At 71.1% G+C, this 57,671-nt stretch carries 44 protein-coding genes, 1 tRNA gene, 1 rRNA gene and 1 pseudogene (1 of these 47 running past the window's edge); 21 read left to right on the top strand and 26 right to left on the bottom strand.

What is annotated here, in order from left to right; translation table 11 throughout:
• The 5 genes in view from ACIBBH_RS27585 to ACIBBH_RS27565 are tightly spaced (each overlapping or abutting the next) and all read left to right on the top strand, a layout consistent with a single transcriptional unit that may run on beyond the window.
• Positions 1 to 1,390, top strand: the 3' portion of a protein-coding gene (locus tag ACIBBH_RS27585; RefSeq protein ID WP_399409070.1) for a dynamin family protein. Its footprint begins 617 nt before the window's first position; 1,390 of the gene's 2,007 nt are visible here — the last part of the coding sequence; its start codon lies off the left edge, out of view; the stop codon is at positions 1,388 to 1,390.
• Positions 1,387 to 3,015, top strand: a complete 1,629-nt coding sequence (locus ACIBBH_RS27580; protein WP_399409068.1) for a dynamin family protein — start codon at positions 1,387 to 1,389, stop codon at positions 3,013 to 3,015. Before ACIBBH_RS27585 ends, ACIBBH_RS27580 begins: the two co-directional genes overlap by 4 nt.
• Positions 3,012 to 5,309 (top strand): Hsp70 family protein, encoded by a 2,298-nt coding sequence (locus tag ACIBBH_RS27575; protein WP_399409066.1) that lies wholly within the window; start codon positions 3,012 to 3,014, stop codon positions 5,307 to 5,309. Before ACIBBH_RS27580 ends, ACIBBH_RS27575 begins: the two co-directional genes overlap by 4 nt.
• Entirely contained in the window at positions 5,306 to 6,241 is a 936-nt protein-coding gene (locus ACIBBH_RS27570) for a hypothetical protein (RefSeq protein WP_399409064.1), read from the top strand. The genes ACIBBH_RS27575 and ACIBBH_RS27570 overlap by 4 nt, the downstream gene beginning before the upstream one ends.
• The gene (locus tag ACIBBH_RS27565; RefSeq protein WP_399409062.1) at positions 6,238 to 8,301 is read left to right on the top strand and encodes an Hsp70 family protein; all 2,064 of its coding nucleotides are present in this window, start codon (positions 6,238 to 6,240) and stop codon (positions 8,299 to 8,301) included. Before ACIBBH_RS27570 ends, ACIBBH_RS27565 begins: the two co-directional genes overlap by 4 nt.
• A 191-nt stretch (positions 8,302 to 8,492) precedes the next feature.
• Here ACIBBH_RS27565 and ACIBBH_RS27560 read toward each other — a convergent pair whose 3' ends face one another.
• The 3 genes from ACIBBH_RS27560 to ACIBBH_RS27550 all read right to left on the bottom strand — a co-directional run bounded on the left by ACIBBH_RS27560 (position 8,493) and on the right by ACIBBH_RS27550 (position 10,862).
• Positions 8,493 to 9,083, bottom strand: a complete 591-nt coding sequence (locus tag ACIBBH_RS27560; RefSeq protein WP_399409060.1) for a hemerythrin domain-containing protein — start codon at positions 9,081 to 9,083, stop codon at positions 8,493 to 8,495.
• Positions 9,084 to 9,094: 11 nt separating this feature from the next.
• Positions 9,095 to 10,294 carry a hypothetical protein gene (locus ACIBBH_RS27555; protein WP_399409058.1) on the bottom strand — a complete coding sequence of 400 codons (1,200 nt, stop codon included), beginning with the start codon at positions 10,292 to 10,294 and terminating at the stop codon, positions 9,095 to 9,097.
• 247 nt (positions 10,295 to 10,541) lie between these two features.
• Complete coding sequence (locus ACIBBH_RS27550) at positions 10,542 to 10,862, bottom strand: hypothetical protein (RefSeq protein WP_399409056.1); 321 nt, start codon at positions 10,860 to 10,862, stop codon at positions 10,542 to 10,544.
• A gap of 87 nt (positions 10,863 to 10,949) precedes the next feature.
• Here ACIBBH_RS27550 and ACIBBH_RS27545 point away from each other — a divergent pair, with 87 nt between their 5' ends.
• Positions 10,950 to 12,356, top strand: coding sequence for a hypothetical protein (locus tag ACIBBH_RS27545; protein ID WP_399409054.1), 1,407 nt, complete (start codon positions 10,950 to 10,952; stop codon positions 12,354 to 12,356).
• Positions 12,357 to 12,360: 4 nt separating this feature from the next.
• Here the strand turns inward: ACIBBH_RS27545 and ACIBBH_RS27540 are convergent, their stop codons facing one another.
• Positions 12,361 to 12,765: a MazG nucleotide pyrophosphohydrolase domain-containing protein gene (locus tag ACIBBH_RS27540; RefSeq protein ID WP_399409052.1), complete on the bottom strand. Its 405-nt coding sequence runs from the start codon at positions 12,763 to 12,765 to the stop codon at positions 12,361 to 12,363.
• Between the two features lie 99 nt (positions 12,766 to 12,864).
• On the opposite strand from ACIBBH_RS27540, the gene ACIBBH_RS27535 reads away from it, so the two are divergent.
• Positions 12,865 to 13,863, top strand: coding sequence for a TAXI family TRAP transporter solute-binding subunit (locus tag ACIBBH_RS27535; protein WP_399409050.1), 999 nt, complete (start codon positions 12,865 to 12,867; stop codon positions 13,861 to 13,863).
• Between the two features lie 16 nt (positions 13,864 to 13,879).
• Here the strand turns inward: ACIBBH_RS27535 and ACIBBH_RS27530 are convergent, their stop codons facing one another.
• Both ACIBBH_RS27530 and ACIBBH_RS27525 read right to left on the bottom strand, forming a co-directional pair.
• Positions 13,880 to 15,280: an ATP-binding protein gene (locus ACIBBH_RS27530; RefSeq protein WP_399409048.1), complete on the bottom strand. Its 1,401-nt coding sequence runs from the start codon at positions 15,278 to 15,280 to the stop codon at positions 13,880 to 13,882.
• Between the two features lie 15 nt (positions 15,281 to 15,295).
• Positions 15,296 to 15,982 (bottom strand): response regulator transcription factor, encoded by a 687-nt coding sequence (locus ACIBBH_RS27525; protein ID WP_399409046.1) that lies wholly within the window; start codon positions 15,980 to 15,982, stop codon positions 15,296 to 15,298.
• Positions 15,983 to 16,269: 287 nt separating this feature from the next.
• Between ACIBBH_RS27525 and ACIBBH_RS27520 the strand changes: the two genes are divergently transcribed.
• From ACIBBH_RS27520 to ACIBBH_RS27485, 8 genes are all read left to right on the top strand, one after another.
• A complete protein-coding gene (locus ACIBBH_RS27520; protein WP_399409044.1) occupies positions 16,270 to 17,046 on the top strand; it encodes an amino acid ABC transporter ATP-binding protein in 777 nt (258 codons plus the stop codon).
• A 78-nt stretch (positions 17,047 to 17,124) separates the two neighbouring features.
• On the top strand, positions 17,125 to 17,961 hold the full coding sequence (locus tag ACIBBH_RS27515) for a glutamate ABC transporter substrate-binding protein (RefSeq protein WP_399409042.1): 837 nt from the start codon (positions 17,125 to 17,127) through the stop codon (positions 17,959 to 17,961).
• 72 nt (positions 17,962 to 18,033) lie between these two features.
• Positions 18,034 to 18,699 carry an amino acid ABC transporter permease gene (locus ACIBBH_RS27510; RefSeq protein WP_399409040.1) on the top strand — a complete coding sequence of 222 codons (666 nt, stop codon included), beginning with the start codon at positions 18,034 to 18,036 and terminating at the stop codon, positions 18,697 to 18,699.
• The gene (locus ACIBBH_RS27505) at positions 18,696 to 19,595 is read left to right on the top strand and encodes an amino acid ABC transporter permease (RefSeq protein ID WP_399409038.1); all 900 of its coding nucleotides are present in this window, start codon (positions 18,696 to 18,698) and stop codon (positions 19,593 to 19,595) included. The genes ACIBBH_RS27510 and ACIBBH_RS27505 overlap by 4 nt, the downstream gene beginning before the upstream one ends.
• 179 nt (positions 19,596 to 19,774) lie before the next feature.
• Positions 19,775 to 21,430 carry an FAD-dependent monooxygenase gene (locus ACIBBH_RS27500; protein ID WP_399409036.1) on the top strand — a complete coding sequence of 552 codons (1,656 nt, stop codon included), beginning with the start codon at positions 19,775 to 19,777 and terminating at the stop codon, positions 21,428 to 21,430.
• Positions 21,431 to 21,481: 51 nt separating this feature from the next.
• Positions 21,482 to 21,595 (top strand): putative leader peptide, encoded by a 114-nt coding sequence (locus ACIBBH_RS27495; protein ID WP_399409034.1) that lies wholly within the window; start codon positions 21,482 to 21,484, stop codon positions 21,593 to 21,595.
• A 65-nt stretch (positions 21,596 to 21,660) separates the two neighbouring features.
• Positions 21,661 to 22,194, top strand: coding sequence for a cysteine dioxygenase (locus ACIBBH_RS27490; protein ID WP_399409032.1), 534 nt, complete (start codon positions 21,661 to 21,663; stop codon positions 22,192 to 22,194).
• Positions 22,191 to 22,592 carry a rhodanese-like domain-containing protein gene (locus ACIBBH_RS27485; protein ID WP_399409030.1) on the top strand — a complete coding sequence of 134 codons (402 nt, stop codon included), beginning with the start codon at positions 22,191 to 22,193 and terminating at the stop codon, positions 22,590 to 22,592. The genes ACIBBH_RS27490 and ACIBBH_RS27485 overlap by 4 nt, the downstream gene beginning before the upstream one ends.
• 202 nt (positions 22,593 to 22,794) lie before the next feature.
• Here the strand turns inward: ACIBBH_RS27485 and ACIBBH_RS27480 are convergent.
• The 3 genes and pseudogenes from ACIBBH_RS27480 to recA form a co-directional block, all read right to left on the bottom strand.
• Positions 22,795 to 24,075: pseudogene (locus tag ACIBBH_RS27480) on the bottom strand (ABC transporter permease); the annotation flags it as partial.
• Between the two features lie 195 nt (positions 24,076 to 24,270).
• Positions 24,271 to 25,032 (bottom strand): recombination regulator RecX, encoded by a 762-nt coding sequence (gene recX / locus ACIBBH_RS27475; RefSeq protein WP_399409028.1) that lies wholly within the window; start codon positions 25,030 to 25,032, stop codon positions 24,271 to 24,273.
• A 3-nt stretch (positions 25,033 to 25,035) separates the two neighbouring features.
• A complete protein-coding gene (recA, locus tag ACIBBH_RS27470; RefSeq protein ID WP_399409026.1) occupies positions 25,036 to 26,160 on the bottom strand; it encodes a recombinase RecA in 1,125 nt (374 codons plus the stop codon).
• Positions 26,161 to 26,450: 290 nt separating this feature from the next.
• On the opposite strand from recA, the gene ACIBBH_RS27465 reads away from it, so the two are divergent.
• Entirely contained in the window at positions 26,451 to 27,194 is a 744-nt protein-coding gene (locus ACIBBH_RS27465) for a hypothetical protein (RefSeq protein ID WP_399409253.1), read from the top strand.
• 38 nt (positions 27,195 to 27,232) lie between these two features.
• Here ACIBBH_RS27465 and ACIBBH_RS27460 read toward each other — a convergent pair whose 3' ends face one another.
• Together ACIBBH_RS27460 and ACIBBH_RS27455 are read right to left on the bottom strand one after the other, a co-directional pair.
• Positions 27,233 to 28,531, bottom strand: coding sequence for an AI-2E family transporter (locus ACIBBH_RS27460; RefSeq protein ID WP_399409024.1), 1,299 nt, complete (start codon positions 28,529 to 28,531; stop codon positions 27,233 to 27,235).
• A 60-nt stretch (positions 28,532 to 28,591) separates the two neighbouring features.
• Positions 28,592 to 28,786 carry a DUF3046 domain-containing protein gene (locus tag ACIBBH_RS27455; protein WP_399409022.1) on the bottom strand — a complete coding sequence of 65 codons (195 nt, stop codon included), beginning with the start codon at positions 28,784 to 28,786 and terminating at the stop codon, positions 28,592 to 28,594.
• Between the two features lie 80 nt (positions 28,787 to 28,866).
• Here ACIBBH_RS27455 and ACIBBH_RS27450 point away from each other — a divergent pair, with 80 nt between their 5' ends.
• Positions 28,867 to 29,811 (top strand): hypothetical protein, encoded by a 945-nt coding sequence (locus ACIBBH_RS27450; protein WP_399409020.1) that lies wholly within the window; start codon positions 28,867 to 28,869, stop codon positions 29,809 to 29,811.
• Positions 29,812 to 29,823: 12 nt separating this feature from the next.
• Here ACIBBH_RS27450 and ACIBBH_RS27445 read toward each other — a convergent pair whose 3' ends face one another.
• Genes ACIBBH_RS27445 through ACIBBH_RS27435 form a run of 3 tightly spaced genes read right to left on the bottom strand, consistent with a single transcriptional unit; the run spans position 29,824 to position 31,780 of the window.
• Positions 29,824 to 30,132, bottom strand: a complete 309-nt coding sequence (locus ACIBBH_RS27445; RefSeq protein WP_399409018.1) for an AzlD domain-containing protein — start codon at positions 30,130 to 30,132, stop codon at positions 29,824 to 29,826.
• Complete coding sequence (locus ACIBBH_RS27440) at positions 30,129 to 30,905, bottom strand: AzlC family ABC transporter permease (protein WP_399409016.1); 777 nt, start codon at positions 30,903 to 30,905, stop codon at positions 30,129 to 30,131. The genes ACIBBH_RS27445 and ACIBBH_RS27440 overlap by 4 nt, the downstream gene beginning before the upstream one ends.
• Positions 30,806 to 31,780: an AraC family transcriptional regulator gene (locus tag ACIBBH_RS27435; protein WP_399409014.1), complete on the bottom strand. Its 975-nt coding sequence runs from the start codon at positions 31,778 to 31,780 to the stop codon at positions 30,806 to 30,808. Before ACIBBH_RS27435 ends, ACIBBH_RS27440 begins: the two co-directional genes overlap by 100 nt.
• Before the next feature lie 107 nt (positions 31,781 to 31,887).
• On the opposite strand from ACIBBH_RS27435, the gene ACIBBH_RS27430 reads away from it, so the two are divergent.
• From ACIBBH_RS27430 to ACIBBH_RS27420, 3 genes are read left to right on the top strand one after another with little or no spacing between them, the layout of a single operon-like run.
• On the top strand, positions 31,888 to 36,843 hold the full coding sequence (locus ACIBBH_RS27430) for an ATP-dependent helicase (RefSeq protein ID WP_399409012.1): 4,956 nt from the start codon (positions 31,888 to 31,890) through the stop codon (positions 36,841 to 36,843).
• A gap of 56 nt (positions 36,844 to 36,899) precedes the next feature.
• Complete coding sequence (locus ACIBBH_RS27425) at positions 36,900 to 37,742, top strand: Fpg/Nei family DNA glycosylase (RefSeq protein WP_399409010.1); 843 nt, start codon at positions 36,900 to 36,902, stop codon at positions 37,740 to 37,742.
• 54 nt (positions 37,743 to 37,796) lie between these two features.
• The gene (locus tag ACIBBH_RS27420; RefSeq protein WP_399409008.1) at positions 37,797 to 38,561 is read left to right on the top strand and encodes an SDR family NAD(P)-dependent oxidoreductase; all 765 of its coding nucleotides are present in this window, start codon (positions 37,797 to 37,799) and stop codon (positions 38,559 to 38,561) included.
• Between the two features lie 381 nt (positions 38,562 to 38,942).
• On the opposite strand, the gene ACIBBH_RS27415 is transcribed toward ACIBBH_RS27420, so the two are convergent.
• The 9 genes from ACIBBH_RS27415 to ACIBBH_RS27375 all read right to left on the bottom strand — a co-directional run bounded on the left by ACIBBH_RS27415 (position 38,943) and on the right by ACIBBH_RS27375 (position 53,453).
• The gene (locus ACIBBH_RS27415; protein WP_399409004.1) at positions 38,943 to 39,413 is read right to left on the bottom strand and encodes a Dps family protein; all 471 of its coding nucleotides are present in this window, start codon (positions 39,411 to 39,413) and stop codon (positions 38,943 to 38,945) included.
• Between the two features lie 152 nt (positions 39,414 to 39,565).
• A complete protein-coding gene (locus tag ACIBBH_RS27410) occupies positions 39,566 to 39,940 on the bottom strand; it encodes a helix-turn-helix domain-containing protein (RefSeq protein ID WP_030178264.1) in 375 nt (124 codons plus the stop codon).
• Positions 39,941 to 40,043: 103 nt separating this feature from the next.
• Positions 40,044 to 40,589 carry a CinA family protein gene (locus ACIBBH_RS27405; protein WP_399409002.1) on the bottom strand — a complete coding sequence of 182 codons (546 nt, stop codon included), beginning with the start codon at positions 40,587 to 40,589 and terminating at the stop codon, positions 40,044 to 40,046.
• A complete protein-coding gene (pgsA, locus tag ACIBBH_RS27400; RefSeq protein ID WP_399408999.1) occupies positions 40,586 to 41,362 on the bottom strand; it encodes a CDP-diacylglycerol--glycerol-3-phosphate 3-phosphatidyltransferase in 777 nt (258 codons plus the stop codon). The genes ACIBBH_RS27405 and pgsA overlap by 4 nt, the downstream gene beginning before the upstream one ends.
• Positions 41,359 to 42,831 carry a 30S ribosomal protein S12 methylthiotransferase RimO gene (gene rimO, locus ACIBBH_RS27395; RefSeq protein WP_399408997.1) on the bottom strand — a complete coding sequence of 491 codons (1,473 nt, stop codon included), beginning with the start codon at positions 42,829 to 42,831 and terminating at the stop codon, positions 41,359 to 41,361. Before rimO ends, pgsA begins: the two co-directional genes overlap by 4 nt.
• A gap of 120 nt (positions 42,832 to 42,951) precedes the next feature.
• A complete protein-coding gene (locus ACIBBH_RS27390; protein ID WP_399408995.1) occupies positions 42,952 to 43,794 on the bottom strand; it encodes a helix-turn-helix domain-containing protein in 843 nt (280 codons plus the stop codon).
• Positions 43,795 to 44,086: 292 nt separating this feature from the next.
• Positions 44,087 to 46,846 carry a DNA translocase FtsK gene (locus ACIBBH_RS27385; protein WP_399408993.1) on the bottom strand — a complete coding sequence of 920 codons (2,760 nt, stop codon included), beginning with the start codon at positions 46,844 to 46,846 and terminating at the stop codon, positions 44,087 to 44,089.
• A 123-nt stretch (positions 46,847 to 46,969) separates the two neighbouring features.
• Positions 46,970 to 47,653, bottom strand: a complete 684-nt coding sequence (locus tag ACIBBH_RS27380; protein ID WP_399408991.1) for a two-component system response regulator — start codon at positions 47,651 to 47,653, stop codon at positions 46,970 to 46,972.
• A 337-nt stretch (positions 47,654 to 47,990) separates the two neighbouring features.
• Positions 47,991 to 53,453, bottom strand: a complete 5,463-nt coding sequence (locus ACIBBH_RS27375) for a HAMP domain-containing protein (protein ID WP_399408989.1) — start codon at positions 53,451 to 53,453, stop codon at positions 47,991 to 47,993.
• Positions 53,454 to 53,830: 377 nt separating this feature from the next.
• Here ACIBBH_RS27375 and ACIBBH_RS27370 point away from each other — a divergent pair, with 377 nt between their 5' ends.
• On the top strand, positions 53,831 to 56,587 hold the full coding sequence (locus ACIBBH_RS27370) for a SpoIIE family protein phosphatase (RefSeq protein WP_399408987.1): 2,757 nt from the start codon (positions 53,831 to 53,833) through the stop codon (positions 56,585 to 56,587).
• 52 nt (positions 56,588 to 56,639) lie between these two features.
• On the opposite strand, the gene ACIBBH_RS27365 is transcribed toward ACIBBH_RS27370, so the two are convergent.
• From ACIBBH_RS27365 to rrf, 3 genes are all read right to left on the bottom strand, one after another.
• Positions 56,640 to 56,715: transfer RNA gene (locus ACIBBH_RS27365), tRNA-Thr, on the bottom strand.
• 95 nt (positions 56,716 to 56,810) lie between these two features.
• A complete protein-coding gene (locus ACIBBH_RS27360) occupies positions 56,811 to 57,473 on the bottom strand; it encodes a DegT/DnrJ/EryC1/StrS family aminotransferase (RefSeq protein WP_399409251.1) in 663 nt (220 codons plus the stop codon).
• A 114-nt stretch (positions 57,474 to 57,587) separates the two neighbouring features.
• Positions 57,588 to 57,671: ribosomal RNA gene (rrf, locus tag ACIBBH_RS27355) — 5S ribosomal RNA — on the bottom strand; the annotation flags it as partial.

Raw genomic sequence — 57,671 nt, 5'->3', positions numbered from 1 at the left:
CGTGGACGCCGCCACCCACCCGGAGCGGCTGCTCTTCGTCGTCACGAAGTGTGATCAGTCGTCCGATGCGGAAACCGCCGTACGGGATGTGCGGACACGACTGGGGGCCGTGCCCGGACTGGACCGCGAGCGACCGACTGTCGTGCCGGTCTCCACCCACCTGCGCCTGCACCATCTGGCGGAGGGTGACCCGGATGATTTCGAGCTCAGCAACTTCGGGCGGCTGGAGGAGGAGCTCTGGCCGGCGCTGGCGCGATCCAGGAGCCGACTGCTCCAGGAGGCGGCTCTCAGTGAACTGGAGCAGGTGACAGCGTCGTTACTGGCCCCGGTGGAAGCGGCCCTGGCCGTCATGGACACCGACGACCGCGCCGCGCACCAGAGGCTCGCCACGGCCGCGGAGGCCAAGGCGAAGGAGGCGGCGGCCCTGGCCGGCGGCGCCGCCGTGTGGCCGGACCAACTCGCCGAGGCGATGGCCGCTGTCACCGTCGAACTGAAGCAGCGGATCGACGCCGACCTGGCCGAGATGTGGCGGAAGATCCGCCTCGCCTACCGCGACCGGCAGGAGCTGCTCGGCGATCCGCAACTTCTCCTCGATCATGTCGCCCAGGAACTGGCCCTGCTGACCGGTGAGCTCAGTGAGCTCGCGCGGAAGCGGGCGGCCGAAGTTCACGAGACGTTCGTCGAGCGCACGGGTGTGCGGCTGCGGGATGCCACGCCGGCGGAGCTGGCCGCGCCCGCGCTTCCCACAGCCGCGTCCGCCCTACGGAGTCGGCGGCCCGAACGCTCCTCGCCCGCCCTCGACGAGCTGGTCCAGGCCCTGGAGACAGCGGCTGAAGGAGCCCGGCGAGGTGCGGAAGCAGGTGGCCGGCTCGGCGAGATGGCCTGGGAGGTGGCCCTGCGCAGATCGCTCCCTGCCCGGTCAGCCGGACGGGGCCCAGTCCGTGTCGTGAAGGCGGATGAAGGGCCCTCCGCATCGCCTGCGGCGCTGGTGGGACGGGTGATCGGCGGAGTGGTGGGCGCCACGCTCTCCTTCACCCGGCAGTTGCAATGGCTCCGCGAGGGAGCCCGTGGCGAGCGGGTCAACGCCCTCGACCAGGCTTTCGAGTCCTGGGAACCTCAACAAAGGCAGTTCCTTCACACGGCCCTGTCCGAGGTCGTCGAGGCACACGCGCGCCAAGTGACGGAGGACTTGCGTCATCTCATCGAGGAGCACCGCTCGGCATGCGCCGCCACGGCTGAGCGGATCGCAGCCGCACGAGCAGCCGTCGGCCGGGACAGTGCGGCCGAGCGCGCCGCGGCCGAGCAGCGCCGCACCATGTTGCGGGCCTTGCTGGTGCGCATCAACGAGCTGGCGTCGGCCGCAGACACCCCGGGGCAGGGCGCCTCATGAGCTTGGACTCCGTCGGGGAGGAGCCGTCAGCCGTCCCGGGAGCCCAGCCGGCCGAGTCGCCTCTTCGGCAGCGGGCCGAGAGCGCGCTGGATCTGGCCCTGAAACGCCTGCCGCCGGGCCCCGACACCCATCGCGTGCGCCACGTGCTGGAACAGGGCAGGCACGCACTGGGCACGCCCATGCGCGTGGCGGTTGCGGGGGTCGTCAGTTCGGGAAAGTCGACGCTGGTCAATGCCCTGGTCGGCGGAGAGCCGATGGCGACCGGACTCACCCCGGTCACCTTCACCGTGAGCGTGCTTCGCCATGCGAACGAACCGGCTGTCACGGTGCACTTCCATGACGGCCGGTCCCCTGAGCACCACGGTCTTGCGTCACTGGCACGGTTCACTGCCCGCATGCCAGAAGCGCGTGTCCCAGAGGGCATCGCCTGGGTGGAGGTCCGTGGCCCCTTCCCCTGTCTGCGATCGTTCGACCTGGTCGACACGCCGGGGTTCGGCTCGCAGTTCGAGGCGGACGCACAGGCGGCCCTCACGGCTCTCGGGCTCACCACCGAAGCCGTCAGTGCCGTGACCGCAGACCAGCTCACCCGTGCCGACGCGGTACTGGCCGTCCTCAACGCAGGTGTGTCCCGCAGTGACGCGGACCTGTTGGCCCGCTTACGCGGCAACGGCTTCGCTGTGTCACCGGTCACCTGCGTCGGGGTGCTCACCAAAGCCGAACTCGCCTGGCCGGGAGAGGCCGGCCGTCCAGTCGGCGATCCACTCGCAGCCACTCGGCGAACCGCCGAACGGATCATCGCCGATCCCGAGATGTCCCGTCTGTTCCACGACGTCCACCCGGTGTGCAGCAAGGTCGCCGCAGCGGCCTTCGCCATGGGCGACGAGGAGTTCACCGATCTCGTCTCACTGGCCCGCACCGACCCCGCGCTGTTGGAGAAACGACTCCGTGTGCACCGCGCCTTCGCCACCCGCCCCTACGACGACCTGCCACTGTCCCCTGAACGGCGGGCACCGCTCGTGGGGCGGTTCAGCCAGTACGGGATCGCCCTGGCCACCGCGCTCATCCGGGAAGGCGTCGACACTCCCGACGAGCTGAGGGCCGAGCTCGACCGGCGCAGCGGCATGGGATCGCTGCGCGAAGCACTCGTTCGGCATTTCGGCCGCAGGCGCGACCTGATCAAACTGGGTCGCATCCTCGATTCGGTCCACGCCCTGGACGTTGATGGACCGGACGTCTCCGGTGGCGACCCCCGAACCCGCGCCGCGGTCCGGAACGCCCTGCGACAGGTCACCGATCTGGAGCGGGACGAACTCGCCTTCGCCGAGCTGCGCTTGCTGAGACGTTGGTACAGAGGTGAGATCGCGCTGTCCGAGGCGGAGGCCGCGGAGCTGCGCATCGCGATGGGCGAACGTGGAGCATCCGTCGCCGAACGTCTTGGGCTGCCCCCGGCCACCGTACTGACGCAGATGGAGCGGACCGCGCTGGAGCGGCTGGGCCACTGGCGCGCCTCTCCGGTCGCCAGTCAGCCGGGTGGGCGAGCGCTGGTCCAGGTGATGGAGCGTCGGTACGAGCAGCTGTGTCATCGGGTGCGCGCGGCCCGGGCCTTGTTGGAGGAGCAGGAGTGACCCCGCCCCTGGAGTCCGCCGGGCGACCGCCCGCAGAAGCCGTGCTCGTCGTGGACCTGGGCACGACCACCTCGTCGTCGATCCTGCTGGCCGAAGGAGAACGGCACCTGGTGAAGGACCCCTCGACGGGCCGGGACTGGTGGCCGACCAGCGTCTTCGATGATGGTGGACGGTTGCTCGTCGGCTCGGCGGCCGAGGACCGCAAGGGCGACAATCCACGGGCCTACCTCACGGAGTTCAAGCCCCGCCTGGGCAGCGACTCTCCCGTCCTGCTCGACGGCCGGCCCCATGGCGTGGTGGAGCTGGCCGCGGCGGTACTCGGGGAGCTGCGCTCCGCCGCACGGCAGCTCGGCTTCGACCCGAGCCGACTGCTGATCACGGTCCCGGTCTCCGCCGATGAGCATCAGCGCGCCGCCACGCTCGACGCGGGCCGAGTGGCCGGATTCACCGATGTGGAGATTCTGGAAGAGCCCGTGGCCGCAGCCCACTGCCGGGCAGTGGGCACCCACTGGTCCAGCGGTGACGTCGTGCTCGTCTACGACCTCGGCGGCGGCACCTTCGACGCGGCACTGGTGCGCGTGGACGACGCGGGGCAGCACCAGGTACTGGGCCGAAGCGGACTGGCCGAGGACCACGGTGCCCGGGAAGTGGACGCGATGCTGGTCCAGGACTTCCGTCCCGAGGCGGAGGCATGGCTTGCCCAGCATCCGGGCCGAGCCGACGAACGTGACGCCCTGGAGCAGGCGATGGCCCAAGCCGCCATCACCCTCAAGCACCGCCTGACCGCGCTCGAGGACGCTCGTGCGTACGTCTCCCTGGGGCTGCCACACATGTCCGCCGACCGGGACCGGCTGCGGCAGATCGCCACACCTCTGCTGCGCGGAACGGTGGACTGCTGCCTGGCCATGGTCGACAAGGCGGGTCTCACCCTGGACGACATCACCGGCGTGCTCCTGGTCGGCGGCGGCAGCAGAATGCCCGTGGTCGCCCCCTACCTCGCCAACTCCCTTGGCAGGCCACTGCACCCGGCGGCTGATGCGGTCCTCGCCGTCGTCGATGGCGCGTCGCTGTGGGCGGCCGGAATGCGGGCCAGGTGTACCGTGTCGGACCTTCCGCACGACCTGATACGGCCCCTGCGCTGGACGTTGCCGGGCGGCAGGGCAGTCCTCGGCCGCTGGTTCGTAGCGCCCGATGACGCCTATCCCGCGGGCTCTGTGCTGGCCCGGGTCCGGCTGGACAACGGCACATTGCACGACCTGTCCTCCCGGGAGCCGGGACGGGTGGTCCAGCTGCACCTGGACAAGGATCAGGAATTCTTCACCGGCGACTGGATCCTCACCTCCCGGCGCCCGCCGACACCTCGCGAGGTGTGCCGCAATCCCCGCATGATCGCGTCCTGGCCGGCGCATGTCACCGCGCTCGCCTGCAGTCCGAACGGGCGCAAAGTGGCTGTGGCGGAACAGGAGTCGGCGGACCGCTGCATCATACGGGTCGTCGACGCACACTCCGCGACGGAAATCTGCAGCCGCCCGGAGAGCGGACGCGTTCGCGTACTCGCCTGGACTCCCGACAGTACGCATCTGGCCTACGGGCTCTCGTCGCGGGAGCAGACGGTGCGGCTCCTGGACCCGGAACAACCGTCGGTCACCGCATGGAGCGTGCGGCTCCGGGGAGCGGCGCAGGGACTCGACTTCCTGCCAGGAGGTCAGTATCTGGCGATCGCCTGCGGTCAGGGATCGGTGCGGCTGATCCACGTCGCTACGGGCCGGGTACACACTTCCACCGAGGTTCTGTCGTGGGCGGCAGCGGTGTCCGTGCATCCCAACGGGCGGATGCTGGCGGTCGGTGGCGACGACGGTGATCCGCCATCAGGAGTGACGCTCGTCGTGGGCCTCGACGACGAGCGGCTGTCTCGCACCTTCTCCCACCCCGCACCTGTCCGGGCCGTGCGGTTCAGCCCGGACGGCGGATCACTGGCCGTGGCCGGCGGGGAGGCCGCGGACCAGGGCTTCCTGCAGGTGTACGACACCTCCACCTGGTCCGTGATGTTCGCCTCCGCGCTCGAGCCCAGCATGCGCGCCGTGGACTTCTCACCCGACGGCGCCCTGGTGGCCGCCGCGGGAAGCGACACGAGCGCGCAGGTGTGGAGCGTCCATGACCAGCGACCCCGTGCCGCCGTGACAACGGCCGGAGACCCATCAGCCATCGCCATCATGCCGGACGGGCATCAGCTCGTCGCAGGGGCGCAGAACGGGGTCCGGATCTGGGCCCTTACGCCCGAGGGGGGAACATGACAGAACACGACACCGGCCGGGACAGCCGTGCCGGTTCGCGTCCCGTGGACGGGGCCGAGCGACGGGTGGCACCGCTGCCTCCCGTCATCGGCAAAGGGGAACTGGTCGAGCGCTTCGACGACCTGTGCACGCGTTCCGGCCGACCATTCGCAGGCCGTGGTCCGAACGAGGTGGTGACGGCTGTCGTCCGCGCATTGCGGGAGCTGCAGGCCCAAGCCATGGGGGAGATCCAAGCCGACGAACGGACTCGGCACCAGCTCGGGGACGTACTGGGCGTCCTCATCGTCGCCATCGAGAAGCTCCTCGACGAGGTGTCGTCCACCGTCTTCCGGGAAGCGCCGACGCGGAGTGCCGGGAAGCCCCCACCCGATCGCGGCCGAAGTCTGGTGGACAAGATGGGCCTGCCGAAGTTGTCCAAGAGCAGCTCCGCCGCAGGTCACAGGGACCTGTCTGCTGAGGACAGGCGTGCCGAACAACTGCATGCCGGGGCGCTGGCAGCGGCACGCACCGCACTCGAGAGCGTCGAGAAGGCCTTCAGCCGAGCGCCCCAGCCCCCGGAGGTGCGCTTCCGCCCCTGGCACGAAGACACCTCGCTCATGACGCTCGCCCAGAGCCTGGTCGCCGCTGCCGAGCGGCACAATGTGGATCTGACCTGGGCCGCGATCGATCAGCTGCGCACCGCACTCGGGCGACAACGGATCCGGATCGTCCGGTACGACGCGGGGCTCGCCTCAGAGGAACAAGCCCGTCTCTTCACCTTCCACGGCCCGGGCGACGGCCCCTCCTTGCAGTTCGAGGAACTCACCCCCGCATTCACAGTGGACACGGAGAACGGCGCACAGCGCCTTGTCGTGCGCGGCGAGGTGCGTTGCTTCCCGGCCGGCGCGCAGGAGAACGAGACTCGCGACGAAGCAGGTGACACCCCCTCATGACCAGCCAGGCGTCGGGTGACGAGGTACTGCTGATCGGCTTCGATCTGGGGCACGGTGAGACAGCCATCGCCACCGCGTGGTCCCAGTCCCGGGACGAGCCGCGCATTTCTGATCTCCCGGGCAGCGGGAGGTCCTACCCCACCGCGGTCGCCCTGCTCGGCAACCCGTCGCAGGAGCCCCCGACCCGGACCGTGGTCGGTGGCGGCTGTTTCTCCCCCCGGAGCAAGGGGCGGGTACTGGAGTTCTACTCCGCCTTCAAGAGCGCTGACCTGGAAGACGGCGGGCGAACCCGGCGAGCGGTTGAGCTCTTCGTGCGCCATGTCGTCCAGGCGCTCACCGGCGCGGCCGAGACGGACGACGCACCGCACGATGTGATCGCCATATCGGCGAACGCGCGCACCCGTTGGCTCTTCGGTGTCCCCTCGGGCTGGAGCACGCGCCAGCGGGACGAATACCGCGAACTGCTGGCGGGCCTGTGTCCGGGCGAGGTGGAGGTGCTCGCCGAGTCGCGGGCCGCCCTGCTGTACGGCCGCGAGTCGCGTGACCTGCCCGACCCGATGCGCCAACTCGTGGGTGGGACGGTCGCACAAGGCAGTTCCGTGGTCATCGACCTCGGGTCATCGACCGCGGACTACACCGTTGTGACAGGGCTGTTCGCGCGCCCGCTGGACACGGGCAACCCCGCGCTGGGCGCTTCCCTGATCGACAGGGAGCTGATGCGGCGGACGGTCGAGGGCCACGACGACCGGGAGCGGTTGCTGGAGGCCCTGGAAGAGCCCAGTAGCAGGTCGGTCCTGGAGTTTCGCTGCAGGCAGACCAAGGAGCGCTTCTTCGTGGCTGCCGACCCCCTCGATCCGGATGCCGCCGCTGAGGGGACGACGGTGGAGGTGAGGACATCCGCCGGCGAGTCCGTTCGTGTCCAGATCTGGCTCACGTCCGACTTGCTGGACGAGATCACGAACGCTTCGCTGGCCCCGCTGAACGGCGCATCGTGGCGCCAGGCGTTGCGCGACGACCTCGAGAAGGTGCGGGTCGCGCTCGGCGGCGACTGTCCCGACCTGGTCATGATGACCGGCGGTGCCTCGCGGATGCACTTCGCGCAGCACATCGTCCGCGAGGTCTTCAGCCAGAGCGAGGTGGTCATCGGCGCGGAGCCGGAGTACGCCATCGCCAAGGGACTGGTGATCGCGGGGCAGACTCGGATACGTGTGGAGGGTTTCCGGAAGGAAATCGGGGACTTCATAGCCTCCGGACGCATCGAAAGCATCATCGACGAAAAGCTTCCGGAACTCGCCGGGAATCTCGGTACCGTCATGACCGAGAACCTCGTGGAAGGGCACATCATTCCCGCCGTCCTGCGCTGGCGCAATGGGGAGCTCGAGCTGGTGACGGACATCGAGACGGAAGTGGCGCGCACCCGGGAGGAGTACCTGTCCTCGCCCGCCTTCCGCGGCCGCGTCGAGGCCGAAGCCGAAGCCTGGAGCAAGGAGATCAGCGCTCTGGTGGACACCCGTACGGCGGAGATCTGCCACAGGTGGAACATCCCTCCCGGGGCTCTGAGCCTGTCCAAGCCATTCGTCCCGCGCACCGCCTCGCCCGTAGGCGCGTACTCCGACGTGGCCGTGGACAATCTGAACACCATCGGAAACGTCGCGGTCGGTGCGGTCGCCTATGTCGCGGGTGTCATCGGGGCGGTGGCCGTCGCGGTGTCGCTCAACCCGGTGGGAGCCGCGGTGGCCGCCGTCGTCGCAGTGGTCGTCGTCGTCGTGGCCGCGGTGCGCGGCAAGGAAGAAGCGATGAAGTACGCCAAGTCCCGGCCGATGCCTGGTCCCTTGCGCAAGCTCATCACCGAACGGCGTTTGCTCGGCAAGATCCGTTCCAAGGCTGAGGAGGACTCCACGGAGAAATCCGCTGCTGCGGAGTTCGCCGCCACTTTCCTCTCCGGGCAACGGCATGAAGTCATTCGACTTGTCGCCACCTCGGTCCGCGAGCACCTGGAGACATCGGCCCGGTACACGGAACTGCTGATCCAGCCGGAGGAGGGTCCGGACCTGTCGTGAGTAATGAGCTTTTTCCGACGACTCCCCCATCCCTCGCGCCACTGCCGTGCTCCAGGCCCCGTGCCGGCTGAGGAGTTGCCGTCTCGCCTTCGCGTGGAGGCGCCCGAAACGTAACGGAGGACTGGCACCACCGACTGTACGGGAGCAGAAGCAATCAGGATGATGCTCTCGCAGGCGGGATGTCCGGAGATTCAGCCCTTGCCCATCGCCTTGCGGACGGCGTCCCTGGTGCGGTCCATGAGGGCGGCCACGGGGCCGAGGGCCACGTTGGCCGCGCCGGACTCGGCGCCGGGATGGGGACGGGTGGGGGCCATGGCCTCGGCGGCCTTCACCGCCGAGGCCATGGCGGCGAGGCCGGGGGCGTCGGTGCTGCGGCGGATGTGCGTGAACTCGTACCGCTCCTCCGCCCGGGCGTGTTCCTGCACGTCGGTGCGCAAGGCCCGCAGCCGCGGCAGGAACTCCGGGTCGTCGGTGTCCATGTCGTCCAGGGCCGCGAGCGTCTCCTTGGCCGCCCGCTCTTCCGCGAGGCGCTCCTCGACGACCTGCTCGCCGCCCGGCAGTGCGCGCCGGGCGAAGGGGTGGACGACCTCCTCCTCGGCGGTCTCGTGGACGGCGAGCAGCCGCACGAGGCGGCGGAAGGCGTCCCGGCGTTCCTCGCCCTTGTTCTGCTCGACCTCGTCGAAGAGGTTGCGGATGTCGCCGTGCTGGCGCATGAGCAGGGCGACGACGTCGGCGTCCTTGGCCCCGTCGGCACCGGCCTGGGGGGTGTGCAGCTCGGACATGGGCGGCGGCCTCACTTCTCGCGCTGGGCGGGGTCGGGGTGCTCGCCCTCGGTCTGGACCCGGTACTCGCGGCCGAACATCTCGTCGTGCTCGGCCATCACCCGCTCGCTGGGCGGCTCCTCGCCGCCGTGGATCTGCTCCTGCATCTGCTCGAACCGCTCGTGGGCCTCGCGGACGTAGCCGGCGCCGAGGGTGGTGAGGTCCATCTGGGTGTCCAGAAGTTCGCGCAGGTACTGCTTGTTCGGCTCGAAGGTGAGCACGTCGGGCAGCTCCGGCGCCAGGATCTCCTGCGGCTCACGCCCGTCGTGCCGGCGCATCAGGTCGCAGGCGGTGTGCAGGTGCTCCAGCTCCATGTTCAGGTGCAGCTCCCAGATCGCCCTGACCTTGGGGTCGCTCTCCTGCTCCATGAAGGAGTAGTACAGGTAGCACTCGTTGTACTCGTGGTTGACCAACTGCTCCCACCACGTCTCGCCCGGGTCGACGAGGGACTCGTAGTGGGTGACGTGCTCCTCCTCGATCAGCCCGATCTCCTGGTAGAGCTGGCGGGCGATCGGCTCCATGTAGGTGGGGCCGGTGTTCATGTAGAAGTTCATCGTCTGCTGCTCGGCCGACATGATCGTCAGCGCGTGCAGCTTCGACAGGGGATTCGTGGCGTCCTTGTCGTACGGGTCGCGGACGTTGTCGACCGGATCGCGGTGGTGGAACCTCGTCGGCCGCCCCGGCATCACCTCGGTGAGGTTGTCCACGATCGACTCCGCCTTGCGGTGCTCGATCATCTCGTACAGGTTCGCGTACCGGTACAGATGGTCGAAGTCCTCCAGCACGCCGAACTGGTACGCCTGCTTCAGATAGGGATCCGGCTCCATCCGCGCCACCCACGCCGTCAGGTCCACGGCCACCTGCTCGTAGGCGATCGTCGTCTCCAGCACCGACGACACGCCCGGCAGCAGCCAGTTCACTACCTTCTGCTGCTGCGCCTCGATGTAGCGGGTCCGGGCCAGCTGCCGCTTCACCTCCGGGTCGACGGTGTTGCGGGCGAGCTGGTGGCTGAAGAGGATCGCCTCCACCTCGATCCCGTTCATCGTGATGATCCGGCACCGGGTGTACGGGTCACAGTGGTCGGGGTCGATCGGCTGCACGTTCAGCTCACGCCAGCTGCGCAGCTGCCGATCCAGCGGGATACCCCGCTGCTCGAGCGGATTGAAGGTCATGTGCGTGTCTCCCGGGGAGCAGGACAGCTCGTGAGCGGGCGGGTACCCCGCCGTCGACGACGAGCACAGGTCTGCCACCGAGTCTGTCCACGGCGGCTGCTTTCCGGCCACCGCTGGCGCCCTCGGGGCACGGGGTTCCCCCGGCCGCATCAGCCGGGATGACAGTCGGACGGGTCTGTGAGATGACCGGATCGGTGTGTCGTGCGGGACGGTCGACAAGCCTCCGACCACCCACCCCCACCTGCCCTCAGCTCTCCGCCGGGGGCGTCAGCGAGAGCTCTCCCGTGCGCAGCGCCTCGATCACACCGCCGTCCCTCAGGAGGTCCGCGCCGGTGCGGAATCCGGACTGCCGGCCGAGCAGAAACGCGGCTGCCTCGGCGACCTCGCCGGGCGTGCCGACGCTGTGCGGGTGGCCGGCGGCTACCGGAGGTGGCGCGGCTCGGGTCCGGTGGCCGCTTGCCCGCGCCGTTGTCGCCAGCCGTGATGGCCTGAACCAGCCGTGGTCCAGGTCACGTTGGGATGTGGCCGGAATGGGGAGGCCCGGTGACTGCGGTCGTGGCATGCTCATGAACCGTCACCGAGTTACCGGCCAGTAAGGCCCAGTGTCTGTCGCCCGCCGGTGCTCCATGCCACCCCCCCACCCTCAGGACCGATCTTGCGCAGACGCACGGGGCACACGCATGCCCTCCTGCCCGCCTTCGCCGTGACCGCCCTCCTCCTCGCCGCAGGATGCTCCTCACCCGCGCCACGGGCCGAGCAACCCGCTGCCGCCCCGAGCCGGGAGGCCCGGGACTCCGACGGCCCCACCACCGCCGCGGCGGACCGCTCACTCACCGTCGCCGCCGCTCCCACCGCCACCGGGACCGCCGCGGCGGGCTCCGCCGGCTCGGGCAGGCGGGCGCACACGACCTCGCTCGCCGTCAGCTCGTACGACAGCAAGACCCGGCGGGCCGTCATGTCGCCCAGGGCAGGCGGCAGTTCCGCCTCACCGGGCCCCTCCGCCTCGCCGGGCGAGGCCACCGTCGGTGACGTCATCGCCAGCGCGCCCGCGCCCGGTGCGCCGCACGGGCTGCTCGCCAAGGTCACCAAGGTGATCGGCGAGACCGACCGGGGCACGGAGGTGCAGACCGAGCCCGCCCGGCTCAACGCCCTGCTCGGGGACGACACGGCTCGCGGCACCGTGCCGGTCGACCCCGCCTCCTTCGCCGTGGACAAACTGCTGCCCGACGTCAAGGTCTCCTGGTCCAAGGCCGGCGACGTGCACGTCGGCCCGAAGGGCGCCACGGTGCCGCTCGGCAGCCTGCGGGTCGACCTCAACGCCGACATACCCACACCCGAGGGCTCGCCGGTGTCGGGCAAGGCCTCGGTGTCCGGGTTCGTGCAGGTCGCCCCGCAGGTCGACTTCCGGTACGGCGGCGCGGGCACCGACGCCGCGCCCGGCAGCGCGTATCTGGGCGTCTCCGGTGACTGGACCTCGGGCTGGTCGGTCAAGGGCCGCGCCGCCGCCTCCGCCACACCGCTGCGGATTCCCTTCGCGAAGCTGCACGCCGACCCGGTCCTGCAGGTCGGCCCCGTCCCGGTCGTCGTCAACCTCGACCTGACCTGCTACTTCCAGATCAGCGGCGACGGACGGATCACCGTCGACGTGGCGCAGAGCGTCAAGGGCGACTTCAAGGCGGGCGGCACCTACGGCAGCGCCCAGGGGTGGACCCCGGTCAGCGCCGCCGACATGACCGGCACACCGGTGCGGACCTCGGTGACCACCGCCGGAGGCGTCAAGGCTGCGCTCGGCACGGAGGCCTCGGTCGGTCTCTACGGCACCGTAGGCGTCACCGCGGACCTGGCGCCGTACGTGCGCGGCGAGGCCTCGGGGACGGTGACCGCCTCGTCCGGTACGGCCGGCGCCGGGGCGGACGGCACGTGGGGCGTGTACGGCGGTGTGGACCTGTCCGGGACCCTGCGGATCCAGTTGTCGATCTTCGGTACCCCCGTTCTGCAGAGGAGCGTCCCGCTGGGCTCACTGCACCGCGAGTGGAATCTGGCGGGCAGCGCGGCCCCGTAGGTCCTCAGGCGCCGCCGGGGATCCAGCCCTGGCGGCGCAGGACGGCCGACACGTCCGGCGCCCGGTAGTGCTCGCCCTTGAGGACCTTGCCGTCGGCACGGCGGGCTATCTGTCCGCCGGGGCCCAGCTTGCTCATGTTGGAGCGGTGGACCTCGGCGATCACCGCGTCGAGGTCGATTCCGTGCACCAGAGCGGTGCCGTACGCCACGTAGACCACGTCGGCCAGTTCGTGCGCGAGCCGGTCGAGCGGGCCGGTGACCGCGACCGCGGCGACCTCCGCGGCCTCCTCGGCGAGCAGTTCCCCGCGGTGCGCGGCCAGGTCGGGGGCCACCTCCGTCGGCGTACTGCGGGCGTCGAGGCCGAAGGCGAGGTGGAACTCACGGACGAGGTCGGCGGGCGAAGAGCTCATACGGTGACTGTAACGGCCGCCTCTGACAGTCCCCTCCGTGTGCCCCGTCGTGTGCCCCGCCCTGGTCAGGACCGCGGGCGGGCTGGCAGGATCGCGCGCATGTCCAAGGTGTTCCCCCGTATCGGCAGGCGCCGGGCCCTCCAGTGCGCGGCCGTCGGCTTCGTGGTCTTCGGGCTGCTGCTGTGGTGGCTGCTGCCCCTGGGCGAGGAGCCGCCGAGCGGCACGATCACCTTCAGCACCGGGACGTCCCGGGGCGTCTACCAGGACTACGGCCGGCGGCTGCGTACCGAGCTCGGCAAGGACATGCCGGGCCTGAAGGTGAAGCTGCTGACGAGCGCCGGTTCGCAGGAGAACGTGCGGCGCGTGGCGACCGGGGAGGCCGACTTCACCATCGCGGCGGCCGACGCGGTGGAGACGTACGAGCTGCGGAACCGCACCGGCGCCCGGCAGCTGCGCGGCGTTGCGCGGCTCTACGACGACTATGTGCAGCTGGTCGTGCCGCGCGACTCGGACATCGAGTCCGTGGCGGACCTGCGGCACAAGCGGGTGGCCATAGGGCTGCCCAACTCGGGCGTACGGCTGATCGCCGGCCGGGTGCTCAGGGCGGCCGGGATCGACCCCGCCAAGGACATCACCCCGATGTCCGACGGCATCGACACCGGGCCCGGCCGGCTGCGGCAGGACAAGATCGACGCGTTCTTCTGGTCGGGGGGGCTGCCCACCAACGGGCTGGTGGAGCTGGCCAGGAAGTTCGCCTTCCGGTTCATCCCGATCGAGGGCGACCTGGTCGCCAAGCTGCACGCCCAGGGGCAGGTCAGCCGCTACTACCGGACGACCAACATGCCCGCGTCGGCCTACCCGTCCGTCCAGCAGGGCTCCACCGTGGCGACCATCGCGGTGTCCAACCTGCTGATGACCCGCAAGGACATGGATCCCCGGCTCACCGAGTGGATCACCCGCACGGTGATCAAGAGCCGCGACGGAATAGGTCATCACGTCCACTCCGCCCAGCTCGTCGACCTGCGCACGGCGATCTACACCGATCCCCTCGCCCTGCAAGAGGGGGCGCGGCGCTACTACCGGTCGGTGAAGCCGTAGACGGCCGCACGCGGTTCTAAGGCCTGGTCCTCGGCACCGTCACCGTGACCTTCAGCCCCCGCGGCTCGTGGTGGGCGTACGTGATCGAGCCGCCGGCCGCCGCGAGCAGGGCGCGGCTGATGGACAGGCCCAGGCCGGAGCCCTTGACGTTCTGGTGGCGGCCGCTGCGCCAGAAGCGGTCGCCGACGCGGGCGAGTTCCTCGTCGGTCAGGCCGGGACCGGTGTCGGTGACCACGACCGTCGAGGTGTCGCCGTCGAAGGAGACGGTCACCTCGACCGTGCCCCCCTCGGGGGTGAACTTCACCGCGTTGTCGATCACCGCGTCCAGTGCGCTGGACAGGGTGATCGGGTCGGCCCATCCGGTGGTGGGCGGGCAGTCGCCGGCGAGCCGGACGCCCTTGGCCTCGGCGGCCGGCGCCCAGGCGGCCACCCGCTCGGCGGCCAGCTGGCCGATGTCGGTCAGCCGGACGTCCGCCTCGGCGTGCTCGGCCAGCGCCAGATCGAGCAGGTCGTCGAGGACCTGCGCGAGGCGCTTGCCCTCGGTGCGGACCGAGGCGATCTCCTCGTTGTCCTCGGGCAGTTCGAGGGCGAGCAGCTCGATGCGCAGCAGCAGCGCCGAGAGCGGGTTGCGCAGCTGGTGCGAGGCATCGGCGACGAAGGCGCGCTGCTGCTCCAGCACGTCCTCGACGTTGTCCGCCATCTCGTTGAACGACCGGGCCAGCCGTCTGAGTTCCGGCGGCCCGCCGCCCACCGCGACCCGGGACTTCAGACGCCCGGTGGCGATGTCGTGGGTAGTGGCGTCGAGGATCCGGACGGGCCTGAGCACCCAGCCGGTCAGCCGCAGCGCGGCGCCGACGGCCAGCAGCATCGCGGCGACCTCGCCGGCGCCGATGAGCAGCCAGCCGTGCAGGGTCCGCGAGCGCATCCCGCCGGTGGGCGAGTCGGTGATCACGACCGCCACGACGTCGCCGTCCCGGATCACCGGCGAGGCGACGACGAGGCGGGTGCGCTGCCAGGGCCACACCTGCTCCGGGTCGTGACTGCGCCGGCTGAGCAGCGCCTCCTGGAACGCCTCCCGCACCTCGCCCTTCTCGGGCAGGAACCAGTCGGCGGGCGCGTTGGCCATCACCGACTCGTTGCTGTAGAAGACGCCCGCGCGGATGCCGTAGACGCCGAAGTAGTTGGCGAGTTCGCGGCGGAGGGTCTCCTGGCGCTCGTCCTTGGTCGTACGGCGGGATCCGCTGGGCCCGTCGGTGACGAACTGGGCGAGCGCCGCGAAGCGCGCCGTGTCGTCGATCCGGTCGACGACCACGCGCTGCTGCTGGGCCGCGGCCACACTGACGGCGAGCGGGATGCCGAGCGCGAGCAGCACGGCCGCCATCAGGACGATGAGCAGCGGGAGGAGCCTGGTGCGCACGCGTCCCCGCCAGGACTAGGCGGCCGGGGCTACGAGGCGGTAGCCGACGCCGCGTACGGTCTCGATCAGCGCGGGCATGCGCAGCTTGGCGCGCAGGGAGGCGACGTGCACCTCCAGGGTGCGTCCCGTGCCCTCCCAGCTGGTCTGCCACACCTCGCTGATGATCTGCTCCCGTCGGAAGACCACTCCGGGGCGCTGGGCGAGCAGCGCGAGGAGGTCGAACTCCTTGCGGGTCAGTTGGACAACCGTACCGTCCACGCTGACCTGTCGGGTGGGCAGCTCGATGTGCACGGGACCGAGCCGCAGCACGCTCTCGCCGCCCGGCCCGGCGTCCTCGGGGACGGTGCGCCGGCTGACGGCGTGGATCCGGGCGAGCAGTTCCCCGGTGTCGTACGGCTTCACCACGTAGTCGTCGGCGCCGAGGTTGAGCCCGTGGATGCGGGAGCGGACGTCGGAACGTGCGGTGACCATGATCACCGGCGTGCTGGTGCGCTTGCGGATCTTGCCGCAGACCTCGTAGCCGTCCTGGTCGGGCAGGCCCAGGTCGAGCAGGACGACGCCGAAGCCGGCGCCTTCGGGGACGAGGGCCTGCAGTGCCTCCTCGCCGCTGCGCGCGTGGGTGACGTCGAACCCGTGCCGCTTGAGGACCGCGGACAGAGCGGCGGCGACATGGTTGTCGTCCTCGACGAGCAGCAGTCTCATCCCGGCCCCCTCCGGTTCGAACGGTCGTATTCTCGGCTTGGAGAAATCGTCTGCACGCGCGCGCGTGCACCAAGGCAGTCACGCTGATGGACGACGACGGCGTCAAGAGGGTTCCGGTTGCCCGTCGGTTCCGTTACCCGGCCGATACGCACGCCCCTCACCGTTGCTACAACACGTGTCCGATTGCTATCCGATCGTGATGCTCAGATTCCCCTCAGATGTAATGACGCTGGTCATGCGGCGTCACTACTGTCCTCCGAAACCGAGGAGGACGGAGCCTGAAAGCGATGACCGAAGTATCGGTGGCCAAGGAAGACGCGGCCTCGACCGGCGACCTGGTCGTCCTGAAGAGCGTCAACAAGCACTTCGGCGCGTTGCACGTGCTCCAGGACATCGATCTCACGATCGCCCGCGGCGAGGTCGTCGTGGTCATCGGGCCCTCCGGGTCCGGCAAGTCGACGCTGTGCCGCACCATCAACCGCCTGGAGACCATAGACTCCGGCACCATCACGATCGACGGCAGGCCCCTGCCCCAGGAGGGCAAGGAGCTGGCCCGGCTGCGGGCGGACGTCGGGATGGTCTTCCAGTCCTTCAACCTCTTCGCGCACAAGACCGTGCTCGAGAACGTGATGCTGGGCCAGATCAAGGTCCGCAAGGCCGACAAGAAGCAGGCCGAGGAGAAGGCCCGCGCCCTGCTCGACCGGGTCGGGGTGAGCAGCCAGGCCGACAAGTACCCCGCGCAGCTCTCCGGCGGCCAGCAGCAGCGCGTCGCGATCGCCCGGGCGCTGGCGATGGGCCCGAAGGTCATGCTCTTCGACGAGCCGACCTCGGCCCTCGACCCCGAGATGATCAACGAGGTCCTCGAGGTCATGCAGCAGCTCGCCCGGGAGGGCATGACGATGATCGTCGTCACCCATGAGATGGGTTTCGCGCGATCGGCTGCAAACCGCGTGGTCTTCATGGCGGACGGCCGCATCGTCGAGGAGGCTGCGCCCGACCAGTTCTTCAGCGCTCCGCGCAGCGACCGTGCCAAGGACTTCCTGTCGAAGATCCTCCACCACTGACGGCGCCCGTTGCGCCCCACGCTCTGTGTCACCCGGGCCGAGGGCCCGCATCTCCTCACCACGCAAAGGATGTTCACCATGAAGCTCCGCAAGGTCACCGCCGCTTCGGCCGCCGTGCTCGCCCTCGCCGTGGCCGCCACGGCGTGCGGCTCCAACAAGAAGGACGAGGGCGGTTCCTCCGGTGGCGGCAAGACGATCACCATCGGCATCAAGTTCGACCAGCCCGGCATCGGCCAGAAGACCCCGCAGGGCTACGCGGGCTTCGACGTGGACGTGGCGACGTACATCGCCAAGAAGCTCGGCTACAAGGCCGACCAGATCGAGTGGAAGGAGTCGAAGAGCGCCGACCGCGAGACCATGCTCAAGCGCGGTGACGTCGACTTCATCGCCGCCTCCTACTCGATCACCCCGGAGCGCCAGAAGCTGGTCGACTTCGCCGGCCCGTACCTGCTGGCCCACCAGGACGTGCTGGTCCGCGCGGACGACAACAGCATCAAGTCGCCTTCGGACCTGAACAAGAAGAAGCTGTGTTCCGTGGCCGGCTCCACGTCGGCGCAGAACGTCCACGACAAGCTCGCCCCCAAGGCGCAGCTCCAGGAGTACCCGACCTACTCCGCGTGCCTGACCGGTCTGCAGAACAAGGCCATCGACGCCCTGACCACCGACGACTCGATCCTCGCCGGCTACGCCTCCCAGTCGCAGTTCAAGGGCAAGTTCAAGCTCGGCGGCTTCAAGATGACCAACGAGAACTACGGCATCGGCGTCAAGAAGGGCAGCGACCTCAAGGCCAAGATCAACAAGGCGCTGGAGGAGATGGTCTCCGACGGTTCATGGAAGAAGGCCGTGGCCAAGAACTTCGGTCCGGCCGGCTACAAGAACGAGCCCGCTCCGAAGATCGGCGACATCAAGAGCTGAGGCAGCGCCCACCGGTGCGCCGTCCGGCGGCGGCGCACCGGGGCATCCCTACACGCGGAAGCGCGGGAGATCGTGTTCGACTTTCTTGAAGGTTACGACCTGCTGGGAGCCTTCTGGACGACGGTGCAGCTGGCGTTGCTGTCCGCCGTGGGCTCCCTGATCTGGGGCACTGCGCTGGCCGCCATGCGGGTGGGCCCGGTGCCGCTGATGCGCGGTTTCGGGACCGCCTACGTGAACATCGTGCGGAACATCCCGCTCACGGTGATCATCCTGTTCGCCTCACTCGGCCTGAGCGACACGCTGAACATCCATCTCGGCTCGGACGACGTCGCCACGAACAACTTCCGGCTGGCCGTGCTCGGTCTGATCGTCTACACCTCGTCCTTCGTGTGCGAGGCACTGCGCTCGGGCATCAACACCGTCCCGGTCGGGCAGGCGGAGGCGGCCCGGGCTATCGGCCTGACCTTCACGCAGGTGCTGAGGCTGGTCGTGCTGCCGCAGGCCTTCCGGGCCGCCGTCGGTCCGCTGACCAACGTTCTGATCGCGCTGACGAAGAACACGACGGTGGCCGCCGCGATCGGCGTGGCGGAGGCGGCGCACCTGATGAAGGACATGGTCGACAAGGAGGCGCAGCTGCTGCTGATCTCCGGGATCTTTGCGTTCGGCTTCTGCTGCCTGACGCTGCCGACCGGTCTGATCCTCGGCTGGGTGGGCAAAAAGGTGGCGGTGAAGCGATGAGCTCGGTCCTGTACGACGCCCAGGGCCCCAGCGCCAAGCGGCGCAACGTCCTGTACACGGTTGGCTTTCTGGTCGCCTTCGCGGCCGTCCTGTGGTGGGTCTTCAGCACCCTTTCCGACAAGGGACAGCTGGAGTGGGTGCTGTGGAAGCCGTTCTTCAGCAGCGAGGCCTATTCCGCCTACATCTGGCCCGGTCTGCAGAACACGCTGAAGGCCGCGGTGCTCTCCGTGGTCATCGCGCTGCCGCTGGGTGCCGTCTTCGGCATAGCCCGGCTCTCGGACCACGTCTGGATCCGGGTACCCGCCTCGGTCGTGGTCGAGTTCTTCCGGGCGATCCCGGTCCTGATCCTGATGATCTTCGGCAACGCCCTGTACGCCGACTACACCGACGTCAGTTCGGACGACCGTCCCCTGTATGCGGTCGTCACGGGTCTGGTGCTGTACAACGCGTCGGTGCTCGCGGAGATCGTCCGGGCGGGCATCCTCTCGCTGCCCAAGGGCCAGTCCGAGGCCGCGATGGCGATCGGGCTGCGCAAGAACCAGGTGATGCGGCTCGTCCTGCTGCCGCAGGCGGTCACCGCCATGCTCCCGGCGATCGTCAGCCAGCTCGTGGTGATCGTGAAGGACACGGCTCTGGGCGGCGCGGTCCTCACCTTCCCCGAGCTGCTCGCCTCGGCCAGCACGATGAGCGGCTACTACGGTGCCAACACCATCGCCTCCTTCACCGTCGTGGCCTTGATCTTCCTGGTGCTCAACTTCTCGCTCACGAGCTTCGCGAGCTGGCTTGAGGGCCGGCTCCGGCGCGGCAAGAAGTCCACGGGCGCGGTGGTCGGCGTGGACGCGGTCGCCGAACTGGCCGCTCCGGGCGAGCACGAGGACATGCGGAAGGCTCCCTGACGGCTCATCGGACGGACACGACTACCCCGACGGAGGCAGTGGCATGATCGCCACTGCCTCCGTCGCTTGACGCAAACACCGCCAATGGGTTGCATACGTTCTGTGATCGTGCACCCTGCTCCACCTTTCTGTTCACACTCATCCGTCAGGGCACCGCTGCGGGCAGGGGGCGCCGCGCCGTGGATCCGGTGATCATCGTCGGGGCGGGGCCCGTGGGGCTCACGCTCGCCCTGGCGCTGGCCCGCCAGGAGGTGCCGTCGGTCGTTCTCGACGAGGGTCCGGGCAAGGACGAACCACGCCTCGCGCGCACGGTCGTTCTGCGTGAGGACACCGCCGCGCTGATGGAGCGGCTGACCGGCGTCCCGCTCGGCGAGCGGGGCCTGCACTGGGCCGGATGGCGGTCGCTGCGGCGCAAGCAGGTGATGCGCGAGATCTTCTTCGACCGGCTCGCCGACGACCCGGACCCCGACCGGGACAGCGCCGAGCCCGCCCCCCTGCACCTCGCCCAGCACGTGCTGACCGGCGCGCTGCGTGCCGCCCTCGCCCGCGAGCCGCTCGTGCAGGTCGCCGTGGACAGCCGCGTGGACGCGATCGAGCAGGAGCGTTCCGGCGTCTCCGCGCACACCCGGGGACCCAGCGGCACCTGGTGGCGCGGCAGTTACCTGGTCGGCTGCGACGGTCCCCGCTCGACCGTGCGCAAACTGCAGGACATCCGCTTCCCGGGCCGTACCGCGGTGGAGCGACACGCCGTCGCCGCCCTGCGCGTGGAACTTCCGTGGGAGGGCCAGGCGTTGCTCCACCGGATGCCGCCGTGGCGGACGTCCGGGCCCTCGGCCGGGGAGGTGACCGCCCGCCCCCTCCCGGACGGCGTGTGGCGCCTGGACTGGCTGCTGCCGCCGGGCAAGGACCTGGTCACGCCCGAACTGCTGGTGGCCCGCGTCCGCGAGACCCTCGCGGGCTGGACGGACGGCACCACACCGCCGTACGAACTCCTCGACACCGGAGTCCACACGGTGCACCACCGGCTGGCCCGCCGGTGGCGCGTGGGCCGGGTCTTCCTCGCCGGGGACGCGGCCCACCTGCTCGGCGCGCTGGGCACGCAGGGGCTGGACGAGGGACTCCGGGACGCCGACAACCTCGCCTGGAAGCTGGCGCGGGTCTGGCACCACGGCCCGCACGAGCCGCTGCTCGACAGCTACCAGACCGAGCGGCGCGCGGTGATCGCCGCACGGCTGCGCGCCGCCGACCAGGCGCTGCCGGTGCTGCGCGGCGGCGGTGGGCTGCGCGCGTACGTCCCCGGCACAGCCCGGGGGCACGACGCGCTGCTCACGGACGGTCACCTGGGGCGCGGGCCGCTCGGCGCGCCGGGGGCGTACGCCGACTCGCCGCTCGCGCCCGAACACCTGGAGGGCGAGATTCCCGTCGGCACCCCGCCCGGCGTTCAGGTGAGCGACGTACGGGTGACGGCCGAGGACGGCACCTTCGTACGGCTGCGGGACCGGCTCGGCCGCGGCGCGCTGCTGGTCGTCCTGATCGCGCCGGGCACGGGCGTGTGGGACCGCAAGCACTGGATGAAGGCCGGAGTCATGCCCCGCCTGGCGGCCGCGGTGACCGCGCTGCCGCACCCCGCCGAGCTGCTGGTCGCCGAGAGCTATCCGGGCGCGCCCGCGCACAGCGTGCTGCTTGTGCGCCCCGACGGCCACCTGGTCACCGCGCTGAGCGGGGTTCGCCCGGCCGACCTGTACGCGGCGGCGGAGGCGGCGGTGGGCGGCCCGGCGCAGGCGCAGCCGGCGGAAGCGGGGGCGCAGGCCGGGGCGGGCTCCGGGGCGCGTTGAGCGTACGTACAGTCACCCTGTGATCCACATAGTGACGCAGAGTTGACCGGTGTGCACCGTCATGGTGTACTCCGGACCGTGACCGACACCGATGTGCGCCTGTGGCGGAGGGTCCATATGGACCTCGTCCGCTATGCGGGCTGCGTGTGTCGCCCGTCCTGCTGAATTCGCTTCCCTCTTTCTCTCCGGGCGCCCCGCGGGGCGCCCCTTGGCGAACGCTCTTCAGGACGGTGCACGTGTCTGTCTCTCCCTCCGTGTCCGCGGCCGTTTCGGCACCCACCCAGGCGGACCTCCTCGACTTCGCACGGCGTACGGCCGCCGACGCCGAGCTCATCGCCTCGCTCCCGCTCGATCCGGAGGGCCGCACCTGGGTGCGGCTCGCGGGTCCCGGCGGCAGTGAGGCCTGGCTGATCGGCTGGCCGCCGGGCACCGGCACCGGCTGGCACGACCACGCCGACTCGGTCGGCGCGTTCCTCACCGCGTCCGGCGAGCTGAAGGAGAACTCGCTCGCCGCCCGGCTGCCCACCGACGGCTGGAAGACTCTGGAGCTCACCGACGGCGTGGACCGCGAGCGGCGGCTGCCGGCCGGCAAGGGCCGCTCCTTCGGCCGCCATCACGTCCACGAGGTACTCAACGAGTCCACCGAGCGGCACGCGATCTCCGTCCACGCCTACTACCCGCCGCTGCCGCAGATCCGCCGCTACAGCCGGTCCGGACAGGTGCTGCGGCTGGAGCAGGTCGAGCGCCCGGAGGACTGGCAGTGAGCGGCACGGGTGAACGGCCGGTGGGTATCGACGAGTTGCTGGAGCGCGTGCGCGCGGGCTACCGGCGGATCGAGGCGCGGGAGGCGTACGAGGCGGCGCAGGCGGGCGAGGCACTGCTGGTCGACATCCGGTACGCCGCCCTGCGCGACCGGGACGGCCTGATTCCCGGTGCCCTGGTCATCGAGCGCAACGAACTGGAGTGGCGCCTCGACCCGCGGGGCAGCCACCGCGTCCCCGAGGTGACCGGGCACGACCTGAACATCGTGGTGATCTGCAACGAGGGCTACGCGTCCAGCCTGGCCGCCGCCTCCCTGCACCAGCTGGGGCTGCGCCGGGCGACCGACATGGTCGGCGGGTTCCAGGCGTGGCGGGCGGCGGGGCTGCCGGTGGTGACGTGAGCCGCGCCACGGTCGGTGCGTGACGGTCGGTCGCCGGGCGGGCAGAACAGCGGGACGGTGTCCGGGTCGTCCATCGAGCAGCAGGGAAACGTCGTTCGTCACCGCCGGCCGGCCGAAGCTGCCCCCGGCCCAAACGGCGTGGGTCTTTCCGGGTGCGCACGCTGAGGATGCGCGGGGCGACGCCGTCGGGGGACGCGGCGTGCTACTCCTTCGCCGTCGCCACGGTCACCGCGTGCACCCTGAGGGCTACGCGTCCCGGCAGGGCGGTGGCCACGAGGGCGAGGAGGGCGGCGACCGCGACGACGGTGACGTACAGCAGGGGCGTGACGGCGGGCGCGGCGCGGCCCGTCATGCCGACGCTGAACGCGGTCAGGACGGCGAGGGCGATGCCGCTGCCCAGGGACGTCGCCAGGAGCAGCACGGACAACGCCTCGGTCCGCAGCATGCGCAGGAACTGACGGCGCGTCGCCCCGGCGAGGCGGAGCAGGGCGAACTCCCGGGCCCGCTCGGACACCGACATGGCGAGCGGGTTGACCACCGCGATGGCGGTGAAGGCGAGGACCAGCCCCATGGCCAGGTGGTTGACCTCGGCGTTCGCCTGCTGCCGCTCGGCCTGCAGGGTGTCCGCGGCGGCCGGGGAAAGAACGCGGAGTCCCGGGAACTCACGGAGTGTAGTCGCGAGTTGTGTCTGTGTACGGGTCGTGCTGACGAGGACGGAGGAGGCGAGCGGGTTGTCGACGTGGTGTGCGAGCAGGTCGTGCGCGAGGGCGAGGTCGCCGAAGCCGAGACCGCGGCGGTAGACGGCGGCGACGGTGAGCGTGGCGGGCGTGCCGTCGCCGAGCGTGAGTTTCAGGGTGCCTCCGGGCCTCAGGTGGAGCTGGTCGGCGGCCAGTTCGCTGACGGCGACGGTGTGAGCGGTGAGCCGGTCCAGGGCGCCGGCGGTGACGTCCGGGTCCCAGATGCGGGTGAGGCCGACGGGGGTGACTCCCTGGGCGGCGTACTTGTCCAAGCCGACGCGGACGGTCGTGCGGACCACCTCGGTGACGATGTCGTGGTGCGTGCGCAGCAGCCGTGCGGCCTCGGCCGGGACGCCCGGCCCCTGGGCGGCGACCACCCAGTCGGCACGGACGCCCTCGCGTGCCTGGGCGCGGGCGGCGTCACCGAGGGTCGGCTGGACGAACAGGACGGTGCAGGTCATGCCGATGAGCAGGGTGAGGGGTGTGACGACGGAGGCCATCCGGGCGGCGTTGCCGCGCAGGTTGGCGGTGGCGAGCCGGCCGCCGGGGCCGCTGAGCCGCAGCGGGCCTGACAGCAGCAGCATCGCCGCTCGCACCAGGAGCGGGCCGAGCAGGGCGACGGAGGCGGACAGGACGACAACGGCCAGGAACGTCACGGGAGTCGAGGCGGGCTCGGTGCGCAGGGCGGTGAGGACGGCGACGAGGACCACACCCCCGGCGAGCAGCAGCAGACCCGCGGCGATCCTTCAGTCTTCGGCGGGGGTTAACCCCACCCGTCTGCCGCCGACGAACAGGTGGACGCCGAGATGACGCACAGGGGAGCGGCGGGGCCAGGAGCTCGCTGCCCGCGCCCGGCCCTGTCCGGCTGGTACGGCGGGTGCGCACCGCCGAGGAAAAAGGCGGGAGCAGCGGGCGCCGGCGGGAGTCGTGCCCCCGGCCGGTCAGAACCCGTCGCCCTCCAGGGATTGCGCGTCCTCGCCCTCCCGCTCCAGCGCCTGTCGGACCACCCGGAGGGCCATGCCCTCGGGGTATCCCTTGCGGGCGAGCATGCCGGCGAGGCGTCGGATGCGCTTGTCGCGGTCGAGACCCCGGGTGGCTCGCAGCTTGCGGGCGACGAGGTCGCGAGCCGTCGCCTCCTCCTGCTCGGAGTCGAGCTGGGCGACCGCGTCGTCGATCAGCGCCGAGTCGACGCCCTTGGTCCGCAGTTCCTGGGCGAGAGCGCGTCTGGCCAGCCCCCGGCCGTGGTGCCGGGACTCCACCCAGGCGTCCGCGAAGGCACTGTCGTTGATCAGGCCGACCTCCTCGAACCGTGACAGCACCTCCTCCGCCACGTCCTCGGGGATCTCCCGCTTGCGCAGGGCGTCCGCGAGTTGCTTGCGCGTGCGCGGGGTCCCGGTGAGCAGGCGCAGGCAGATCGCCCGCGCCCGCTCAGCCGGGTCCCCTGAAGACTCCCCCCGCTCGGCCCTCGACGAGGAAGGGGCGCCTTCGTCTTCCCTGGACGCCGACGGCTCCCCGAAGCCGCGCCGACGGCGCCCACGACCACCGCGAGTCCCGGCGCCACGCGAGCCGTCGCTCTCGTACGCCCGGTCGTCCCCGTTCCCGCCGCCGTCCAGGGCGGAGCCCGTGTCGCCCCCGGCGCCCCTCCCCCGTGGGGCACCGGGGGAGGCGTACTCGTACTCGGCCCAGTCGGTTCGTCGTGTCACGGGTCAGCTCTTGGCAGCGGCGGCCTTGGGCTTGGTGGCCTTGGCGGCCGCGGCGGGCACCGTCTTGGCGGCGTCGTCCGTGGCGGCACCGGCCGCCGCGTCCGCGCCCGGCTCGGCGGTGGGCTCCTCCGGCCGCACGCCCACGCCCAGCTTCTCCTTGATCTTCTTCTCGATCTCGTTGGCCAGGTCGGGGTTGTCCTTCAGGAAGTTGCGCGCGTTCTCCTTGCCCTGGCCGAGCTGGTCGCCCTCGTACGTGTACCAGGCGCCGGCCTTGCGGACGAAGCCGTGCTCGACGCCCATGTCGATCAGGCCGCCCTCGCGGCTGATGCCCTGGCCGTAGAGGATGTCGAACTCGGCCTGCTTGAAGGGCGGCGCGACCTTGTTCTTGACCACCTTGCAGCGGGTGCGGTTGCCGACCGCCTCCGTGCCGTCCTTCAGGGTCTCGATGCGGCGGATGTCGATGCGCACCGAGGCGTAGAACTTCAGCGCCCGGCCACCGGTCGTGGTCTCCGGGGAGCCGAACATCACGCCGATCTTCTCGCGCAGCTGGTTGATGAAGATCGCGGTGGTCTTGGACTGGTTGAGCGCGCTGGTGATCTTCCGCAGGGCCTGGCTCATCAGACGGGCCTGCAGACCGACGTGGCTGTCACCCATCTCGCCCTCGATCTCCGCGCGCGGGACGAGCGCGGCGACGGAGTCGATGACGATGAGGTCGAGGGCGCCGGAGCGGACCAGCATGTCCACGATCTCCAGGGCCTGCTCTCCGTTGTCCGGCTGGGAGAGGATCAGGTTGTCGATGTCCACGCCGAGCTTGCGCGCGTACTCGGGGTCGAGGGCGTGCTCCGCGTCCACGAAGGCGACCTGGCCGCCGGCCTTCTGCGCGTTGGCCACCGCGTGCAGGGTCAGGGTGGTCTTACCGGAGGACTCCGGCCCGTAGATCTCCACCACACGGCCACGCGGCAGGCCACCGACGCCGAGCGCGACGTCGAGTGCGGTCGACCCGGTCGGGATGACCTCGATGGGCTCCTTCGACCGCTCGCCCATGCGCATGACCGCGCCCTTGCCGAATTGCCGTTCAATCTGTGCGAGCGCGGCGTCGAGCGCCTTCTCGCGGTCGGTTCCTGCCATGGGTTCCACCCGGTTTGCTTGAGTCGATCGCTTCACGTCAAAGACGCTAACGCCTGCCACTGACAATGCGCCCCGACGTCGGCCCGGCCTGTGGATAACCGGGGGACTTCTCCGCCCAAACCATGTCGAAATCCCCGCCTGGAGCCTCGCCCGAGCCTCCATAAGAATGCATGTTCGATTTTCGTGTCAAGCTGCGCCACGCGGCCGGGCGACCGCTACTCCGCGCGGTGTACGAGGGGTGTCTTCGGCCGTACGACGACCGCGCGGGCCGCTCCCGGGAGCCTTGGGCCATGAAGAACCCGCTCCCCGCCGAACGCGTGTGTCACGCGACCGGTGTGCTCCTCGTCCTGTCCGGTCTCGCGCACCTGCTGGTGTTCGCGGTCGACGGCGGCCCCTGGGAGGGGCCCGTCTCCTGGCGCAAGCCCGTCACCTTCGGGCTCTCCTTCGGGGTGACGCTGATCGCGGTCACCTGGGTCACGTCGTACCTGCGCCTCGGTCCGCGGCTGCGCACCGTCCTGCTCGTGGTGTTCGCCGCCGACTGCGTGGTGGAGGCGGGCGGCATCACGCTCCAGGCGTGGCGCCGGGTGCCCTCGCATCTCAATATGGAGACCCCCTTCGACACGGCGGTGTCCATGACGCTGGCGGTGGGCGGCGGTGTCCTCGTGGTGCTGCTCACGGTCTTCGCGGTCGCGTCCTTCCGACACCGGCCGACGGGCCCCGCCGGGATGCCGCTCGCGGTGCGCTCCGGGTTCGCGATCCTGCTCGTGGCGCTGGCCTCGGGCGCCGCGATGATCGCGCGCGGTGTCGCGCTCACCCGGACCGGCCATCAGGAGGCGGCCTACCACTCGACGGCCCCGCTCAAGCCGCTGCACGGGGTGAGTCTGCACGCCGTCCTGGTCCTGCCGGCGCTGGCCTGGCTGCTGTCCCGCACCGCCTGGAGCGAGCGGGTCCGGCAGCGGATCGTGACGGCGGCGGTGGGCTGCTGTGCGGCCGCCGTCGCAGGGGCAGGGGTGTGGGCGGTCCTGACGTACTGAGGCACGTACTCGCCCCCGCTCCGCTGCCCGGCTCGCCCTCAGGAAGAGCCGCCGCCCTCCTCGGAGGTCCCCAAACCGGTCTCCGCCGGCTGCGCCCCGGACACCGCCGCCTCCGGCCGCCGCGTCCCCAGCCCCCGCGCGCGCGTGAGCAGGCCCGGGCCGCCCGCCCCCCTTCTGCGGTGCCCGTGGACCCGGGGGTCGTCCGTGACGGCGTACCGCTTCACGTACGCGCCCAGGAAGGCCTGGAGCGTGGCGACCGCGGGGATGGCGATCAGCGCGCCGACGGCGCCGAGCAGCGCGGTGCCCGCGATGACCGAGCCGAAGGCGACCGCCGGGTGGATGTCGACGGTCTTCGAGGTCAGCTTGGGCTGCAGCATGTAGTTCTCGAACTGCTGGTAGATCACGACGAACACCAGCACCCACACCGCGTACCAGGGATTGACGGTGAACGCGATCAGCATGGGCAGCGCGCCGGCGAGATAGGTGCCGATGGTCGGGATGAACTGCGAGACCAGACCCACCCAGACGCCGAGCACGGGCGCGTACGGCACGCCCAGGGCCTGGAGCAGGATGTAGTGCGCTATCCCCGATATGAGTGCCATGAGGCCGCGCGAGTACAGATAGCCGCCGGTCTTGTCGACGGCGATCTCCCAGGCGCGCAGCACCTCGGCCTGGCGGGCGGGCGGCAGTACGGAGCAGATGGTCCGGCGCAGTCGCGGGCCGTCGGCGGCGAAGTAGAACGAGAACAGCGTGATCGTCAGCAGCTGGAACAGGCCGCCGAGCACCTGCGCGGACACGTCGAGCACCCCGGCGGCGCTGTTCTGCGCGTACTTGCGCAGCCAGTCGGAGTGGAGCAGGCCCTCCTGGACGTCGACCCGTCTGAGCTCGGTGTGGAAGGTCTGGTTGACCCAGTGGATGACCGAGTCGAGGTACTGCGGGAATCCCTCGACCATCTTGATGATCTGGCCCGCGAGCATCGAACCGAGCAGCGTGACGAACCCCGCGGTCACGATCATCAGGCCGAGGAAGACCAGGAAGGTGGCGAGCCCCCGGCGCATGCCACGGGCGGCCATCCGGCTCACCGCCGGTTCTATGGCGAGGGCCAGGAAGAACGCGATGAGTATGTTGATCAGCAGGCCGGTCAGCTGGTGGAAGGCCCAGCTGCCCAGCTGGAAGGCGGCGATGAGCGCGAGCGCGAGCACCATGGCGCGCGGCAGCCAGCGCGGCATGCGGGCGACCGGCCCGGCGGCGCCCTCGGCCGGGGGCCGGGCGGGCGGCGTCGTACCGGGCGGGGATACGTGCTGGGCGGTCTGCCCTGTGTCGTCAGTGGGTGCCACGGTGCAAGTCTCGCCCACGCCACCGACAACCCGTCACCGCCCTGCGCTCTTCGTGACGGATCAGCGCTTCTCCCCCGGAACGTTCATGACGGCGCAGACCACGCGCCACACGTCCTTGGCGTCCCAGCCGGCGTCCAGCGCCTGGTGCACCGTGCGCTCGCCGAGCTCCGACATCACATGATCGCGCGCGAAGGTGTCGGCATACCCAGGACCGAAGTGTTCCGCCATCCGCTGCCAGAAGACCGTCAACCGCATGCCCCCAGTATCCCGCCCTGAGGGTGGGCCCCCGCCCGGGACCGCTTGCCGAGACCGCTTTCCGCCCTACGGTCTGACGCATGCCCGAAACAGGAGCTTCCCCACTCCCCCCTGCACCCCCGGCGCGCTCCCCGCTCTTCCGCGCCGAGCAGTTCGTCTGGCTCACCGCGCGCGTGCTGGAGCAGCGCCTCTTCGCGTACCACTTCCTGAGCGGCGGCGCCGATCCCGTGGAGACGGCGCTGGACGCCTACCGCAACGAGGACGGCGGGTACGGCCACGCCCTGGAGCCCGATCTGCGCGGCCCGGTCAGCCAGCCGCTGCACACCGGCCACGCGCTGCGCGTGCTGGACGCCATCGGGCGGTGCGGGGGGCAGCGGGTGGAGCGCGTGTGCCGCTATCTGACCTCCGTGTCCACCGCGGACGGCGCCCTGCCCGCCGTCCATCCCAGTCAGCGCGACTATCCGGCGGCCCCGTTCGTCCCGATCGTCGACGACCCGCCCGGCGAAGTCCTCGCCACCGGGCCGGTGGTGGGCCTGCTGCACCGCAACGGGGTGTGGCACGCCTGGCTGTTCCGGGCCACCGACTTCTGCTGGCAGGCCGTGGAGTCCCTGGAGAAGTCCCACCCCTACGAGATCGAGGCCGCGGTGGCCTTCCTGGACTCGGCACCCGACCGCCCGCGCGCGGAGGCGGCCGCCGACCGCCTCGGGCGCCTGGTGCGCGAGCATCGGCTGGCCGCGCTGGACCCGGAGCGCCTCGAGGAGTACCCGGTGGCGCCGGGCTACGCCGCGGGCGAGCACCACTTCCCGCACGACTTCGCCAGGACTCCGCACTCCCTCGCGCGCGCGTGGTTCACCGACGACGAGATGGCCCGCTCCCTGAACTTCCTCGCCGCCGCCCAGCAGGAGGACGGCGGCTGGCCCGTCCGGTGGCGCCAGTGGGCCCCGGGCACCGCCCTGGAGGCGCGGCCCATGGTGACGATCGACGCCCTGCGCACCCTCAGGGCGTACGGCCGCTTCGTGGGCTGATCCGCGTCCCGTTCACCCGCCCATGGCCCGCACGCCGGCCGTCACCACCACGGCGGCCGCGACGACCAGCAGGAACGGAGCGCGCACCAGCAGCGCCCCGACGGCCGCCGCGAGCCCCGCGGCCCGGGCGTCGAGCACGAGCGCGTGCCCGTCCGCGAACGTCTGCTGGGCGGTGAGGGCGGCCAGCAGGGCGACGGGCAGCAGCGCGGCCAGCCGTCTCACCAGCGGCCGCTCGAGGGCGCCCGCGGGCACGAGCAGGCCGGCGAGCTTGACGGCGTAGCAGCCGAGGGCGGTGGCACCGATCGCCATCCAGGTGTTCAACGGTCTTCCTCTTCCGCGTCTCGTGCGTCCTGGTCTCCGCGTTCCGCGCCGGCAGGGGTACGTCCCTTGCGGCGGCCCCGGGCCCACAGGACGGCCGGTGCCGCGAGCGCGGCCAGCAGAACGGGCACGCCGGCCGGCAGAGCGGGCAGCAGGCCGAGCCCCAGCAGCACGGCCAGGGCGGCGACCGCCCGCTCGGTGGTGGTCCGCACCATGGGAGCGAGCAGCGCCAGGAAGACGGCCGGCCCGGCCGCGTCCAGGCCCCAGGCGTCGGTGTCCCCGATGGCCTTGGCGCCCAGCGCGCCGAGCAGCGTGGTGAGGTTCCACAGCAGATAGAGGCTGAGCCCGGTGACGGTGAACCCGAGGCGGGCGCTGCGCCGCGTCGGCTGCGCCAGTGCCACCGCCGTGGTCTCGTCGATCACCCACTGCGCGGCGAACGGCCGCACCGCGCGCGGGAGGGACAGCACCTGTGACAGGCGCAGCCCGTAGAACGCGTTGCGCACCCCGAGGAAGAAGGCGCCCGCGGCCGCCGTCAACGGGTTGCCCCCGGCCGCGAGCGCCCCCACCAGGGCGAACTGGGAGGCGCCGGTGAACACCAGGAGGCTGAGCGCACAGGTCTGCGCCAGTCCCAGCCCACTGCCGGCCGAGGTCACCCCGAAGGCGAACCCGGACAGTCCTACGGCGACTCCGACGCCGAGGGCGTCCCGGACGACGGCGGTATCCGGTTTCCCGCCGCCGTCGGCATCTGTGTCTGCGAAAGCTGTCTGTTCTTGCACGCGTTCTTCCACGCGTCGGACGCTATGAGGCTCCCTGGCGACCGGTCTTGTACGTTCTTGCGCTCCCGCTGGTACGCCCCCGGCGGCACGCCGATGATCCGGGCGAAGTGGCGGTTGAGGTGCGGCTGGTCGGCGAACCCGACGGCGAGGGCGGCCTCGGCGGGCGTCGTCCCCCCGTCCAGCAGGTGCCGGGCCCTGCGCACCCTGGCGTCGGTCAGCCAGGCGTGCGGCGGCATTCCGTAGGCGTCGCGGAACGCCCGCAGCAGCGCGAACGGGCTGGTGCCGAGCTCGGTGGCCAGCCGCTCCAGGGTCGGCGGACCGGCCATCCGCTCCTCCAGCACGGCACGCGCGCGTGCGGCGATCCGGGCCCCGGCCGTCCGCACCTCCCGCCGGGGCAGGGGCCCGCCGTTCAACCGCAGCAGCCGGGTCACGGCGACCCGCAGCAGCGTGTCGGCGGCCAGCGCGTTGCCCTCCTCGGCGGCGCGCAGCACCTGGTGCACCAGGCGGACGGTGTACGGATCGTCCAGCACCGGGCTGACGAAACCGGGCGTACCCCGGATCGCCGTCGTCTCGGCCGCGATCCCGGCCACCACCTCGGGCGACGGATAGACCGCCCCGTACCGCCAGCCTTCCGGAACTCCCGCCCGCCCGGTGTGCGGGGTGTCCGGATTGACCAGCGCGAGCGCCCCGGCACCTGCGTACTGGTCGGACCCGCGGTGATGGAAGACCTCGACACCGTCGGCGATGGCCGCGATCACGAAGTTCTCATGGGTGTGCCGCACGAAGGTCTTGCGGATGTACCGCGCCCGCAGCAGATCGACACCGGGCAGCTCCGCGTACCGCCAGTGCCGCGCCAGCTCACCCGATCCCGCCATACGGCCATTCTCCGCCACGGCCGCCGCACCCCGGGCGGCACTCCCCGCAGCGGAGTGCGTTTGCCCAGGTCAGGCCGATTGTCAGAGCCGGGGTGCAGGATGGACGCATGGTCAGCTCCGCACACCGAGCCCTCGACGGCTTCTCCCCCGCGACCCGCGGCTGGTTCACGGGGGCCTTCTCCGCGCCCACCGCGGCCCAGGCGGGCGCGTGGCAGGCCATCCGGGAGGGCTCCGACGTGCTGGTGGTCGCCCCGACCGGCTCCGGCAAGACGCTGGCCGCGTTCCTCGCCGCCCTCGACCAGCTGGCCTCGACGCCTCCCCCGGCCGACCCGAGGAAGCGCTGCCGCGTGCTGTACGTGTCGCCGCTGAAGGCCCTCGCGGTCGACGTGGAGCGCAACCTGCGCAGCCCCCTGACCGGCATCCGCCAGGAATCCGTGCGCCTGGGCCTGCCCGAGCCCGAGGTCAAGGTCGGCATCCGCTCCGGCGACACCCCGGCCGCCGAGCGCCGTGCCCTGTCCACCCGCCCGCCGGACATCCTGATCACTACCCCCGAGTCCCTGTTCCTGATGCTGACGTCGGCCACGCGGGACGCGCTGACCGGCGTGGAGACGGTGATCCTGGACGAGGTGCACGCGGTCGCGGGCACCAAGCGCGGTGCGCACCTCGCGCTCTCCCTGGAGCGCCTGGACGAGCTGCTGCCGAGGCCCGCCCGCCGCATCGGCCTGTCCGCGACCGTCCGCCCGGTCGACGAGGTGGCCCGCTACCTGTCGCCGCGCCGCAAGGTGGAGATCGTCCAGCCGGAGTCCGGCAAGGAGTTCGACCTCTCCGTGGTGGTCCCCGTGGAGGACCTGGGCGAGCTGGGCGGATCCCCGGTCGCCGACGGCGGTGAGGGCGCGGAGCGGCCGTCGATCTGGCCGCACGTCGAGGAGCGGATCACCGACCTGGTCCAGTCCCATCGCTCCACGATCGTCTTCGCCAACTCCCGCCGTCTCGCGGAGCGCCTGTGCAACCGGCTCAACGAGATCGCGTACGAGCGGGTGACCGGCGAGTCACTGGACGAACATCACTCGCCGGCCGAGCTCATGGGCGGCTCCGGCGCGGCCCACGGCGCGCCCCCGGTCATCGCCCGCGCCCACCACGGCTCGGTCTCCAAGGAGCAGCGCGCCCTCGTCGAAGAGGACCTCAAGGCGGGCCGCCTCCCGGCCGTGGTCGCCACCTCCAGCCTCGAACTGGGCATCGACATGGGTGCCGTGGACCTCGTCGTCCAGGTCGAGTCCCCGCCCTCCGTCGCCTCCGGCCTGCAGCGCGTCGGCCGCGCGGGACACCAGGTGGGCGCGGTCTCCACCGGCGTGGTCTTCCCCAAGTACCGCGGCGACCTCGTCCAGGCCGCCGTGGTCACCGAGCGGATGCGCTCCGGCTCCATCGAGTCCCTGAAGGTCCCCGCCAACCCCCTGGACGTACTCGCCCAGCAACTGGTCGCAATGACGGCGCTGGACAGCTGGCAGTTCGACGACCTGCTCGCCACGATCCGCCGCGCCGCCCCCTTCGCGTCGCTGCCCGAATCCGCGTTCACGGCCGTCCTGGACATGCTCGCGGGCCGCTACCCGTCCGACGCCTTCGCCGAGCTGCGCCCGCGCGTGGTGTGGGACCGCGTGACCGGCACCCTCACCGGCCGCCCGGGCGCGCAGCGCCTCGCCGTCACCTCCGGGGGCACCATCCCCGACCGCGGGCTCTTCGGGGTCTTCCTCGCCGGTTCCGACCCCAAGAAGGGCGGCGGCCGCGTCGGCGAGCTCGATGAGGAGATGGTCTACGAGTCCCGGGTCGGCGACGTCTTCACATTGGGCACGAGCTCCTGGCGCATCGAGGACATCACGCGCGACCGCGTCCTGGTCTCACCCGCGCCGGGCGTGCCGGGCCGACTGCCCTTCTGGAAGGGCGACCAGCTGGGCCGCCCGCTCGAACTGGGCCGCGCGGTGGGCGCGTTCCTGCGCGAGGTCGGATCCCTGCCCAAGGACGACGCCCGGCTCAGGCTGCTGGCGGCCGGCCTGGACGCGTGGGCGGCGGACAACGTCCTGTCGTACCTGGACGAGCAGCGCGAGGCCTGCGGCCACGTCCCGGACGACCGCACGATCGTCGTGGAGCGCTTCCGTGACGAACTCGGCGACTGGCGCGTGGTCGTGCACTCCCCCTTCGGCGCCCAGGTGCACGCCCCGTGGGCGCTCGCGCTCGGCGCCCGTCTGTCCGAGCGGTACGGCATGGACGCGCAGGTCATGCACGCCGACGACGGCATCGTGCTGCGCCTGCCGGACGCCGACCTCATGGGCCTGGACCTGCTCGACCAGGAGCCCACGAAGGCGGGCACGGAGTTCGACACCGACCAGGCGCCCGTCGGCGCGGCGGACGTCGCCTTCGACAAGGGCGACGTCGACCAGATCGTCACCGACCAGGTGGGCGGCTCGGCGCTGTTCGCCTCCCGCTTCCGCGAGTGCGCCGCCCGCGCCCTGCTGCTGCCGCGCCGCAACCCCGGCAAGCGCACCCCGCTGTGGCAGCAGCGCCAGCGCGCCGCGCAACTGCTCCAAGTGGCCAGCGAGTTCGGCTCGTTCCCCATCGTCCTGGAGGCGGTCCGCGAGTGCCTCCAGGACGTCTTCGACGTCCCCGGGCTCGTCGAGCTGATGGGCGACATCGAGGCCCGCAAGGTCCGCCTGGTCGAGGTCACCACACCGGAGCCCTCCCCCTTCGCCCGCTCCCTCCTCTTCGGGTACGTCGCGCAGTTCCTGTACGAGGGTGACTCCCCGCTCGCCGAGCGCCGCGCCGCCGCCCTGTCCCTGGACTCGCGGCTGCTGGCCGAGCTGCTGGGCCAGGCGGAGCTGCGCGAACTGCTCGACGCGGAAGTGCTGACCGAGCTGGAGCGGGAGCTGCAGTGGCTCACCGAGGACCGCCGCGTCAAGGACGTCGAAGGCGTCGCGGACGTACTGCGCGTGCTCGGGCCGCTCACCGACGCCGAGCTGGTCGAGCGGGGCGCCGAGCCGCAGTGGGCGCGGGAGCTGGCAGGCGCCCGCCGCGCCATCCCGGTCCGGATCGCCGGAGCCGAGCACTGGGCGGCGATCGAGGACGCGGGCCGCCTGCGCGACGCCCTCGGCACGGCCCTGCCGGTCGGCGTCCCCGAGGCGTTCATGGAGCCGGTGAAGGACCCGCTGGGCGACCTGCTCGCCCGCTACGCCCGCACCCGCGGCCCCTTCACGTCGGCCACGGCGGCGGCCCGCTTCGGCCTGGGCGTGGCGGTCACGGACGGGGCCCTGCAGCGGCTGGCCGCGAACGGGCGTGTCCTGCAAGGCGAGTTCCACCCGGCGGGCATCGGCCAGGAGTGGTGCGACGCGGCGGTCCTGCGCCGCCTGCGCCGCCGGTCCCTGGCCGCCCTGCGGCACGAGCTGGAGCCGGTGCCGCCCGCCGCGCTGGCGCAGTTCCTGCCGCAGTGGCAGCACATCGGCAAGGGCCACGGTCTGCGCGGCGTCGACGGACTGGTGCGCGCCGTCGAGCAGTTGCAGGGCGCCTCCGTGCCCGCGTCCGCACTGGAGAAGCTGGTCCTGCCGGCACGTGTGGCGAACTACACCCCGTCGATGCTCGACGAACTCACCGCCGCCGGTGAGGTGGTGTGGGCGGGCGCGGGCGCGCTGCCCGGCAAGGACGGCTGGGTCTCCCTCTACCTGGCGGACGCGGCCCCGCTGCTCCTGCCGCCGCCCCACCCGCTGGAGCTGACCGCCCTGCACCAGTCCGTCCTGGACGCCCTCTCAGGGGGCTACGGCCTGTTCTTCCGCCAGATCGCCGACCAGGTCCGCGCCACCACCCACCCCGACGTGACCGACCCCCAACTGGCCGACACCGTCTGGGACCTGGCCTGGTCCGGCCGGCTCACCAACGACACGCTCGCCCCGATGCGCTCTCTGCTCGGCTCCGGCCGTACCGCGGGCTCCACGGCCCACCGCGCCAAGCGCGCCGTCCCGCGCGGGCGCTACGGTTCCCTGACGGCCGCCGCCCGCCCGGCCTCCCGCAGCGGACCGCCGACCGTCGCGGGCCGCTGGTCCCTGCTCCCGGGGCGCGAGCCGGACCGGACCGTGCGCGCCCACGCCCTGGCCCGCGCCCTCCTCGACCGGCACGGCGTGGTGACCCGGGGCGCGGTTGCCGCCGAGGGCGTCGAGGGCGGCTTCTCGGCCGTGTACCGCGTCCTGTCGGCCTTCGAGGAGAGCGGCCAGGCCCGGCGCGGCTATGTGGTGGAGGGACTGGGCGCCGCGCAGTTCGCGATGGACGGCGCGGTGGACCGCCTGCGCGCGGTCTCCAACGCCCGCGAGCGGGGCGACGGGCTGCCCGGCACGGGATTCCCCGGCGCGGCCTCCCAGGCCTTCACGCGTACCGGTCCCCGGCCCTTCGGCGCACCCGACGGCCATCCGGACCCCGACCCCTTCGACCAGGGCGCCGGCGAACACGGCATCGCCGACTTCACCGGCGACTTCGACTGGCCGGCCGACCACCCCACCGCCCCCGGCGATTACGTCTCCCCCCGAGACATCGCCTCCGACTACTCCTCACCCGGCTACGGCGGCCCCCGGGGCGGCCCCGCCTCCCCGTACGGCTCCGGTTACGGCGCCCCCCGTACCCGTACCCCCTCGGCCCCCGACTCCCGGGCGGTCGTCCTGGCCGCGGCCGATCCGGCGAACGCCTACGGCGCGGCCCTGCACTGGCCCGAGCCGCCGGCCGGGGCGGGACACAAGCCGGGCCGCAAGGCGGGCTCGCTGGTCGTGCTCGTCGACGGCGAGCTGACGCTGTACATGGAGCGCGGTGGCAAGACGCTGCTGGCCTGGCCCGCCGCACCGGACACGGAAGCCCCCGACGACCCCCGCCTGCGCGCCGCCGCGGACGCCCTGGCGGCCGCCGCCCGCGCGGGCACCCTCGGCACGGTCACGGTCGAGCGCGTCAACGGCGCCTCGGCCCTCACCTCCCCCATCGGCGCACTCCTGGAAGGAGCGGGATTCATCGCCACCCCGCGCGGCCTGCGGCTCAGAGCATGACCAGCGGGGCAACCCGCCACCCCCCGCGGGTCACCCCACAGTGTCACCCTTGACGCATGCCCGAAGGTGACACGGTCTGGCAGACCGCGAGGCGGCTGCACGGCGCCCTCGCCGGCAAGGTGCTGACCCGCAGCGACCTCAGGGTGCCCCGGTACGCCACGGCCGACCTCACCGGCCGCACCGTCCTGGACGTCACCCCGCGCGGCAAGCACTTGCTCACCCGGATCGAGGGCGGCCTCACGCTGCACTCGCACCTGAGGATGGACGGCTCCTGGAAGGTCTACGGGCCCGGCCGGCGCTGGACCGGCGGCCCGGCCCACCAGATCCGCGCGATCCTCGGCACCGAGGACCGTACCGCGGTCGGCTACCGCCTCCCCGTACTCGAACTCCTGCGCACCACCGACGAACACCGTGCCGTGGGCCACCTCGGCCCCGACCTGCTCGGTCCGGACTGGGACCCGGACCGGGCACTGGCCAACCTCCTCGCGGACCCGGCCCGCCCGCTCGGCGAGGCCCTGCTCGACCAGCGCAACCTCGCCGGCATCGGCAACATCTACAAGAGCGAGCTCTGCTTTCTGCTCGGCGTCAGCCCATGGCTGCCCGTGGGCGCGCTGCCCGCCGACCGCGCCGCGAAGCTGCCCGCGACCGCCAAGAAGCTGCTGGAGGCCAACCGCGACCGCCTGGTGCGCACCACCACCGGACAGCGCGGCCAGGACCTGTTCGTCTACGGCCGCGCGCCCCGCCCGTGCCTGCGCTGCCACACCCCCGTCCGGGTGTCCGGCCAGGGCGACGGCTCCCGCGAGCGCCCCACCTACTGGTGCCCGACCTGCCAGCCGGGTCCCGCCCCGGCGCCGGGTTCGATGCACGGGCAGCGCATCCGCCCACGCACGACCGGTTGACGAACCCCGCACGACCAATTGACGATCCGTCAGAAACGCTCGTACCGTCGCTGCATGCCCGTCAAGGCGTACGACCTCACCGGACGCACCGCATTCGTCACCGGCGCCGCCGGCGGCATCGGCCGCGCCTCGGCCGTCCTGTTCGCCGAGGCGGGCGCGACGGTGCACTGCGCCGACCGCAACGCGGAGGGCCTGCACGAGACGGCGACCCTCATCAAGGACCGCGGCGGCACCGCCCGGACCCACCCCCTCGACGTCACCGACCGCGCGCAGCTCCGGCAGGCCGTCCAGTCCTGCGAGCGACTGGACGTGATGGCGGCGGTCGCCGGCATCATGCACAGCAGCCCGGTCCTTCAGACCCGGGACGAGGACCTCGACCGGGTGCTCGCCGTCAACTTCAAGGGTGTCCTGTACGCCTGCCAGGAGGCGGCCCGGCTCATGCTCGCCCGCAAGACCGGGGGCAGCATCATCACCATGGCCTCCGGCGCGATCGACACCGGCGGACCGGGACTGCTCTGCTACGGCGCGGCGAAGGCGGCCGTGGTCCAGCTGACCAGGACGCTGGCGACCGAGGTCGGACGGCACGGCATCCGCGTCAACGCAGTCGCCCCGGGCTGGATCCGCACGCCGATGACCGACCGCCACGACAGCGAGGCCCAGGCGCACACCGAGGCCCTGATGGCCCGCATGTCCCCGCTGGGCCGGGTCGGCGAACCCGACGACATCGCGCACACCGTGCTGCACCTGGCGTCCGACGCCTCGAGCTTCACGACGGGCCAGATCCTGCGTCCGAACGGCGGTGTGGCGATGCCCTGGTGATCTCTCCCGCCCGCCAGGCCGCCATCCACCGCCCCGCGCCCACGGCCCCCGCCGCCCGCGCCCTGGGCACGCAGTGCACCGGCAGCAGACTCAGCCCCCACCCCCCTGTGGCGACCGCTCCCTCCACCACGCCCCCGTCCCCCACGGCGAGCCGCACCACGGCCCACCACCACACCGCCCCGAGCCCCAGGGCGACCGCCCAGCGCACTGTCCGCCCCACCATGGCCGCCTCCTCCAGCCGGACGCTAGAACGCCGCCAAACCCGCTGGGGAGGCGCACCAACGGCTCACTGATGCAACACCGAGGAACTCTCAGCCCGCTCGTCGACCCGAAGCGTCGACGCCGGGCGGGCACACCACACCCGCACCCGCTCGGACCCGCTCACGCGTTCTCGGCCTGAAACATCCAGTGGTGCTTCTCGAGATCCGCCGTGATGGCGATGAAGATGTCCTGGGACACCGGATCCGCGTCCCCGGTCGCCGCCACCCTCTCCCGCATCCGCGTGATCACCGCGCCCAGCGCGTCCACGAGTGTCCGGACCGCGTCCGTGTCCTTGACCCAGCCCGAGGGCGCCGCCGCGATGCCGCTGCGGTCGGCCACGGTCGCCGCGCGCCCGTCCGGCGGGACACCCAGCGTCGACGCCCGTTCGGCCACGGTGTCGGAGTGGGCCCGCGCGGTGTCGACGACCTCGTCGAGCTGGAGGTGGATGGAGCGGAACCTGGGGCCGACGATGTTCCAGTGGATCTGCTTGGCGACCAGCCCCAGGTCCACCAGGTCCACGAGGGCGCCCTGCAACGCCTCCGACACGGTCTTCAAGTCCGCGTCGGACAGCGGGCTCTTCACGACGGACATGCGACCCTCCGATGCCTCGGCCCCGTCACGTCCCTCCACCATGACCGCGCCACCGGACACCGGCAAATGGAGGCACGAACACGAAGGCCCCGGCCAGGGCTCCTCCGGGTCTCCCCGAAGGCGGCCCCGGCCGGGGCCTCGCACGTGTCGAGTCAGGCGGCGACGACATCCACCGCCTCGGCGGGCGCCTTGATGGTCACCCGTTCCGGTGGCACACCGGTCACCGACACGGAACCCAGCATCGGGCGAACCGGCGTGGGTACGGGCTCGGTGGCCGCAGCAGACTGGGCCAGCTCGGCGAGGGCGAGCTCGTCGCTCACTTCCCGCATGAGCTCGGACATCCGTACGTCCAGCGCGTCGCAGATGGCGGAGAGCAGTTCGGAGGAAGCCTCCTTCTGCCCCCGCTCCACCTCGGAGAGATAGCCGAGCGAGACTCGGGCGGACGAGGAGACTTCGCGCAGAGTACGGCCCTGGCGCTGGCGCTGCCGACGCAGCACGTCACCCAGCAGGCGACGGAGCAGAATCATCGGTGGCTCCCTCCTCGGACCGCGTAGCCTTCTCGCCCCACCGTACCGCCTCGCGCCGCGGCCGTGCGGGGAGCGATGTCGTGTTCACTCAGGGCTGCAAACATCAAAACCCCCCGTTCCGTTCCGTATCCTGTGCCCGCTCATTCCAGCTGTGTTCGCTCGCAAGCCGCTCGAGGAGCAGTGCGAGTACGCTCCGTACACTCTCCATACGAATTTCCGCACGGTTGCCGTTCAACCTCAGTACCGCGACTTTTCCGCCACCGGCAGAACCGGAGCCGGTCCCGGAGGGCCCTTCCAGGGCGACGAAGACCGTCCCGACGGGCTGGCCGTCCTGGGGGTCCGGGCCGGCGACTCCGGTCGTCGCCAGGCCCCAGTCGGCGCCCAGTACCTTGCGCACCCCGGCCGCCATCTGGGCCGCGACCTGCGCGTCCACCGCCCCTCGCTGGGCCAGCAGGGTGGCGTCGACACCCAGCAGCTCATGCTTCAGGTCGGTTGCGTAGGCGGTGACCGAGCCCCGGAACACCCTGGACGCCCCGGGGATGGTTGTGATCTCCGCCGCAACCAGGCCACCGGTGAGCGACTCGGCGACGGCGACCGTCTCACCCTTCACCGTCAGTAGTCGCACGACTTCGGCGGCCGGGGAACTCACGCTTCCGTCTCCTCCAACGCTGCCCGGCGCTCGGCGATTCCTCGCCGGCGCAGCACAATGGCCTGTCTCACATAGTCGAGGCCGGTCACCACGGTCAGAACGACCGCCGCAGCCATCACCCAGAACCGCAGGGTCGCCAGCCACCCCGTCAGCGCCAGCACGTACATCCCCACGGCCACGCCCTGCATGAGCGTCTTCAGCTTGCCGCCCCGGCTCGCCGGGATGACGCCGTACCGAATGACCAGAAAACGCAGCAGCGTGATCCCGAGTTCCCGGCCGAGAATGACGGCCGTGACCCACCACGGCAGGTCGCCCAGCGAAGAGAGACAGATCAGCGCCGCGCCCATGATCGCCTTGTCGGCGATGGGGTCGGCGATCTTCCCGAAGTCGGTGACGAGGTTGTACGTACGTGCCAGGTGACCGTCGAACAGGTCCGTGATCATGGCGACGGCGAAGGCCGCCCAGGCGAGCGAGCGCCACGCCGGGTCGTACCCGCCGCCGGCCAGCATCAGCGCCACGAAGCCGGGCACCAGGAGCAGCCGGAGCATGGTCAGCAGATTGGCGACGTTCCAGACGCTGGCCTGGTTGACGGCCGCGGCCGCCAGCTTCCCGCCCCGGGCCGACCTGCCCTCGCCCTGCGCGGCACCGGTGGAACCATCGGAGGCAGCGGTACCGGGCCCCGGACCAGCCGCCGCAGGGGAGGCATCGGCGGAGCCCGCGGCGCCCTGCGCGCCGGAGGAGCCGCCCGCGGCGGATGCCGGGACTCCGGTCATCTCCCCGCCTCCTCACTACACGCGAGCGAGCCCTCGAGCGGCTCGGCCACCAGGTCGACACCTTCCGTGCCGACCACCTTCGCCTCGACCATACGACCGACACTCAGGCCCGCGCCGCTCGTGAGCAGCACCTGGCCGTCCGTCTCCGGGGCCTGGTGCGCCGCACGGCCGTAGACGCCCTCCTCGTGGTCCACGGACTCCACGAGGACGCGCACGGTCTCGCCGACGCGCTCCTCGGCCCGCTGCGAGACCAGTTCCTCGGCGAGCCGGGAGATGTGCGCCAGCCGCTCGGCGACGACGTCCTCATCCAGCTTGTTCTCGTACGTCGCCGCCTCCGTGCCCTCCTCGTCGGAGTAGCCGAAGACACCGATGGCGTCCAGCCGCGCGCCGTTCAGGAAGCGCTCCAGCTCGGCCAGGTCGGCCTCGGACTCACCGGGGAATCCCACGATGAAGTTCGAGCGCACGCCGGCCTGCGGGGCCTTGCCGCGGATGGTGTCGAGCAGTTCCAGGAAGCGGTCGGTGTCACCGAAGCGCCGCATCGCGCGCAGCACGTCGGGCGCGGAGTGCTGGAAGGACAGGTCGAAGTACGGGGCGACCTTCCCCGTGGAGGTCAGCACGTCGATCAGGCCCGGGCGCATCTCGGCCGGCTGGAGGTAGCTGACGCGGATCCGCTCGATGCCGTCGACCTCCGCCAGCTCGGGCAGCAGGGACTCCAGCAGGCGGATGTCGCCCAGGTCCTTGCCGTAGGAGGTGTTGTTCTCGGAGACCAGCATGATCTCCTGGACGCCCTGCTCGGCCAGCCACCGGGTCTCGTTCAGCACGTCGCTCGGGCGGCGGGAGATGAAGGAGCCGCGGAAGGACGGGATGGCGCAGAAGGAGCAGCGCCGGTCGCAGCCGGAGGCGAGCTTCACCGAGGCGACCGGGGAGCCGTCCAGGCGGCGGCGCAGCGGCGCGCGGGGGCCCGACTGCGGGGCCAGGCCCTCGGGGAGGTCGGCCGGGGCGCCGTGCCCGGGCAGGGCCACGTCGGTCGCGGCCTGCCGCTCGGCCGGGCTGATCGGCAGCAGCTTGCGCCGGTCGCGCGGGGTGTGGGCGGCGTGGATGCCGCCGGACAGGATGGTCTGCAGGCGGTCGGAGATGTCCGCGTAGTCGTCGAAGCCCAGCACGCCGTCGGCCTCGGGCAGGGCCTCGGCGAGCTCCTTGCCGTACCGCTCGGCCATGCAGCCCACCGCCACGACGGCCTGGGTTCTGCCGTGCCCCTTGAGGTCGTTGGCCTCCAGGAGGGCGTCGACGGAGTCCTTCTTGGCGGCCTCGACGAAGCCACAGGTGTTGACCACGGCGACATCGGCGTCCCCGGCGTCCTCGACGAGCTGCCAGCCGTCCGCCTCCAAACGGCCTGCGAGCTCCTCCGAGTCCACCTCGTTACGGGCGCAGCCGAGAGTGACGAGTGCGACGGTACGGCGTTCAGGCATGGGCTCAAGAGTACTTCGTCCCGCTGACACCCCACGTCGACGGGGTTGGCCGATCTTGGCCGGCCCCGTACGGAGACACACTTTCGAGCCTCTTGTGCCCAGTGATCGGCCGGACCGGCCCTAACCGACCTCGGGGTCGCCCCTGGTGTACGTCAACCGCTCCACGGCCCCGGGCTGGAAGTCGTCCTCGATCTTCTTGCCGTTGACGTAGAGCTGGATGACGCCGGCGTCGCCCAGGATGAGGTTGATCTTCGAACTGTCCTGGAAGGTCTTGGACTCGCCCTTCTTCAGGAGCCCGTCGAACAGCATGCGTCCGTTGTGGTCCTTGGCCGAGATCCAGCTGCGCCCGTCCACGGCGCTGACCTGGACGGTCACCTTGTCCTGGGGCGCGGCGGCGATGGCGCTGTCGGACGGCTCGGCCTTCTGGTCGGTGGGCTTGTCCTTCTTGGGCGTGGGCGAGGCGGGCTTGCTGGGCGCCGGCGTGGCCCCCTCGACGACCTGAGCCTTCGCGTCGTTACCGGAGTCGCCGCCCTTGAAGGCGGTGAACCCGACGAAGCCGACCACGGCGACGATCGCGGCGACCATGGCCGCGGTCCAGTTCGGCCCGCGCCGCTCGGGGCGGATACGTTCCGCCTCGAACAGCGGGGCGGCCGGGGTCGGGGCCGGGCGCCCGCCGTGCTCGGCGTCGAACTGGGCCAGCAGGGGGGCGGGATCGAGGCGCACGGCCCGGGCCAGGGTCCGGATGTGCCCGCGGGCGTACACGTCGCCGCCGCAGGGGGCGAAGTCGTCCGCCTCGATGGCGTGCACGATGGCGATGCGGACCCGAGTGGCGCCGCTGACCTCGTCGACGGTGAGCCCGGCGGCGATGCGCGCCTGCCGCAGTGCTCGGCCGATGGAGGTACGGGCTTCCTCGGAAACGTCGTGGAACGGACGCTCGTCTTCAGGGGAGTTGCCGATGGACACGGGGGCGCCTTTCGAGCGTGTAGCCACCTGTGCTGGAGGTCAAGTCTAGGGGGGGTGCGAAAGGGTGGGGCAACCGGACGGTGGGACTTTGTACGCCATCGGTATGGCCGGACACACCGACGACCGGACAGGCGCGCACCCGGTCCGGGGCCCGCACCTGTCCTCTCGCTCAACTTGACGTACGTCGCAGGGAAACGGTTGCCCGCCGCTCTCTAACGGGTGGATCACGACGATGCCGCCGCCCGGCGCGAAACCGGCCACCGGACGACCCGCGTCCCCACGGGATGAATCTCTACCCCTCAGACTCCCCGCGGATAACCGAGAGCACGCCGTCCAGGTCATCGGTTTTCACAAGAACGTCACGAGCCTTGGACCCCTCGCTCGGGCCGACGATGCCCCGGGACTCCATGAGGTCCATGAGCCGGCCGGCCTTGGCGAAGCCGACGCGCAGCTTGCGCTGGAGCATGGACGTCGAGCCGAACTGTGTGGAGACGACCAGCTCGGCCGCCTGGCAGAGCAGGTCGAGGTCGTCGCCGATGTCCTCGTCGATCTCCTTCTTCTGCTTGGTGCCCACCGTGACGTCGTCCCGGAAGACCGGCGCCATCTGGTCCTTGCAGTGCTGGACGACGGCCGCGACCTCCTCCTCGGTCACGAACGCCCCCTGCATACGGGTCGGCTTGTTCGCCCCCATCGGCAGGAACAGCCCGTCGCCCTTGCCGATCAGCTTCTCGGCGCCGGGCTGGTCGAGGATGACCCGCGAGTCGGCGAGCGAGGAGGTGGCGAAGGCCAGCCGGGAGGGCACGTTCGCCTTGATGAGACCGGTGACCACGTCGACCGAGGGGCGCTGGGTGGCCAGCACCAGGTGGATGCCGGCCGCGCGCGCGAGCTGCGTGATGCGCACGATCGCGTCCTCGACGTCGCGCGGCGCGACCATCATCAGGTCGGCCAGCTCGTCGACGATCACCAGCAGGTACGGGTACGGCTGCAGCTCCCGCTCGCTGCCCTCCGGCGGCTTGACCTTGCCCTCGCGCACGGCGCGGTTGAAGTCGTCGATGTGCCGGTAGCCGTACGCCGCCAGGTCGTCGTAGCGCAGGTCCATCTCGCGGACGACCCACTGGAGCGCCTCGGCGGCCCGCTTGGGGTTGGTGATGATCGGCGTGATCAGGTGCGGGATGCCCTCGTACGCGGTCAGCTCCACGCGCTTGGGGTCGACCAGGATCATCCGGACGTCCTCGGGGGTCGCCCGCATCATGACCGAGGTGATCAGGCAGTTGATGCAGGACGACTTGCCGGAGCCGGTGGCGCCGGCGACCAGCATGTGCGGCATCTTCGCCAGCGAGTGCATGACGTAGCCGCCCTCGACGTCCTTGCCGAAGGCGACCAGCATCGGGTCGTCGTCTTCCGCGGACTCCGCCAGGCGCAGCACGTCGCCGAGGTTGACCATCTCCCGGTCGGTGTTGGGGATCTCGATGCCGACCGCCGACTTGCCGGGGATCGGGCTGATGATCCGCACGTCGGGGCTGGCGACGGCGTAGGCGATGTTCTTGGTGAGCGCGGTGATCCGCTCGACCTTCACGGCGGGGCCGAGCTCGACCTCGTAACGGGTGACCGTCGGACCGCGCGTGAAGCCGGTGACGGCCGCGTCGACCTTGAACTCGGTGAAGACGGTGGTGAGCGAGGCGACGATCGCGTCGTTGGCGGCGCTGCGCGCCTTGCCGGGGCCCCCGCGCGTGAGCAGGTCGAGGGACGGCAGCGCGTAGGTGATGTCGCCGGAGAGCTGGAGCTGCTCGGCGCGCGACGGCAGGTCGCGGGGCTGCTCGGGGGCCGCCTTGGTGAGGTCGGGGACCGATCCGGTGCCGAGCTTCTCCTGCCTGGGGCGCGCGGCCGGGGCCGGGACGGGCGTCGCGGTGGGTGCCGCGGACGTCGGGGCCGGAGCGGGCGTCGGCGTCGTGTCCTCGCGGTCGCCCGCGCTCACACCCTGGGTGAGGTCGGCGACCAGCGGCGAGGGCGGCATGCCGTGCAGCACGGCGCCGTCGAGGTCGGCCGCCGCTGCCGCGGCGATGTCCACGGCGTCCAGGTGCCGGTCCATGGCGGGCTGCGGCACGGCGGAGCGCCTGGGGCGGCTCCGGCGCTTGGCGAGGGCCTCCTGCTCGGCTCCGTCCGGGTCGTACGCCTGGGGCGCGCTCCGTCGCCTTCGGGGGCGCGCGGGCAGCGCCTCGCGCCACTGGTCCTCGTACCGCTCATCGTCCTCGCCGGCCTCGTCGAACTCGTCGTCGGCGGGGAGGAGACCCAGGCTCACCCCGAGCGCGCGCAGCCGCTGCGGGATGGCGTTGACCGGGGTGGCGGTGACGACGAGCAGCCCGAAGACCGTGAGCAGCACGAGCAGCGGTACGGCCAGGACGTCGGTCATGGCGTACGTCAGCGGGGTCGCCGCAGCCCAGCCGATGAGGCCGCCGGCGTCCCTTATGGCCTGCATGCCGTCGCTGCGGGCGGGCGAACCGCAGGCGATGTGGACCTGGCCGAGCACGCCGATGACGAGCGCGGACAGGCCGATCACGATCCGGCCGTTGGCCTCGGGCTTCTCGGGGTGCCGGACGAAACGCACGGCGATCACCGCGAGCAGTATCGGCACCAGCAGGTCGAGGCGGCCGAAGGCGCCCGTCACCAGGATCTCCACCAGGTCCCCGACCGGGCCGCGCAGGTCGGCCCAGGTTCCGGCGGCGACGATCAGCGCGATGCCGAACAGCAGCAGCGCGACGCCGTCCTTGCGGTGGGCCGGGTCGAGGTTCTTGGCGCCCTGTCCTATGCCGCGGAAGACGGCGCCCACGGCGTGCGCGAGGCCCAGCCAGAGGGCACGCACCAGCCGGTAGACGCCCCCGGTGGGACTGGGGGCCGGTTTGGGTGCCGGCGCGGCCTTCTTCGCCGCGGCCTTTCTGGCGGGCGCCTTCTTCGCCGGGGCCTTCTTCGCGGCGGCCTTCTTCGCCGGAGCCTTCGCGGGAGCGGCCGCCTTCCTGGCGGGCTGCTTCTTGGCTGCGGAGGGACGTGAGGCCATGGTGTGAGGTTACCGGTGGAGACGACGGCGGACACGTGTGCGCACTGCTTCACCCGTTCGTGTCGTCGTTGGGAGAGTGCGGAACTGACGACCGCTCATGCGCAACTTTGGCCGCGGCGGGTGTCAGTTCTGCGACGGCACCGACGCGCTGCCACCGCTCGTGCCCGGCTCCAGGGCGTCCAGGGCCCGGCGCAGTCCCGTGAGTTTGCGTTCGAGATGGGCGGCGGTGGCCACCGCGGCCGCGTCCGCCGATTCGTCGTCCAGCTGTTTGGAGAGGGCCTCGGCCTGCTCCTCCACCGCCGCGAGCCGGGCGGACAGCTCGGCGAGGAGTCCGGCCGACTCCTTACCGCCACCGACCGCGCCCTTGCCGCCGCCCTCCAACTGGAGCCGCAGCAGCGCAGCCTGCTCGCGCAGCTGGCAGTTCTTCATGTAGAGCTCGACGAAGACGGAGACCTTCGCGCGCAGCACCCAGGGATCGAACGGCTTGGAGATGTAGTCCACCGCGCCCGCCGCGTACCCCCGGAAGGTGTGGTGCGGGCCGTGGTTGATGGCGGTGAGGAAGATGATCGGGATGTCCCGGGTCCGTTCCCGTCGTTTGATGTGCGCGGCGGTTTCGAAACCGTCCATTCCCGGCATCTGGACGTCCAGCAGAATGACCGCGAAATCGTCCGTGAGCAGTGCTTTGAGCGCTTCCTCCCCGGACGATGCCCGCACCAGCGTCTGATCGAGCGCAGAGAGGATGGCCTCCAGCGCCAGCAGATTCTCCGGCCGGTCATCGACCAGGAGGATCTTGGCCTTCTGCACCATGGCCCGCCCTCCTCGCCCCGGCGGTACACCGGGCGCCGCCCCAGGGGACGACTCCCTTTCGCCGCCCGTCCTTGTGCCGGTCATGGTAGCCGCACCCTGCCTGTCGCCACACCCTGTCACCGCGATGTCACTGTGCACGTAGCAGAAACGCGGCGGGAGACCGGAAGGTTCCCCGGATGCCGCACTTCCACACCCCTGTGGCCACCCTGGATCAACAACTCCCCGTGCGCGTCGAAGGTTCCCGGCACCTTCACCCGACTTTCACTCGAACCCGGCCCTCACGGTCACCCAGGGCTCAGCCGGCGATCCCCCACGCTCATTCGGCGCCCACCTGGCCTCATTCAGCGCGCATCCACTGCTTCATCACGGCCAGCAGGTGATCGGGGTCGACCGGCTTCGTCACGTAGTCGGAGGCGCCCGACTCGATCGCCTTCTCCCGGTCGCCCTTCATCGCCTTCGCGGTCAGCGCGACGATCGGCAGCCCGGCGAACTGGGGCATCCGGCGGATCGCCGTGGTGGTCGCGTATCCGTCCATCTCCGGCATCATGATGTCCATCAGCACGACCGCCACGTCGTCGTGCTGCTCCAGGACCTCGATGCCCTCGCGGCCGTTCTCGGCGTACAGCACGGACAGACCGTGCTGCTCCAGGACGCTGGTGAGCGCGAACACGTTGCGGATGTCGTCATCGACGATCAGCACCTTCTCCCCGCCGAACCGCACCGGGCGGTGCGACGCGTGCGCCGCCTCCTGCTGCTCGGCGACCGGCCAGTGCTCGGTCCGCTGCTCGCCCACCGGAGCGCCCCGGCGGCGGCGCCGGAACAGCGCGGCGGGGCCGTTCTGGGTCTCCTGGTACGACTTCACCTCGGCCGGCATCTCGATCTCCACGGCGGACAGCTCGGACGTGCGGGCGTCGGTGGCGGCGACCAGCTCGCCCGCCTCCAGCGCGGGCAGGGACTGCTGGTAGCCCTGCGGCGGCAGTTCGCTCGGGTGCAGCGGCAAATACAGCGTGAACGTCGAGCCGCGTCCCGGTTCGCTCTGCGCGTGGATCTCGCCGCCGAGCAGCTGCGCGATCTCCCGCGAGATCGACAGCCCGAGGCCCGTACCGCCGTACTTGCGGCTGGTCGTGCCGTCCGCCTGCTTGAACGCCTCGAAGATCACCCGCATCTTGCTGGCCGCGATGCCGATGCCGGTGTCGGTCACCGAGAAGGCGATCAGCGGCGCGTCCGGGTCGGTCAGCGAGCCGGCCTCCAGCAGCTGTTCCCTGATGCCCACCGGCACATCCGCGCCGGCCGGCCGGATCACCAGCTCGACCGACCCGGAGTCGGTGAACTTCACCGCGTTGGACAGCAGGTTCCGCAGCACCTGGAGCAGGCGCTGCTCGTCCGTGTGCAGCGTGGCGGGCAGCTCCGGCGAGACCCGTACGGACAGGTCGAGGCCCTTCTCCGCGGTCAGCGGCCGGAAGGTGGCCTCCACGTAGTCCACGAGCTGGACCAGGGCGATGCGCGTCGGGGAGACGTCCATCTTGCCCGCCTCGACCTTCGACAGGTCCAGGATGTCGTTGATCAGCTGCAGCAGGTCGGAGCCCGCGCCATGGATCGTCTCGGCGAACTCCACCTGCTTCGGGGAGAGGTTCCCCTCGGCGTTGTCGGCGAGCAGCTTGGCCAGGATCAGCAGCGAGTTGAGCGGCGTACGCAGTTCGTGCGACATGTTGGCCAGGAACTCGCTCTTGTAGCGCATGGAGACCGCGAGCTGCTCGGCGCGCTCCTCCAGGACCTGCCGCGCCTCCTCGATCTCGGTGTTCTTGACCTCGATGTCCCGGTTCTGCTGGGCCAGCAGCTCGGCCTTCTCCTCCAGTTCGGCGTTGGAGGCCTGCAGGGCCTTCTGCCGCTGCTCCAACTCCTCGGAGCGGAGCCGGAGCTGTTCGGTCAGCTCCTGCGACTGCCGCAGCAGCACCTCCGTCTTGGTGTTGACGGAGATGGTGTTGACGCTGGTCGCGATCATCTCGGCGATCTGGTTGAGGAAGTCCTTCTGGATCTGCGTGAACGGCGTGAAGGAGGCCAGCTCGATCACACCGAGCACCTTGCCCTCGAACAGCACCGGCAGCACGATCACCTGCGCGGGCGGCGCCTCGCCGAGCCCGGAGGAGATCTTCAGGTAGCCGCTGGGCGCGTTCTCCACGATGATCGTGCGCTTCTCCTGGGCGGCCGTCCCGATCAGCGCCTCACCCGGCCGGAACGACGTCGGCATGGAGCCCATCGAGTAGCCGTACGAACCGAGCATCCGCAGCTCGTACGCGTCCTCGCCCTCGGCGCTCAGGTCCTTGCCGTCGACCAGCGGCATCGCCAGGAAGAACGCGCCGTGCTGCGCGGAGACGACCGGCGTCAGCTCGCTCATGATCAGCGAGGCCACGTCCTCGAGGTCGCGGCGGCCCTGCATCAGCGCGGAGATGCGGGCGAGGTTGCCCTTGAGCCAGTCCTGCTCCTTGTTGGCGATCGTGGTGTCGCGCAGGTTGGCGATCATCTTGTTGATGTAGTCCTGGAGCTCCTGGATCTCGCCGGAGGCGTCGACGTCGATCTTCAGGTTCAGGTCGCCGCGGGTCACCGCGGTCGCCACGCGCGCGATGGCACGCACCTGCCGGGTGAGGTTCCCGGCCATCTCGTTCACGGACTCGGTCAGGTCCCGCCAGGTGCCGTCGACGTCACGCACGCGTGCCTGGCCGCCGAGCTGTCCCTCAGTACCCACCTCACGGGCCACCCGGGTGACCTCCTCGGCGAAGCTCGACAGCTGGTCAACCATGGTGTTGATCGTCGTCTTGAGCTCAAGGATCTCGCCGCGGGCGTCAATGTCGATCTTCTTGGTCAAGTCACCCTTCGCGATGGCCGTGGTGACCATCGCGATGTTGCGCACCTGACCGGTCAGGTTGGACGCCATCTGGTTCACCGACTCGGTGAGGTCCTTCCACGTGCCGGCCACACCAGGCACGCGCGCCTGACCGCCGAGGATTCCGTCCGTGCCCACCTCGCGGGCCACCTTGGTGACCTGGTCGGCGAACGAGCTCAGCGTCTTGACCATGGTGTTGATCGTGTCGGCGAGCTGCGCGACCTCACCGCGCGCCTCGATCGTCACCTGCCGGGTCAGGTCGCCGTTGGCGACCGCCGCCGACACCTGGGAGATGTTGCGCACCTGCATGGTCAGGTTGTTCGCCATCAGGTTGACGTTGTCGCTGAGGTCCTTCCAGATGCCCGTCACGCCCGGCACGTGCGCCTGGCCGCCCAGGATGCCCTCCGTGCCCACCTCACGGGCCACCCGGGTCACCTGCTCGGCGAAGCTTGACAGCTGATCAACCATGGTGTTGACCGTCGTGACGAGCTCAAGGATCTCGCCCTTCGCGTCAACAGTGATCTTCTTCGACAGGTCGCCCTTGGCGACCGCGGTGGTGACCTCGGCGATGTTGCGAACCTGGATGGTCAGGTTGTTCGCCATGAAGTTCACGGACTGCGTGAGGTCCTTCCAGGTGCCCGCGACCCCCTGCACCTCGGCCTGCCCGCCGAGCATGCCCTCGGTGCCCACCTCGCGCGCGACGCGCGTGACCTCCTGGGCGAAGGACGACAGCTGGTCCACCATCGTGTTCAAGGTGTTCTTGAGCTCGAGGATCTCCCCGCGCGCGTCCACGGTGATCTTCTGCGACAGGTCACCGCGCGCCACCGCGGTCGCCACCTGCGCGATGTTGCGAACCTGGGCCGTGAGGTTGCCGGCCATGCCGTTCACGGAGTCGGTCAGGTCACGCCACACACCGGCCACGCCGGGCACCTGCGCCTGACCGCCGAGGCGGCCGTCCGTACCCACCTCGCGGGCCACCTTGGTGACCTGGTCGGCGAAGGCGGAGAGCTGGTCGACCATCGTGTTGATGGTGTTCTTCAGCTCCAGGATCTCGCCGCGCGCGTCGACGTCGATCTTCTGCGACAGGTCACCCCGGGCCACCGCGGTGGTCACCTGGGCGATCTGCCGCACCTGCGAGGTCAGGTTGCCGGCCATGAAGTTGACGGAGTCGGTCAACTCCTTCCATGTGCCGGAGACGCCGTCCACCCGCGCCTGACCGCCCAGGCGGCCCTCCGTGCCCACGTCCCGGGCCATCCGGGTCACCTGGTCGGCGAAGCTCGACAGCTGGTCCACCATCGTGTTCACGGTGTTCTTCAGCTGGAGCATCTCGCCGGAGACGTCCACGGTGACCTTCTGCGACAGGTCACCGTTGGCCACCGCCGTCGTCACCTGGGCGATGTTGCGCACCTGTCCGGTGAGGTTGCGGAACGCTGTGTTGACGGAGTCCGTCAGGTCCTTCCACGTACCGGCCGCGCCCGGAACCTGCGCCTGACCGCCCAGCTCACCCTCGACGCCGACCTCCCGCGCCACACGCGTGACCTCGGCACCGAACGACGACAGCTGGTCGACCATTCCGTTGACGGTGTTCTTCAGCTCCAGCATCTCGCCGGCCACGTCGACGGTGACCTTCTGGGAGAGGTCGCCGTTGGCCACGGCGGTCGTGACGGCGGCGATGTCCCTCACCTGCGTGGTGAGATTTCGGAACACGGTGTTGACGGAGTCCGTCAGGTCCTTCCAGGTGCCCGCCGCGCCCGGCACGTTCGCCTGTCCGCCGAGCTGTCCCTCGGCCCCGACCTCGTTGGCCACGCGGGTGACCTCGTCGGCGAAGATCCGCAGCGTCTCGGTCATCTGGTTGATCGTCTCGGCCAGCTGCGCGACCTCGCCGCGCGCCGGGACGGTCACCTTCTGCGACAGATCACCGCTGGCCACGGCCGTGGTGACCTGGGAGATCCCGCGCACCTGGGCGGTGAGGTTGCCCGCCATGGTGTTGACCGAGTCGGTGAGCTCCTTCCACACACCGGCGACCCCGGGCACCTGCGCCTGCCCGCCCAGGATGCCCTCGGTGCCCACCTCACGGGCGACCCGGGTGACCTCGGAGGAGAAGGAGGACAGCTGCTCCACCATCGTGTTGACGGTGTTCTTCAGCTCCAGCATCTCGCCGGCCACATGCACGGTGACCTTGCGGGACAGATCACCCCGCGCGACCGCCGTGGTCACCAGCGCGATGTCGCGCACCTGGGCGGTGAGCCGGTTCGCCATCGTGTTGACGGACTCCGTCAGGTCCTTCCAGGAACCGGACATACCGCGCACCTTGGCCTGACCGCCCAGCTTGCCCTCGGTGCCGACCTCGCTGGCCACCCGCGTGACCTCGTCGGTGAACGTCGACAGCTGGTCGACCAGGTTGTTGACGGTCCGCCCGACCCTGAGGAACTCGCCTCGCAGCGGATGCCCGGTCCCGTCCGGCGCCTGTGTCCTGAGCTCCATGCGCGGCGACAGATCGCCCTCGGCCACCGCGGTCAGTACCCGGCCCACCTCGGAGACGGGTCGTACGAGATCGTCCACCAGCGCGTTCGAGGCGTCGATGGCGACCGCCCAGGAGCCCTCACAGGCCCCCGTCTCCAGCCGTTCCGTGAGTTTTCCCTCACGTCCGACCATGCGACGCACCCGCGACAGTTCGCCCGTCAGGTGGAGATTGCGGTCGGCCACCTCGTTGAACACGGCCGCGATCTCCGACATCACGCCGTCCCCGGACACCGTGAGCCGCTTGCGGAAGTTTCCGTCCCGCATGGCCACCAGAGCCACCAACAGCCGGTCCAGGGCCGCGGTGTCCACCTGCGTGGTCCCGCCCCGCCGCCTGCCCTGGGACGGTCCGCCCTTCGCGCGCGTGTTCGTGCTCCGCGTCGCTGCGCCAGACTCCACTGTGTCCCTCCCGCAGGGATCGACCGTTACTGCTGTGCTCCGGTACTTCTGTACGACGTACCGGTTACTGCTGCGTATTTCTGCCAGACGGCTTCCGCCCGCACCAGGGGCTGCTGCCCGCGTACACGGAACGCACTCAGTCTGCCCGGACCTCCACCAGAAGCCTGCCCAGTGTTTCACCCCGCCCGAACCAGGCCATAACAGTTCGGCAGCTTCGCACATCGTCCGCACACCCTGGGGGCGTAAACACCGGCGACCGGCATCCGCACGGACCGCGAAGGTAAGTAACCTTGCATGCGGCTGTCCAGCCGCACCGGTCCGTCCGGCCTGGGCGGTGGCACGAGAACGAGCGGGCATCGAAGGGGCGGCCGCACACCATGACCACCGGACTGATCCCCGGGGGACAGCCCCCGGACCCCCGGCCGACGGGCACGCGGATGCCGCACCAGCGGCGCGAGCCGGACGGCCCGGGAACCCTGCACATCGACAACCGGTCGAGGAGTTCTGTGATCACCGCGCGCGCGGCTGCCAGCTTCGAGCCCGTCGGGCGATCGGTCGCGACCGCCCGGTCCTTCGTCCGCGACACCCTCCAGGGCTGGGGCTTCGCCGACATCGTGGACGACGCGGTGGTCCTCACCAGCGAACTGGTGACCAATGCGGTGGTGCACGCGGGCACTTCGGCCGACGTCCTGTGCCTGCGCACCGAGGACGGCGTGCGCATCGAGGTGGCCGACCGCTACCCCGAGCGCGAGGTGCCCCTCCAGGGTTCTGCCGCGACCATGGGCAGCCCCGACCGCGAGGGCGGCCGCGGACTGCAGCTGTGCGCGGCGCTGGCCGCCCGCTGGGGCGTGGAGTACACACCCACGCACAAGAACGTCTGGTTCCAACTCGACCTGCCCGAACGCCCGGTCGGCACCCGCGCCGCCGGCCCGTCGCTGCCCGCCGACCTCCTCCCGCTGGCGGACGGCCGGGTCCGGGTCGCGGTCGTCCAGATCGACCGCAAGGGCTCCATCACGGCCTGGAACGAGGACGCCGAGGAGCTCTTCGGCCACACTGTCGGCCAGGTCACCGGCAGGCCCCTGACCGACTTCGCGGCCTGGCCGCACACCCCGGGCACCGGCACCGGAATCGCCGAGGCGCTCCAGCTCTCTCGCTGGGAGGGCAGTTACGGCATCCGCGGCGCCGACGGCCGGGTGACCCCGGTGTACGCCTCCCACCTGCGGGTCCGCGACACCGGCGGCGAACCCTCCACGGTCTGTCTCCTGGTACGGGACCACGAACGCGCCGTCCTCCAGACACCCTCCCGCGTTCCGTCCTCCGACTCGGCCCCGGCCGCCGACGGCCAGAGCACCGACCCCTTCGAGGTGTTCATCGGCTCCCCCGCGCCGGACGACCTCGACGGCCTCCTGCAGCGCACGGTGGAGCGCGCCCGCGACATGCTCGACGCCGACGCGGCCTTCCTGCTGCTCGCGACCGACGACGAGACGGAGCTGGAGGTCCGCGCCTCCACCGGTCTGCCCTCCGCCCGCCAGCGCTTCGCCCGGGTCCCCGTCGAGGCGGGCCCCGGCCGCTACGGCTCGGCCCGTATGCCCGCCGTCCACGACGACCTCGCCGCGGTCCCCGGCGCCGTACCCCTCCTCAACGACACGGGCATGCGCTCGGTCGTCACGGTCCCGCTGAAGGTCGAGGGCCGCCTCACCGGCTCCCTCGGCGTGGCCGCGGAGGCTCCCGGCAGGTACTCCAACGAGGAGGCGCTGCGCCTGCAGTTCGCCGCCGACCGGATCGCCCTCGCCGTCGAGTCGGCCCGCCTGGGCGAGCTGGAGCGGCTGCGCCGCGGCTCCCTGAGCTTCCTCGTCGAGGCCTCCGACCTGCTCGCAGGCACCCTGGACCGGGACCAGACCCTCGCCCTCATGGCGCAGATGACGGTGCCGACCCTGGCCACCTGGTGCGCCGTCTACACCATCGCCGACCAGGCCTCCGAGCCGTACCTGTCGTACGTCCTGCACGAGGACGAGGAGCTGATCGACGGCATCAAGTCCCTGCTGTCGAAGATCGCGCCGCCCGACCCGGTACCGACACCGGGCGCACGCGTCTGGACGGCCCCCGGCGAGGTGGCACATCGGGCGGCGCTGCGCTCGTCGATGCGCAGTCTCGGTCTGACCGGCGGACCGACGTACCAGACCTCCTCGGGCATCGGCCCGACGCTCGCCACGGCCTCCGCGGTCGGCGGTGAGACGGTCGTGCTGCCGCTGGTGGCCCGCAACCGCGTCATCGGCATGCTGACCCTGGGCAAGCCCACCGACGAACACTTCCGCCAGGAGATCCTGGAACTGGCCGAGGACCTGTCCCGCCGGGCCGCCCTCGCCCTGGACAACGCCCGCCTGTACTCGGAGCGCACGGCCATCAGCCAGGCCCTCCAGCGCAGCCTCCTGCCGCCGGGCCTCCCGCAGATCGACGGCGTCGAGGTCGAGGTCATCTACCGCGCGGCCGGCGAGGGCAACGAGGTCGGCGGCGACTTCTACGACGTCTTCCCGATCCAGGACGGCGCCTACGGCTTCGCCATCGGCGACGTCTGCGGTACGGGCCCGAACGCGGCGGCGGTCACCGGCCTCGCCCGGCACGCGCTGCGCCTGCTGGCCCGCGAGGGGCTGAGCGGCCCGGCGGTCCTGGAGCGGCTGAACTCCGCCATCCTCGACGAGGGCGCACGCAGCCGCTTCCTGACGCTCCTGTACGGCGAGTTGCGGCCTCGGGAGGACGGCAGTGCCGAGCTGAAGGTGGTCTGCGCCGGCCACCCGCTGCCGCTGCGCCTGCGCCAGGACGGCACGGTGGAGGCGGCGGCCGAGCCCCAGCCCCTCCTCGGCGTCATCGAGGACCTGGAGCTGTACGAGGAGACGGTCACCCTCGATCCGGGCGACGTCCTGCTGTGCGTCACCGACGGCGTCACGGAACGCCGCGAGGGCACCCGCATGCTGGGCGACGACGGCCTCGCCGAAGTCCTGACCACCTGCACGGGCCTCACGGCGGGCGCGGTGGCCGCCCGGATCATGCGCGCGGTGGAACGCTTCGCGTCCGACGCCCCGTCCGACGACATGGCGATCCTGACGATGCGTGTTCCGGAGATCCACAACGACTAGGGCATGAAAAAGGCCCCGCCCGAATGGGCGGGGCCTTTTTCATGCCTTGTGCTGGAGCCCCCAAACGGAATCGAACCGTTGACCTTCTCCTTACCATGGAGACGCTCTGCCGACTGAGCTATAGGGGCTTGTCGCTTCGAGGTTTCCCTCGCGGCAACGGAAGAGATCGTACCCCGAACGGACCCGAGTTCCCAAACTCGTTCACCGCTCGCTCATCACCCACTCAGAAGGCAGGCTGAAGCAGTCCGCCGAGGGCGTTGCACGCGGACACGATCCGCTGCATCTCCCGCCTCGTCAACGAGGCGTCCACGGGCAGTGCGAGCGTCTCGTCCGCAGCCCGCTCGGTCTCCGGCAGCGCCACACACCGCCGGAATTCCGGCATCCGGTGCACGGGCGTCTTCACCGGTACCCGGCACGCAACTCCCTTGGCCCGCACGGCTCGGGCGAAGGCGTCCCGGTCCGGCCGCCCGTTGCCGGGCACCCGCACCACGTACTGCTGGTAGGTATGCCCGTCACCGCCGTCGGGCGTGCGTACGCCCCTGAGTTTGGCGTCGAGATAGGCGGCCCGCTCCCTGCGCCGGGCGACCTCTTCGTACGGCGCCTCGGACTCCCCTTGCTCCAGCACCAGCAGCCCGTGCCGCTGACCGACCGCGTGCAAGCGCCTGATGTCGGCCCGCCGTCCGAAGCGGTGGACCACAACGACCGCCGTGGTACGGGAGGTTATGGCCGCCTCGACAGCCGACCCCTCGATGCAGTACGTCGCCGGGTCTATGTCGGCGAACACCGGAAGCGCACCGGCCAGTGTCACGGCCTCGGTGACCTCCACGTTCCCGAAGGCCGGCACGACGACCTCGTCACCGACTCCGACGCCGGCGGCCCTGAGCATTGCAGCAGTACCCATGACGGGGATGCTGGTTGCGGAACGTGAACTCCAAGTGACGCATAAAGAAAAAGGGTTGGTCCCCGAACCGAAGTTCGGGGACCAACCCTCTCAATGATTGTTCGGCGGTGTCCTACTCTCCCACAGGGTCCCCCCTGCAGTACCATCGGCGCTGTGAGGCTTAGCTTCCGGGTTCGGAATGTA

Source organism: Streptomyces sp. NPDC051636 (assembly GCF_044453765.1).
In the GTDB taxonomy this organism is placed as follows: Bacteria; Actinomycetota; Actinomycetes; order Streptomycetales; family Streptomycetaceae; genus Streptomyces.
Note: the sequence above shows the minus strand (reverse complement) of the source record. Positions and strands in the feature narration are given on the sequence as shown.

Coding starts and splice junctions, on each gene's coding strand:
- ACIBBH_RS27570 (WP_399409064.1), top strand. CDS start 5,306: ATGACAGAACACGACACCGGCCGGGACAGCCGTGCCGGTTCGCGTCCC.
- ACIBBH_RS27535 (WP_399409050.1), top strand. CDS start 12,865: ATGTCCAAGGTGTTCCCCCGTATCGGCAGGCGCCGGGCCCTCCAGTGC.
- ACIBBH_RS27360 (WP_399409251.1), bottom strand. CDS start 57,473: ATGCTCAGGGCCGCCGGCGTCGGAGTCGGTGACGAGGTCGTCGTGCCG.
- ACIBBH_RS27430 (WP_399409012.1), top strand. CDS start 31,888: ATGGTCAGCTCCGCACACCGAGCCCTCGACGGCTTCTCCCCCGCGACC.
- ACIBBH_RS27455 (WP_399409022.1), bottom strand. CDS start 28,786: ATGCGGTTGACGGTCTTCTGGCAGCGGATGGCGGAACACTTCGGTCCT.
- ACIBBH_RS27565 (WP_399409062.1), top strand. CDS start 6,238: ATGACCAGCCAGGCGTCGGGTGACGAGGTACTGCTGATCGGCTTCGAT.
- ACIBBH_RS27420 (WP_399409008.1), top strand. CDS start 37,797: ATGCCCGTCAAGGCGTACGACCTCACCGGACGCACCGCATTCGTCACC.
- rimO (WP_399408997.1), bottom strand. CDS start 42,831: ATGCCTGAACGCCGTACCGTCGCACTCGTCACTCTCGGCTGCGCCCGT.
- ACIBBH_RS27525 (WP_399409046.1), bottom strand. CDS start 15,982: ATGAGACTGCTGCTCGTCGAGGACGACAACCATGTCGCCGCCGCTCTG.
- recA (WP_399409026.1), bottom strand. CDS start 26,160: ATGGCAGGAACCGACCGCGAGAAGGCGCTCGACGCCGCGCTCGCACAG.
- ACIBBH_RS27425 (WP_399409010.1), top strand. CDS start 36,900: ATGCCCGAAGGTGACACGGTCTGGCAGACCGCGAGGCGGCTGCACGGC.
- ACIBBH_RS27370 (WP_399408987.1), top strand. CDS start 53,831: ATGACCACCGGACTGATCCCCGGGGGACAGCCCCCGGACCCCCGGCCG.
- ACIBBH_RS27520 (WP_399409044.1), top strand. CDS start 16,270: ATGACCGAAGTATCGGTGGCCAAGGAAGACGCGGCCTCGACCGGCGAC.
- ACIBBH_RS27450 (WP_399409020.1), top strand. CDS start 28,867: ATGCCCGAAACAGGAGCTTCCCCACTCCCCCCTGCACCCCCGGCGCGC.
- ACIBBH_RS27560 (WP_399409060.1), bottom strand. CDS start 9,083: ATGTCCGAGCTGCACACCCCCCAGGCCGGTGCCGACGGGGCCAAGGAC.
- ACIBBH_RS27555 (WP_399409058.1), bottom strand. CDS start 10,294: ATGACCTTCAATCCGCTCGAGCAGCGGGGTATCCCGCTGGATCGGCAG.
- pgsA (WP_399408999.1), bottom strand. CDS start 41,362: ATGACCGGAGTCCCGGCATCCGCCGCGGGCGGCTCCTCCGGCGCGCAG.
- ACIBBH_RS27410 (WP_030178264.1), bottom strand. CDS start 39,940: ATGATTCTGCTCCGTCGCCTGCTGGGTGACGTGCTGCGTCGGCAGCGC.
- ACIBBH_RS27435 (WP_399409014.1), bottom strand. CDS start 31,780: ATGGCGGGATCGGGTGAGCTGGCGCGGCACTGGCGGTACGCGGAGCTG.
- ACIBBH_RS27550 (WP_399409056.1), bottom strand. CDS start 10,862: ATGAGCATGCCACGACCGCAGTCACCGGGCCTCCCCATTCCGGCCACA.
- ACIBBH_RS27415 (WP_399409004.1), bottom strand. CDS start 39,413: ATGTCCGTCGTGAAGAGCCCGCTGTCCGACGCGGACTTGAAGACCGTG.
- ACIBBH_RS27515 (WP_399409042.1), top strand. CDS start 17,125: ATGAAGCTCCGCAAGGTCACCGCCGCTTCGGCCGCCGTGCTCGCCCTC.
- ACIBBH_RS27580 (WP_399409068.1), top strand. CDS start 1,387: ATGAGCTTGGACTCCGTCGGGGAGGAGCCGTCAGCCGTCCCGGGAGCC.
- ACIBBH_RS27465 (WP_399409253.1), top strand. CDS start 26,451: ATGAAGAACCCGCTCCCCGCCGAACGCGTGTGTCACGCGACCGGTGTG.
- ACIBBH_RS27540 (WP_399409052.1), bottom strand. CDS start 12,765: ATGAGCTCTTCGCCCGCCGACCTCGTCCGTGAGTTCCACCTCGCCTTC.
- ACIBBH_RS27385 (WP_399408993.1), bottom strand. CDS start 46,846: ATGGCCTCACGTCCCTCCGCAGCCAAGAAGCAGCCCGCCAGGAAGGCG.
- ACIBBH_RS27380 (WP_399408991.1), bottom strand. CDS start 47,653: ATGGTGCAGAAGGCCAAGATCCTCCTGGTCGATGACCGGCCGGAGAAT.
- ACIBBH_RS27505 (WP_399409038.1), top strand. CDS start 18,696: ATGAGCTCGGTCCTGTACGACGCCCAGGGCCCCAGCGCCAAGCGGCGC.